At 63.8% G+C, this 57,429-nt stretch carries 50 protein-coding genes (2 of these 50 only partly in view); 24 read left to right on the top strand and 26 right to left on the bottom strand.

Annotation, left to right across the window (positions count from 1 at the left end):
* On the top strand, window positions 1–146 hold the 3' end of the coding sequence (locus BLW71_RS23320; protein WP_091802188.1) for a LysR family transcriptional regulator. Its footprint begins 736 nt before the window's first position; the window shows 146 of its 882 coding nt (coding positions 737–882); the start codon falls outside the window, past its left edge; it ends in the stop codon at window positions 144–146.
* Window positions 147–228: 82 nt separating this feature from the next.
* Here the strand turns inward: BLW71_RS23320 and BLW71_RS23315 are convergent, their stop codons facing one another.
* The 6 genes from BLW71_RS23315 to BLW71_RS23290 all read right to left on the bottom strand — a co-directional run bounded on the left by BLW71_RS23315 (window position 229) and on the right by BLW71_RS23290 (window position 8,146).
* Window positions 229–1,287, bottom strand: a complete 1,059-nt coding sequence (locus BLW71_RS23315) for an ABC transporter ATP-binding protein (protein ID WP_091802185.1) — start codon at window positions 1,285–1,287, stop codon at window positions 229–231.
* Between the two features lie 28 nt (window positions 1,288–1,315).
* Window positions 1,316–2,920 (bottom strand): ABC transporter permease, encoded by a 1,605-nt coding sequence (locus BLW71_RS23310; protein ID WP_091802182.1) that lies wholly within the window; start codon window positions 2,918–2,920, stop codon window positions 1,316–1,318.
* A complete protein-coding gene (locus tag BLW71_RS23305; protein ID WP_091802179.1) occupies window positions 2,921–3,952 on the bottom strand; it encodes an iron ABC transporter substrate-binding protein in 1,032 nt (343 codons plus the stop codon).
* A gap of 61 nt (window positions 3,953–4,013) precedes the next feature.
* Window positions 4,014–5,309: an iron uptake transporter deferrochelatase/peroxidase subunit gene (efeB, locus tag BLW71_RS23300; RefSeq protein ID WP_091802177.1), complete on the bottom strand. Its 1,296-nt coding sequence runs from the start codon at window positions 5,307–5,309 to the stop codon at window positions 4,014–4,016.
* Window positions 5,310–5,346: 37 nt separating this feature from the next.
* Window positions 5,347–6,522 carry an NHL repeat-containing protein gene (locus BLW71_RS23295; RefSeq protein ID WP_091802173.1) on the bottom strand — a complete coding sequence of 392 codons (1,176 nt, stop codon included), beginning with the start codon at window positions 6,520–6,522 and terminating at the stop codon, window positions 5,347–5,349.
* Between the two features lie 100 nt (window positions 6,523–6,622).
* Window positions 6,623–8,146, bottom strand: coding sequence for a carbohydrate porin (locus BLW71_RS23290; protein ID WP_091802170.1), 1,524 nt, complete (start codon window positions 8,144–8,146; stop codon window positions 6,623–6,625).
* Here BLW71_RS23290 and BLW71_RS41740 point away from each other — a divergent pair.
* The 10 genes from BLW71_RS41740 to hutC (BLW71_RS23245) all read left to right on the top strand — a co-directional run bounded on the left by BLW71_RS41740 (window position 8,046) and on the right by hutC (BLW71_RS23245) (window position 17,079).
* Window positions 8,046–8,318, top strand: coding sequence for a hypothetical protein (locus tag BLW71_RS41740; protein WP_177205101.1), 273 nt, complete (start codon window positions 8,046–8,048; stop codon window positions 8,316–8,318). The genes BLW71_RS23290 and BLW71_RS41740 overlap by 101 nt on opposite strands.
* A gap of 164 nt (window positions 8,319–8,482) precedes the next feature.
* A complete protein-coding gene (locus tag BLW71_RS23285; protein WP_091802166.1) occupies window positions 8,483–9,166 on the top strand; it encodes a hypothetical protein in 684 nt (227 codons plus the stop codon).
* Window positions 9,167–9,393: 227 nt separating this feature from the next.
* Window positions 9,394–10,230, top strand: coding sequence for an arylamine N-acetyltransferase family protein (locus tag BLW71_RS23280; protein WP_091802163.1), 837 nt, complete (start codon window positions 9,394–9,396; stop codon window positions 10,228–10,230).
* A 12-nt stretch (window positions 10,231–10,242) separates the two neighbouring features.
* The gene (locus BLW71_RS23275; protein ID WP_091802160.1) at window positions 10,243–10,923 is read left to right on the top strand and encodes a methyltransferase family protein; all 681 of its coding nucleotides are present in this window, start codon (window positions 10,243–10,245) and stop codon (window positions 10,921–10,923) included.
* Between the two features lie 273 nt (window positions 10,924–11,196).
* Window positions 11,197–12,057: a transporter substrate-binding domain-containing protein gene (locus BLW71_RS23270; RefSeq protein ID WP_091802157.1), complete on the top strand. Its 861-nt coding sequence runs from the start codon at window positions 11,197–11,199 to the stop codon at window positions 12,055–12,057.
* A gap of 161 nt (window positions 12,058–12,218) precedes the next feature.
* Window positions 12,219–12,941: an ABC transporter permease gene (locus BLW71_RS23265; protein WP_091802154.1), complete on the top strand. Its 723-nt coding sequence runs from the start codon at window positions 12,219–12,221 to the stop codon at window positions 12,939–12,941.
* Window positions 12,942–12,955: 14 nt separating this feature from the next.
* Window positions 12,956–13,711 carry an ABC transporter permease gene (locus BLW71_RS23260; protein ID WP_091802150.1) on the top strand — a complete coding sequence of 252 codons (756 nt, stop codon included), beginning with the start codon at window positions 12,956–12,958 and terminating at the stop codon, window positions 13,709–13,711.
* 35 nt (window positions 13,712–13,746) lie between these two features.
* Window positions 13,747–14,538: an ABC transporter ATP-binding protein gene (locus BLW71_RS23255; protein ID WP_091802147.1), complete on the top strand. Its 792-nt coding sequence runs from the start codon at window positions 13,747–13,749 to the stop codon at window positions 14,536–14,538.
* Between the two features lie 37 nt (window positions 14,539–14,575).
* A complete protein-coding gene (locus BLW71_RS23250) occupies window positions 14,576–16,225 on the top strand; it encodes an HAL/PAL/TAL family ammonia-lyase (RefSeq protein ID WP_091802144.1) in 1,650 nt (549 codons plus the stop codon).
* Between the two features lie 170 nt (window positions 16,226–16,395).
* Window positions 16,396–17,079, top strand: a complete 684-nt coding sequence (gene hutC, locus BLW71_RS23245; protein ID WP_091802142.1) for a histidine utilization transcriptional repressor HutC — start codon at window positions 16,396–16,398, stop codon at window positions 17,077–17,079.
* Between the two features lie 24 nt (window positions 17,080–17,103).
* Here hutC (BLW71_RS23245) and hutC (BLW71_RS23240) read toward each other — a convergent pair whose 3' ends face one another.
* The 5 genes from hutC (BLW71_RS23240) to BLW71_RS23220 form a co-directional block, all read right to left on the bottom strand.
* Window positions 17,104–17,907 carry a histidine utilization transcriptional repressor HutC gene (hutC, locus tag BLW71_RS23240; RefSeq protein ID WP_091802139.1) on the bottom strand — a complete coding sequence of 268 codons (804 nt, stop codon included), beginning with the start codon at window positions 17,905–17,907 and terminating at the stop codon, window positions 17,104–17,106.
* A 52-nt stretch (window positions 17,908–17,959) separates the two neighbouring features.
* Window positions 17,960–18,829, bottom strand: a complete 870-nt coding sequence (locus BLW71_RS23235) for an amino acid ABC transporter ATP-binding protein (protein WP_091802136.1) — start codon at window positions 18,827–18,829, stop codon at window positions 17,960–17,962.
* Window positions 18,830–18,848: 19 nt separating this feature from the next.
* Window positions 18,849–19,511 (bottom strand): amino acid ABC transporter permease, encoded by a 663-nt coding sequence (locus BLW71_RS23230; RefSeq protein WP_091802132.1) that lies wholly within the window; start codon window positions 19,509–19,511, stop codon window positions 18,849–18,851.
* Between the two features lie 31 nt (window positions 19,512–19,542).
* A complete protein-coding gene (locus BLW71_RS23225; protein ID WP_091802129.1) occupies window positions 19,543–20,193 on the bottom strand; it encodes an amino acid ABC transporter permease in 651 nt (216 codons plus the stop codon).
* Window positions 20,194–20,309: 116 nt separating this feature from the next.
* Complete coding sequence (locus tag BLW71_RS23220; protein ID WP_091802126.1) at window positions 20,310–21,137, bottom strand: transporter substrate-binding domain-containing protein; 828 nt, start codon at window positions 21,135–21,137, stop codon at window positions 20,310–20,312.
* A gap of 287 nt (window positions 21,138–21,424) precedes the next feature.
* On the opposite strand from BLW71_RS23220, the gene BLW71_RS23215 reads away from it, so the two are divergent.
* Both BLW71_RS23215 and BLW71_RS23210 read left to right on the top strand, forming a co-directional pair.
* Window positions 21,425–22,414 carry an isopenicillin N synthase family dioxygenase gene (locus tag BLW71_RS23215; RefSeq protein WP_091802123.1) on the top strand — a complete coding sequence of 330 codons (990 nt, stop codon included), beginning with the start codon at window positions 21,425–21,427 and terminating at the stop codon, window positions 22,412–22,414.
* Window positions 22,411–23,823, top strand: a complete 1,413-nt coding sequence (locus tag BLW71_RS23210; protein ID WP_091802120.1) for an FAD-binding oxidoreductase — start codon at window positions 22,411–22,413, stop codon at window positions 23,821–23,823. Before BLW71_RS23215 ends, BLW71_RS23210 begins: the two co-directional genes overlap by 4 nt.
* Before the next feature lie 73 nt (window positions 23,824–23,896).
* Here BLW71_RS23210 and BLW71_RS23205 read toward each other — a convergent pair whose 3' ends face one another.
* Entirely contained in the window at window positions 23,897–27,355 is a 3,459-nt protein-coding gene (locus BLW71_RS23205; protein ID WP_091802117.1) for a GMC family oxidoreductase N-terminal domain-containing protein, read from the bottom strand.
* Window positions 27,356–27,558: 203 nt separating this feature from the next.
* Window positions 27,559–28,350 (bottom strand): hypothetical protein, encoded by a 792-nt coding sequence (locus BLW71_RS23200; protein ID WP_091802114.1) that lies wholly within the window; start codon window positions 28,348–28,350, stop codon window positions 27,559–27,561.
* A gap of 442 nt (window positions 28,351–28,792) precedes the next feature.
* Here BLW71_RS23200 and BLW71_RS23195 point away from each other — a divergent pair, with 442 nt between their 5' ends.
* A complete protein-coding gene (locus BLW71_RS23195) occupies window positions 28,793–30,817 on the top strand; it encodes an ATP-binding response regulator (RefSeq protein WP_091802111.1) in 2,025 nt (674 codons plus the stop codon).
* A 59-nt stretch (window positions 30,818–30,876) separates the two neighbouring features.
* On the opposite strand, the gene BLW71_RS23190 is transcribed toward BLW71_RS23195, so the two are convergent.
* From BLW71_RS23190 to BLW71_RS23175, 4 genes are all read right to left on the bottom strand, one after another.
* Window positions 30,877–31,626 carry a response regulator transcription factor gene (locus BLW71_RS23190; RefSeq protein WP_091802108.1) on the bottom strand — a complete coding sequence of 250 codons (750 nt, stop codon included), beginning with the start codon at window positions 31,624–31,626 and terminating at the stop codon, window positions 30,877–30,879.
* A 330-nt stretch (window positions 31,627–31,956) separates the two neighbouring features.
* Window positions 31,957–32,148, bottom strand: a complete 192-nt coding sequence (locus BLW71_RS23185) for a hypothetical protein (protein ID WP_091802106.1) — start codon at window positions 32,146–32,148, stop codon at window positions 31,957–31,959.
* The gene (gene cydB, locus BLW71_RS23180) at window positions 32,123–33,127 is read right to left on the bottom strand and encodes a cytochrome d ubiquinol oxidase subunit II (protein WP_091802103.1); all 1,005 of its coding nucleotides are present in this window, start codon (window positions 33,125–33,127) and stop codon (window positions 32,123–32,125) included. The genes BLW71_RS23185 and cydB overlap by 26 nt, the downstream gene beginning before the upstream one ends.
* A gap of 40 nt (window positions 33,128–33,167) precedes the next feature.
* Window positions 33,168–34,583, bottom strand: a complete 1,416-nt coding sequence (locus BLW71_RS23175) for a cytochrome ubiquinol oxidase subunit I (protein WP_091802099.1) — start codon at window positions 34,581–34,583, stop codon at window positions 33,168–33,170.
* Between the two features lie 636 nt (window positions 34,584–35,219).
* Between BLW71_RS23175 and BLW71_RS23170 the strand changes: the two genes are divergently transcribed.
* Both BLW71_RS23170 and BLW71_RS23165 read left to right on the top strand, forming a co-directional pair.
* Entirely contained in the window at window positions 35,220–36,056 is an 837-nt protein-coding gene (locus tag BLW71_RS23170) for an NAD-dependent epimerase/dehydratase family protein (protein ID WP_091802096.1), read from the top strand.
* A 29-nt stretch (window positions 36,057–36,085) separates the two neighbouring features.
* Window positions 36,086–37,378 carry an MFS transporter gene (locus tag BLW71_RS23165; protein WP_091802094.1) on the top strand — a complete coding sequence of 431 codons (1,293 nt, stop codon included), beginning with the start codon at window positions 36,086–36,088 and terminating at the stop codon, window positions 37,376–37,378.
* Window positions 37,379–37,548: 170 nt separating this feature from the next.
* Here BLW71_RS23165 and BLW71_RS23160 read toward each other — a convergent pair whose 3' ends face one another.
* From BLW71_RS23160 to garL, 3 genes are all read right to left on the bottom strand, one after another.
* Window positions 37,549–39,564 carry a glycoside hydrolase family 28 protein gene (locus tag BLW71_RS23160; protein ID WP_091802091.1) on the bottom strand — a complete coding sequence of 672 codons (2,016 nt, stop codon included), beginning with the start codon at window positions 39,562–39,564 and terminating at the stop codon, window positions 37,549–37,551.
* A 243-nt stretch (window positions 39,565–39,807) separates the two neighbouring features.
* A complete protein-coding gene (locus tag BLW71_RS23155; protein ID WP_091802088.1) occupies window positions 39,808–40,701 on the bottom strand; it encodes a 2-hydroxy-3-oxopropionate reductase in 894 nt (297 codons plus the stop codon).
* 31 nt (window positions 40,702–40,732) lie between these two features.
* The gene (gene garL / locus BLW71_RS23150; protein WP_091802085.1) at window positions 40,733–41,533 is read right to left on the bottom strand and encodes a 2-dehydro-3-deoxyglucarate aldolase; all 801 of its coding nucleotides are present in this window, start codon (window positions 41,531–41,533) and stop codon (window positions 40,733–40,735) included.
* Window positions 41,534–41,756: 223 nt separating this feature from the next.
* Between garL and BLW71_RS23145 the strand changes: the two genes are divergently transcribed.
* The gene (locus tag BLW71_RS23145) at window positions 41,757–43,340 is read left to right on the top strand and encodes an aldehyde dehydrogenase (NADP(+)) (protein ID WP_091802081.1); all 1,584 of its coding nucleotides are present in this window, start codon (window positions 41,757–41,759) and stop codon (window positions 43,338–43,340) included.
* A gap of 127 nt (window positions 43,341–43,467) precedes the next feature.
* Here the strand turns inward: BLW71_RS23145 and BLW71_RS23140 are convergent, their stop codons facing one another.
* From BLW71_RS23140 to kdgD, 3 genes are all read right to left on the bottom strand, one after another.
* Window positions 43,468–44,211 carry a FadR/GntR family transcriptional regulator gene (locus BLW71_RS23140; protein WP_091802078.1) on the bottom strand — a complete coding sequence of 248 codons (744 nt, stop codon included), beginning with the start codon at window positions 44,209–44,211 and terminating at the stop codon, window positions 43,468–43,470.
* Window positions 44,212–44,444: 233 nt separating this feature from the next.
* A complete protein-coding gene (locus BLW71_RS23135) occupies window positions 44,445–45,797 on the bottom strand; it encodes an MFS transporter (protein ID WP_091802075.1) in 1,353 nt (450 codons plus the stop codon).
* A 200-nt stretch (window positions 45,798–45,997) separates the two neighbouring features.
* Window positions 45,998–46,915: a 5-dehydro-4-deoxyglucarate dehydratase gene (gene kdgD / locus BLW71_RS23130; protein ID WP_091802071.1), complete on the bottom strand. Its 918-nt coding sequence runs from the start codon at window positions 46,913–46,915 to the stop codon at window positions 45,998–46,000.
* Window positions 46,916–47,152: 237 nt separating this feature from the next.
* On the opposite strand from kdgD, the gene garD reads away from it, so the two are divergent.
* From garD to BLW71_RS23095, 7 genes are all read left to right on the top strand, one after another.
* Window positions 47,153–48,742: a galactarate dehydratase gene (garD, locus tag BLW71_RS23125; protein ID WP_091802068.1), complete on the top strand. Its 1,590-nt coding sequence runs from the start codon at window positions 47,153–47,155 to the stop codon at window positions 48,740–48,742.
* Window positions 48,743–48,812: 70 nt separating this feature from the next.
* Window positions 48,813–49,655 carry an NAD-dependent epimerase/dehydratase family protein gene (locus tag BLW71_RS23120; RefSeq protein ID WP_091802065.1) on the top strand — a complete coding sequence of 281 codons (843 nt, stop codon included), beginning with the start codon at window positions 48,813–48,815 and terminating at the stop codon, window positions 49,653–49,655.
* Complete coding sequence (locus BLW71_RS23115) at window positions 49,652–50,578, top strand: SMP-30/gluconolactonase/LRE family protein (protein ID WP_091802063.1); 927 nt, start codon at window positions 49,652–49,654, stop codon at window positions 50,576–50,578. The genes BLW71_RS23120 and BLW71_RS23115 overlap by 4 nt, the downstream gene beginning before the upstream one ends.
* A 635-nt stretch (window positions 50,579–51,213) precedes the next feature.
* Entirely contained in the window at window positions 51,214–52,206 is a 993-nt protein-coding gene (locus tag BLW71_RS23110; protein WP_091802060.1) for a TRAP transporter substrate-binding protein, read from the top strand.
* Window positions 52,207–52,352: 146 nt separating this feature from the next.
* Window positions 52,353–52,832, top strand: coding sequence for a TRAP transporter small permease (locus tag BLW71_RS23105; RefSeq protein WP_091802057.1), 480 nt, complete (start codon window positions 52,353–52,355; stop codon window positions 52,830–52,832).
* Between the two features lie 7 nt (window positions 52,833–52,839).
* Window positions 52,840–54,192: a TRAP transporter large permease gene (locus BLW71_RS23100; RefSeq protein ID WP_091802054.1), complete on the top strand. Its 1,353-nt coding sequence runs from the start codon at window positions 52,840–52,842 to the stop codon at window positions 54,190–54,192.
* A gap of 100 nt (window positions 54,193–54,292) precedes the next feature.
* Window positions 54,293–55,492: a porin gene (locus BLW71_RS23095; protein WP_091802050.1), complete on the top strand. Its 1,200-nt coding sequence runs from the start codon at window positions 54,293–54,295 to the stop codon at window positions 55,490–55,492.
* 170 nt (window positions 55,493–55,662) lie between these two features.
* On the opposite strand, the gene BLW71_RS23090 is transcribed toward BLW71_RS23095, so the two are convergent.
* The 3 genes in view from BLW71_RS23090 to BLW71_RS23080 are tightly spaced (at most 57 nt apart) and all read right to left on the bottom strand, a layout consistent with a single transcriptional unit that may run on beyond the window.
* Window positions 55,663–55,848: a 4-oxalocrotonate tautomerase gene (locus BLW71_RS23090; protein WP_091802047.1), complete on the bottom strand. Its 186-nt coding sequence runs from the start codon at window positions 55,846–55,848 to the stop codon at window positions 55,663–55,665.
* A 47-nt stretch (window positions 55,849–55,895) separates the two neighbouring features.
* On the bottom strand, window positions 55,896–56,672 hold the full coding sequence (locus BLW71_RS23085) for a class II aldolase/adducin family protein (protein WP_091802044.1): 777 nt from the start codon (window positions 56,670–56,672) through the stop codon (window positions 55,896–55,898).
* A 57-nt stretch (window positions 56,673–56,729) separates the two neighbouring features.
* Window positions 56,730–57,429 carry the 3' portion of an urea transporter gene (locus tag BLW71_RS23080; RefSeq protein WP_091802042.1) on the bottom strand. The gene runs 251 nt beyond the window's last position, so the window shows 700 of its 951 coding nt (coding positions 252–951); the start codon falls outside the window, past its right edge — the gene reads right to left on this strand; the stop codon is at window positions 56,730–56,732.

Below are 57,429 nucleotides of genomic sequence, written 5' to 3'. Positions count from 1 at the left end.
AAGCGCAGGGCTTGCCGACCATCGCGCCGCTGGAAATCGTGGTGGCGCGCAGCGCCAAGTCGGACCGGCCGACGTGTGATTACCTGGCCGCGCAGATGGTGCAGGATTTGTCGGTGCGGCCTCAGTCGCGTGGGGCGGCCGCTTAACGGCGAGACGAGGTGACGGCGAGTCGAGTTGCCGAAGGCGGCTAAGTCCGCCTTCGTACCTTCTGATGTTCAAACGCGGCGACTAGGCACGCGCGTAAGCCGTCACCTCGCCATCTACCGCGAGCCGGACCTGTTCGCCTGGCCGCGGGCAAAGATAACCCGGCACGCGCGCGCGGATCAGGGTTCGTGTGGCGGCGCGCAGTTGCAGCGCGACGCCTGCGTCCTGTCCCTGGAAGACCACTTCCGTGACGACCGCGTCATGCACCGTTGCGCCGTTGTGCAGCGTGTCTTCGGCGCGCAGCAGACGGATCTGCTCGGGCCGCACCATTACATCGACAGCGCCTTCGCCTATCGGCCCGGCCAGCGGCAATTCGCCCAGTTCGCAACTCACGCGGTTCTGACTGACCACGCCCGGCAACAACACCGCCTCGCCGACGAACGACGCCAGCTCGCGCGTCACGGGCCGACGGTAGAGGTTTTCCGGCGTCGCCGTCTGGATCAGCCGGCCGTTCCACAACACGGCCACCTCATGCCCGAGCGACAACGCCTCGGATTGATCGTGCGTGACCAGCACGGCCGTCGCGCCGGTCGCGGCGAGCGCGCTTGCCACGGCTTGCCGGGTTTCGAGCCGCAACGCGGCATCGAGCGAGGAGAAAGGTTCGTCGAGCATCACCAGCGTGGGCGACGGCGCGAGCGCGCGCGCCAGCGCGACGCGTTGCTGCTGCCCGCCCGATAGCTGCTGCGGTGCGCGTTCGCCGAAGTTGGCCGGCAAGCCGACCAGCTCCAGCAACTCGGCCACGCGATGCCGCGCGCGGCGTTGCGCGCGCGGCAAGCCGAACACGATGTTCTCCGCCACGGACAGATGCGGAAACAGCGCGCCTTCCTGCGGCACGTAGCCGATATGGCGCTGTTCCGACGGCACATGCAGACCGTCGCCGGCCACGCGGCGGCCGTCGATTTCGACACTGCCGCCATCCGCACGTTCGAAACCGCACAAGAGGCGCAGCAGCGTGGTCTTGCCGCTGCCCGACGGACCCAGCAGCGCGAGCAGCGTGCCGCGCTCGACGGAAAGATCGATGCCGTGCAGCACCGGTTGGCCGTCGAAAGATTTTTGCAGCCCGCGGATACGAAGTTCGCTCATGACAATCCGATGGTAAAAGCGCGGCGCGTCAGCCGCGTTCGCCGAGTAGCGCCGACTTGCCGAGCAGTGCGAACAGCAGGCCCGAGGCGAACAGCGAAATGCCGGTGAGCAGCGCCGCGTACGGCGCGGCGGCTGCGAACGCCATGGTCGAGGTGTCGGCCCAGACCTGGGTGGCGAGCGTTTGCGTGTCGAGCGGGGAGAGCAGCAGCGTCGCGTTCAGTTCGGTGACGACCGAGATGAACACCATCGCCGCGGCCGCGCCGAGTCCGGGCGCCGCCAGCGGCAGCACCACGCGAAACAGCGTTTGCGACCAGTTCAGGCCGAGTGCGCGTGCGGTCTCCTCGAGGCGCGGCTGCGCCTGCATGAAGGCGGCGCGCACGCTGACCAGCGCCACCGGCATGAACAGCATCGCGTAGGCGATCACCAGCAGCGTCGCGCTCTGATAGAGCGGTTGCAGCACGTGCACCGCGAGCGACACGATCGCCAGTGCGATTACGAGACCCGGCACGCCTTGCGCGAGAAACACCGTGCGTTCGAACAGCGTCGCGAAACGGGTCGGATAGCGCACCAGCAGGAACGCGAGCGGCACGACCAGCAGCGTGGTCAGCAACGCGGCGGCCAGACCGAAACCGAGCGACGAGAGCGTCGCATTGAACAGCAGTTCGGGCGACACGTCGGCCGGCGTGACGGCAGCCGCGCCCGGTTGTGTGAGCCAGTAGCCGATCATGCCGAGCGGCACGCCGAGCGTGGTGAGCGACAGCAGCGCAAAGCCGCCGACGACGATCCAGCGCCACACGCCGAGGTCGTAGCGCAACACCGCGCGGCGGGTGCCGCGATCCACGCGTTCATAGCGCGCCGCGCCGCGCACGCGGAACTCGAATGCCAGCACGATCAGGCAGATCACGATCAGCAGGCACGCGAGCAGCGACGCGCCGCCGCCATCGAAACTGGTGCGGAATTCCGCGTAGATCTGCGTGGTGAACGTGTGAAAACGCAGCAGTGTGAACGCACCGAACTCGGACAGCACGCCGAGCGCGATCAGCAGCATGCCGCCGAGCAACGCGGGACGCAGTTGCGGCAGCACCACGCGAATGAAGGTGGTCCAACGGTTGCAGCCGAGTGTGCGCGCGCTTTCTTCGAGCGCGGGATCCATGCTGCGCAACGCTGCGGCGACCGGCAGATAGACGAGCGGAAAATACGCGCAGGTGAGCACGAGCAAGGCGCCCGCGAAGTCCTGCAAATCCAGGCTCAGCGACACCCACGCATAGCTCGAGATAAAGGCCGGCATGGCGAGCGGCGCGGCGCTCAACACGGCCCACGCGCGGCGTCCCGGCAAGTGCGTGCGTTCGACGAACCACGCGGCGGCCGTGCCGACCACCGCGGAGACCAGCGTGGTCGAGACTGTGATCATCAGCGTGTTGGTCAGCAGTTCGCCGACCAGCGGACGGAAGATCAGATCGATCGCCTCGGCCGCGCCGAAGCTCGCGGCACGCCAGAACGTCAACGCGATCGGCAGCAATACCAGCAAAGCGCTCAGTGCCGCCGCCGCGAACAGGCCACGCGGCGCGCGCGGACGGGCGCGCGCCGGCGCAGTGGGGACAACCGGCGGGCCGGCTGACAATGCTTCGCTCATTTACAGGAGGCCTGCCTGGCGCAGCAGCTTGCCGGCCTGGCTGTCGTCGCCGAGTTGCTGGATGGTCAGCGGCGGCGGGCTCAGTTCAGCGAACGGTTTGAGAATCGGGTCAGGCGCGACACCTGCGTGCAGCGGATATTCGAACATGACGTGGCTATTCGCCATCAACTGCTGCGCGCGGTCGCTGACCAGGTACGCGAGAAACTTCTGGGCGCCGTCCGTGTTGTGCGCGGACTTCAGCACCGCGGCGCCCGACACGTTCACGGCCGCGCCGGCGTCGCCGTTGCCGAAGTGATAGATCGCGCTGCGGGTTTTGCCGTCGCCGAGTTCGGCATGCAGGCGCGCCCAGTAGTAGTTGTTGATCAGTCCGGTCGCGACACCGCCGCGGTTCACTGCGGCGACCACGCCTTCGTCGTCGTCGAAAATCTGCGCGTTGGCTTTCAGGCCCTTGAGCCACTGCACCGTTTGCGCCTCGCCCTTCAACGCGAGCACCGCGGAGACGAGCGGCAGGAAGTCACCGTCGCTCGGGGCAATGCCGATCTTGCCTTTCCATTCCGGCTTGGCGAGATCGAACAGCGATTGCGGCAGTTGCGATGCCTGCACCTTGGTGGTGTTATAGGCGAGCACGTTTTCACGCGCGGTCACCGCCACCCATGCGCCGCTCGGCGAACTGAAGCGCGCCGGCACGGTGGCGAGCGTCGAGGCGTCCACCTTGTTCAGCAGGCCTTTCTCTTCGAGCAGCATCAGCTCCGGCGAGTTTTCCGTGAAGTACACGTCAGCGGGCGTGGCGGCGCCTTCGGCGACGATCTGCGCGGCCATGGCCGGCCCTTCGCCGTTGCGGATCTTCACCGAAATGCCCGACTGTTTTTCGAAGTCCTTGGCGAGCAGATTGACGACCTGCTCGTGCTGCGCGTTATACAGCGTGATCGACGCGGCGTGCGCCGCCGACGGCACCGTCGCGAAAGCGGCCAGCGTAAGCGCGGCCGCGCTGCTCAGAACACGCAGACGAGTGCCAAACCAGTTGTAAGCCATGATCCAGAAATCCGTTTTGATGTGATAGTTGATTTGTGTTTTGCCGACTGCGCGGCTCGCATTACGCCTCGAACAATCCCGCGCCGATATACGAACCCGGCTTCGCGCCCGGCGGCACGGCGAAAATCGCGCTGCCTACGTGCGTCGTGAACTGGTTCATCATGTCGAACTTCGCGAGCTTGTCGTTGATCGGAATGAAGCCGGTGCGCGGGTCGCCCTGATGCGCGATGAAAATGAGGCCCGCGTCGTATTCGGTTTCCTGGCGCCATGGCGGCCAGCGCTCGATGTAGAAGTTCGTGCCGTCGTTATACGAGTACGAACGCCGCAGAATCTGCGCGCCGTTGTTGCTCGCCTGATTGGACAGACGCACGTGCGAGTTCTCCGGAATCACCGGATTGCCGTCCTTGTCCTCTTCCTTCAGGTCCACGGCGTCGAATTCGTTCTTCTTGCCGATCGGCGCGCCGCTGTACTTGTGGCGCCCGAATACCTGTTCCTGAAAGTCCAGCTCGGTGTTGTCCCAGTGCTCCAGCGTGATGCGGATGCGTCGCACGACGGTGTAGGTGCCGCCTTCCATCCACGGCGCGTCGGCGCTGGCGCCGGCCCACACGAATTCGTTCATCAACTGCGGCTTCGCGGTGGACGGATTGTTGGTGCCGTCCTTGAAGCCCATCAGATTGCGCGGCGTCTGACCGCGCGGACCCGACAGGAAACCGGACTGGCCCCAGCGCATCGCCGCCGTGCCGTAAGCGAGACGCGCCAACTGCCGGACCGCGTGAAACGCGACCTGCTGATCGTTCGCGCAGGCCTGAATGAACAGATCGCCGCCGGTTTTTTCCTTGATCAACTGGTCGCCGTTAAAGCGCGGCAGATCGACGAGCGCGGCGGGGCGGCGCGCGGCGAGGCCGTAGCGATCCTTGCCTTCATGCGTGAAAAGACCGGGGCCGAAGCCGAAGGTGATCGTCAGGCCGCAGGGGCCGAGGCCGAGCACATCGCCGGAATCGGGCGCGGCCTTGTTGTCGCCGGCGTCGCCGGTCGGCAGCGGCGCGGCCGTGCCGCCTTGCGTGAGACGCGCGGCGGCGTCGGTCCACGCGCGCAGCAGCGCGATCACGTCGTCACGTTTCTCGGTGGTCAGATCGAGCGCGGCGACGTAGGTGTGGCTTTGCTGCGGTGTGACGATGCCGCCCTGATGCGCGCCGTAGAACGGCTCGACGGCCAGTTGCGGATCGACGGGTGCATGCGCCTGCGTTCTGGCGAGCGCGCTCTGCGACGTAGCCAGCCCCGCGCCTGCTGCGACCGCGGCGCCGCCCGCCTTGAGAAACCCGCGCCGTGAAGGCCGCGGGGGGTGATCGTTTGCCATGGTTACTTCACCTTCATTTGGCGTTGGAACATTGAAATCACTTCGCGAGCACGAGCGTGTTCACGTCGTCCTGCACGTAGTAGAAACCGTCGCCTTCGGGCGTCATTGCGAGGCCGAACAGGTCGCCGTTGCCCGGCGGCGATTGCGCCTTGTCGGTGTCGATCCAGCGCGCGTAAATCTGCTTGCCGCTCGCCGGGTCGATTTCGACGATCTGGCCGTTCAGCGCATTGGTCACGAGCAGGTGGCCGTTGGGCGCGGTGACCATGGCGAGCGGGCGGTGCAGCAGGCCGTCGGCGGTCAGTTGACGGCCGACGCCCGCGCTCGTGTCGCGCGTCATCGGTTCGTCGATTTCGGTGATGCGGTTGCCGATCGCGTCGGACACGTAGAGCAGTTTCTGATCGGCCGAAAGCGCGAGGCCGGTCGGGCCGACGAGGAACACGCCCTTATCCGCCTGCGCGCCGAAGTTGCTGCCCACCACCGTTTCTTTCTTGACGACGGGCGGTTTGCCGGCCGGCACGTCGAGATCCAGGCGCAGCACGGTGGCCTGCTTGAATACCGGCGGATTGCCGTCCGCGCCGCCCACGCCGAAGCCTGCGTTGCTGACGAACAGCGTCGCGCTGGTGCCGTTGTCGACGACCGCCATGTTGCCCCACGGGTCATTGATGTTCGGGCTCGTGATGGTCGAGGCGACCTTGCCTTGCGGATCGAGCACGATCAGGCAGCCTGCGCCCTTGGTGCCCGTGGTGCCGTCGTTGCTCGGCGTGCTGCCGACGATCACGTAGCCGGACTTGAGCATCGTCATCGCGGTCGACAGGCCGATACCGCCCGGGCATTCCTTCAGATCGCGCGGCACCGTGGCGAACACCGTCATCTCTTTGGTGTCCGGGTGATAGTTGATGATCGTGCTGCCGGTGCCCTGCAGATTGGTCGAGTTGTTGAAGTTGCCGACCAGCACGTCACCTTGTTTGACGGTGCCCGCCGTGACCGGCGCGACCACCACCGCGTACGGATTCTGGTCGCCGTTGCCCGGCACGGTATTGATCAGCGTGGTGTGATGCTTGACGGTTTCGAGGAGGCCTTGCGGCTCGGCCTGCGCGCTGCCGGCCGTCGCGAATGCGGCCACGCTGACAGCGGCGGCGATCAAAGGCCGTGCGAGCGGCCATGCGAAGGCCCGCGCGGCGCGCGGCGAAAACTTGCGCGTGGGGTTGTTCACGATTGAGCCTCCGTGCCTGCGCACAAAGCGGTGATTGCGGTCATGATCGAAAGCATGGAATTCGATGTGTCGGTAGCGTGTGAGTTGGGCGCGAACGTCATCAGAAATTGATGTTGGTTCGCACGCCGATAACGAACGTGTTGCGCAGCGGCTGGGTCGGATCGTTCGGATTCTGGCCGGCGCCGGCGTTGAACGTGTATTGCGCATCGGCTTGCAGTTGCCACCACGGATTGACCTGATACTGATAGGTCGCCTCGAGCGTGGTTTCACTGGTGCGTATGCCGTACGGGCTATTGCTGAATGCCCGCGCATCCGTATCGAGCCCGTTCACGTGATTGCCGACCTTGATGTACGTGAGCGCGAGGCCGACGCTATCGTTGTCGCGGCCGGCGAACGGCGCTTTCATGACTACGCCGAGGTTGGCGGCGAGGCTCACCAGGTTGCGGTCGCCGGGCGCGCCCATCACGCGGGCAAATACGCCGATGCTGCGCGCTTCGTCCGGGTCCGGACGCCAGATCATCTGATCGGCCACCGCGTAGAAGCTGTAGTCGCCGTGATGGTTCTGCGCGACGCCGCTCGTCGCCGGATTCGCAAGCGACAAGCCGGTGTTGTCGTAGCGCTGATCCGCGAAGCTGCCGTTGTTGTACCAGACACCGAGCTTGTAGGTGCCCGGCAAACCGCCGCCGCCCGCGCCGACCATTTCGCCGTCGGCCGGCTGGTTGATCGCGTACTGCAATTCGCCGATGAACAGCGTGCCGTTGTGCAGATTGAAGTTGGTGCCGCTCTTGTTGTCCGGGTTGTTGCCGAGTGGATCGCCGTCGAACACGCCGCCCAACGCGGTCAATGAAGGCGTGATCTGGCCGCGCACGCGCACGCCCAGATCGGACAACGGATACGCCGGGCCGCCGGACGGCATGTCGTACGAGGGCAGGGCGGGCCAGCCGAACATCGTGTTGACGAACAGGGCCGAGTACTGGCTCGTGATGAATTCCTGGTCGATACTTTGCTGACCGATCTTCACGTCGAGGCGCTTGTTCAGGAACGACTGCTGGTACCACAGTTCCCACAGGCGGGTGGCGTCATCCGCTTCGATGCCGCTCGCCGTATTCAGTGTGCCGAGCTTGTTGGCGCTGAGATTGGCGCCGTGAATCTGCAACGCGCTGACGTTGAAGAGGCCGCCCGGCAAGCCGAAGGCTTTTTGCGTGTCCAGTTGCACGGTGCCGGTCGTCAGGCCGTCGTAGTCGGCGCCACGCGCGAGACCGCCGCGCAGGTTGGCGAGCACTTCGCTGGTTTCGGTGAGCGTGAAGGTCACACCGTATTTGCCGAGCCACGGGCGCAAGCCGCCAATGTCGCCGAGCATCTGCTGTCGATTCCAGAAGCCGGTCCACTGGTTCGTCTGCGTCGCCTGAATCTTCAGGTCGGCCTCGGGCGCTTCCGGCGCGGCGTCGGGATTGGCTTCGGCCATCGCGGCGCCGGCAGTCAGCGACGCCCAGGCGAATGCCGTGCAAAGCGCGGCGCGCCGCATGGAAGGCAACCGTGAACGGCACGCCGCCTTGGCGCGCGGCTCGGAATCGCGAAACGGACGCGCCTTCGCGCCAGGTCCGTTGAATTCGGCGAACTTCATCGAAATCCTTATTGGTGTTGTATCGACTGATTTGAACCATCGCGGCGCGTCGGCGCGTGCCAGCGATTTTGCCGCATGGTTCGCGACACCCGTTGCAGCAGATGGCGAGATCGTACGCATGCGAAATGGGTGCGTCAACACAAATGAGAACGATTCGCATCAATATTACTGACTTATAACTTTGTTCTTTACGGGCTGCTATTGGATGGCATTTGCGTGTAATTCGAAGTTAATAAAGACGTAATGGAACCGTATGGATGTAGTCATATCGAACGCGTTCCGGGGTGTCGTGTCGAACTCGCACGAATACCCGAAACGCCCATTCAGGAGAGGGATATGAACAAACGCAAGATGTTGATTTCGCTGCTGGCGAGCAGCGGTTTGCTGGTGAGTGGCGCGTCGAATGCGCAATTGAATCTCAAACAGTTCGGTATAGGCGGCGGCGACAGTTCGGCGGGCGCCGGGGCGACGGCTTCGTCGGGCGGTGTCTCGCAGTTGTTGCAGACCTATGTAGGTGCGAACCAGCAGGTGCTCAGCGGCCAGTCGAGTCTTGCCTCCGCGATGGGCATGAGCAGCGCGGCGGGGCAGGCGCAGCAGGCGGCGGGATTGCTGAGCGGCGGCACGCCCTCGGTGAGTCAACTGACTCAGGTGGGCAGCACGCAGCAGTCGCTGTCGCAAACGCTGACGCAAGCCTTCGCGAGCCGGGCGAGCGGCAGTGCGTCGGCTACGCCGATCAACAAGGAGGCCTTCACGGAAGGGTTGTCGTCGCTGGGTAAAGGCGTGAGCCAATATTCCAGCTTGCAGTCGGGGCTCGGCAGCATCGGCCAGATGAGTCCGTCGTCGCTGCTGCAGTCCGGCATGAATCCGCAGACGGCGCAAAGCGCCTCGTACATCGCGCAATCGGCGCCGGGCCAGTTGCAATCGTTGATGTCCACGCTGAGTTCGGCCGTGCAGTTCGCGTCGAGCCACGGCATCAGCGTGCCGTCGATTGCCACTTCGGCGTTGAAGGGGGGGCAGTAAGGGGAAGTAGGCAGGCTCCATGCAACAAGCGGCCTCGGCAAAGCGCGCCGCCCTCGCACGGGCGGCGCGGGCCGCTGCCTACGAAAACAGGTAAGCAGCACGGCAGCGAGCGGGCCGTGAAAGCGGCTATGATCGATTTCCGAAACCGCTTGGCCGCAAATCACCGCACACAGCCGCACGCTGTTGCATAAGCGTCCGGCGCCCAAAACCATACCGGAACCCTGCCGATGCCGCACACAGTGAATCTGGAAAACTACTTCGCCCGCATAGGCTATGACGGTCCGCGCGCGGCCACGCTGGAAGTCTTGCAGGCGCTTCACCGGCTGCATCCGCGCGCGATCCCGTTCGAGAACCTGAACCCGCTCACGCGGCGCCCGGTGAAACTGGATATTGAGGCGGTCGAGCGCAAACTCATCACCGAACGCCGCGGCGGCTACTGTTTCGAACAGAACGCGCTGTTCGCCGACGTGCTGCTTCAGTTGGGCTTCACGGTCACGCCGTTGCTCGGGCGCGTGCTGTGGGGCCGCGAGTCGGACGCCGTTCCGCCGCGCACGCATATGGTGTTGCGCGTCGACATAAGCGGCGAAGCCTGGATCGCGGACGTCGGCTTCGGCAGCGTGACGCTGACCGCGCCGCTGCGGCTCGCCGCGGGCCTCGCGCAGTCCACCGAACTCGGTACGTTCCGTCTTGCCGACGCATCGCGCGAGGCGCTCTATCTCGAAGTGCAGGCACGCGACGAAAGTTGGGCGCGCGTCTATCGCTTCGATCTGCATCCGGTCGAGTGGATCGATTACGAAACCTCGAACTGGTATACGTCGACATCGCCGGAAGCGATTTTTGCGAGCACGCTGATCGTGTGCCGTGTGCTGCCCGAAGCGCGGCTCGCGCTGCTCAACGATCAATTAAGCGAGCGCGCCGCGGACGGCCGGCTCATCAGCGAGCGGCAGCTCGGGAGCGCCGCCGAACTCGCCGCGTGTCTGCGCGATCAGTTCGGCCTGGATACCGGTGAGATCGACATCGCCGAGATATTCGAGCGCGTGCGCACGCCGGCGAAAACCGCGTAGCGACGAACGGCCATGGTCGCGCGCCTCATTTTTCAAACCGTGGTGTGGCTGCTCGGCATGGGCGCGCTGCTGTTCGGCGCGGCGGGCACCTTTGCGTGGCCGGCCGCGTGGTGGTACGTGATCGAGTTGGGCGTGCTGAGTCTATGGATCGGCTTGTGGCTCGCGCGTCATGATCCCGGTCTGCTCGCCGAGCGTCTGTCGCCTTTCGTGCAGGAGCAGCAAAGCCGCTGGGACCGCATATTCATGGTGGCCGTCGCGGTGGTGTGGTGCGGCTGGCTGGTTCTGATGGCGTTCGACGCGATACGCTTTCGTTGGACCGCGCCGCTGCCGGTCGCGCTGGTCAGCCTCGGCTCGCTGTGCGTGTTCCTTTGCCTATTCATGTGCCGCTTTGTGTTTCAGGCCAATACATATGCCGCGCCGGTCGTGAAGATCCAGGCAAGCCGGGGCCATAAGGTGATCGACACCGGCCTCTACGCGCATGTGCGTCACCCCATGTACGCCGCCGCGCTGCTGATGTTCGTCGGCACGCCTTTGCTGCTCGGGTCGTTGTGGGGACTCGCCCTCGTGCCGGTCATGGTGATCGGCATCGGCTGGCGCGCGGTGCGCGAAGAGCGGCTGCTGGCCGCGCAACTCGACGGTTACACCGACTACATGGCGCGCGTGCGTTACCGGTTCGTGCCGTTTATCTGGTGAGGCGCATCGCGACACCATCGCTGCCTATCAACCTGTCTAGACAAAACAAAAGGCGCACGCCGATGCGGCGACACGCGCCGTCCGCCTCTCACACGTAAAAACTCCCCGAAAAGTCCCGTCGCACGGCATCGTCTAGGGGCTTACCCGATGATCCTGCCAATTTCCCGCAAATTGTCTTGCAGCGGCTTTTTGACTCATGCAGACTTGTCTATACAAATTAAACAGCGGTTAAACACTCGGTTCGACGGTTTCCTCAATCAAAGGAGTTTCGACGTGAAAGTGAAGCGCACGACGGCAGCAAAAGCATTGATCGGCGCCGTTATCGGCGCCGTGGCAATTTTCGCGGCACCGGTGCAGGCCAAAGACTGGAAGACAGTGACGATCGCGCTCGAAGGCGGCTACGCCCCGTGGAACCTGACCTTGCCAGGCGGCAAACTGGGCGGCTTCGAGCCTGAACTGGTCGCCAACCTGTGCGAGCGCATCAAGCTGCAATGCAACCTCGTGGCGCAAGACTGGGACGGCATGATTCCCGGCCTGCAGGCTGGCAAGTTCGACGTCCTGATGGATGCGATTTCGATTACGCCGGAGCGCGAAAAGATTATTGCCTTCTCGAAGCCGTACGCCGCGACGCCCGCCACGTTCGCCGTGGCCGACGCGAAGATTTTGCCCAAGGCCGCGCCGGGTGCCGGCGTCGTGAAGCTGTCGGGCGATCCGAAGGCCGACCAGCCGACTGTCGACGCGTTGCGCAAGCAGCTGAAGGGTAAGACCATCGGCATCCAGTCGGGCACGGTCTACACCAAGTTCATCAACGACGGCTTCAAGGACATCGCCACGATCCGCGTTTACAAGACTTCGCCCGAACGCGATCTGGATCTGGCCAACGGCCGCATCGACGCCTCGTTCGACGACGTGACGTACTACGCCGCCAACATCGACAAGAAAGAAACCGCGTCGATCGCGATGGCCGGCCCGAAGATCGGCGGCCCGATCTGGGGCCCGGGTGAAGGCCTAGCGTTCCGCAAGCAGGACGCCGATCTGAAAGCGAAGTTCGACACTGCGATCAGCGCCGCGCTTGCCGACGGCACCGTCAAGAAGCTCTCCAACAAGTGGTTCAAGACCGACGTCACGCCTTGATTTGGCGGGCGCCCCGAGCCTGTTGCTTCGCGCGAGGCAACAGCTGCGGGCGGCCCGGCGTTTTCCTGAGCGCGTTCGGAAGATGCGGCGCGCGCGACGGCCTCACTGCGCGAGCCGGCTGGTTCGGATCCGCCGCAATGGATGAAGATGAGAGGTAGGGAATGGCTCTGATACAGATGCTCGGCTTCGGGCCGGAAGGCTGGGGCGGCGTACTACTGCTCGCGGCATTGATGACGGTCGCGCTCACGCTCGCGGCGCTCGCGGTCGGCGCCGTGTTCGGCGCGCTGGTGGCGGCGGCCAAGCTGTCGCGTTTGCGCACGTTGCGCGTAATCGGCGATATCTACACCACCGTGTTTCGCGGCGTGCCTGAACTGCTCGTCATCTATCTGTTCTATTTCGGCGGCTCGACGCTTGTCACGACCATCGGCCAGTGGTTCGGCGCGGACGGTTTTGTCGGCGTGCCGCCGTTCGTGATCGGCGCGCTTGCCGTGGGCATGATTTCAGGCGCCTATCAGGCCGAGGTGTACCGCTCGGCGGTGCTGGCGGTGTCGCGTGGCGAACTCGAAGCCGCGCGCTCGATCGGCATGCCGACGCTGACCATGGCGCGCCGCATCCTGATTCCGCAAGTGTTGCGTTTCGCGCTGCCCGGCATCGGCAACGTGTGGCAACTCAGCCTGAAGGACTCGGCGCTGATCTCGGTGACGGGGCTCGCCGAATTGCTGCGCACGAGCCAGGTGGCGGCGGGGTCCACGCACCAATACTTCACGTTCTTCGTGGTGGGCGGCGCGCTCTACCTGCTCATGACCAGCATCTCGAACCGCGTCTTCAACCGCGCCGAAGCGCGCGTGGGCCGGTCCTTCAAGCGCAACTTCGCGCGTAACTGACGAGGGCGGCCATCATGCATTTCGACTTCGACTTTCTGTTCGACACGCTCAAGCAACTGCTCGCGGCCGTGCCGACCACGCTTGGCCTGTTTTTCTGCTCGCTGATTCTCGGCGGCCTGCTCTCGCTCGTGATCGTCACAATGCGCGTGTCGCCGCACTGGCTGCCGAATCGCTTCGCGCGCGCTTATATCCTCGTGTTCCGCGGCTCGCCGCTCCTGATCCAGATGTTCCTCGTGTACTACGGCATGGGCCAGTTCGGCGTGATACGCGAGAGCTTCCTGTGGCCGGTACTGCGCGAGCCCTACATGTGCGCGGTGTTGTCGCTCGCGTTATGCACGGCCGGCTATACCGCCGAGATCATTCGCGGCGGCTTGATGGCCGTGCCGGTCGGTCAGATCGAGGCCGGTTATTCGATCGGCCTGTCGGGCTTCGCGCTGCTGCGCCGCGTGATCGGCCCAATCGCCTTGCGCCAGTGCCTGCCGGCGTATTCGACCGAAGCCGTGTTGCTCGTCAAGTCGACCGCGCTCGCGAGTCTCGTCACCGTGTGGGAAGTGACCGGCGTCGCGCAGCAGATCATTCAGCAAACCTATCGCACGACTGAAGTCTTCATCTGCGCCGCGCTGATCTATCTGTTCCTGAATTTTGTCATCGTGCGGCTGCTCGGCCTGCTCGAAACGCGTCTGTCGCGCCACCTGCGAGCTGCGCGCCCGCAGGCCGCCGTGAGCCGCAAAGTTTCCAGCACCACCGAAGCGCGTCGCGCCGCGCCTTGAACGGCCGCCCATCCTGGATGAATCTGGAGAATCCCATGAACGCTACGGCACCCGTTGCACTGTCGGTCAAGAACATTCATAAATCGTTCGGCGATCACCATGTGCTCAAGGGCATTTCACTCGACGCCCACCAGGGCGATGTGATCTCGATTCTCGGCGCGAGCGGCTCGGGCAAAAGCACCTTTCTGCGCTGCCTGAATCTGCTCGAAACACCCGATGACGGCTCGGTCGCCCTGGCCGGCGAAGAGTTGAAAATGAAGCGCCGCAGCGACGGCAAGCTGCAGCCGAGCGACCGCCGCCAGGTGGATCGGGTGCGCTCGCAACTGGGCATGGTGTTCCAGAATTTCAATCTCTGGTCGCATATGACGGTGCTGGAAAATCTGATCGAAGGGCCGATGCGCGTGCAAAAGCGCAGCCGTGCCGAGTCGGTGGAAGAGGCGGAGGCCCTGCTGGCGAAAGTTGGCCTTGCGGAAAAGCGCGGCCACTATCCCGCGCATCTTTCAGGCGGGCAGCAGCAGCGCGTGGCGATTGCGCGCGCGTTGGCGATGCATCCGAAAGTCATGCTGTTCGACGAGCCGACCTCGGCGCTCGATCCCGAACTGGTGGGCGAGGTGCTGCGCGTGATGCGCTCGCTGGCTGAAGAGGGCCGCACCATGCTGGTCGTCACGCACGAGATGGGTTTCGCGCGCCATGTGTCCAATCGCGTGATGTTCCTGCATCAGGGGCAAGTTGAAGCCGACGGCACGCCCGACGAAGTGTTCGTCGAATGCAAGTCGGATCGCTTCAGGCAATTCGTTTCGAGCCATCAGGACCGCACCACGAACTGATCAGTATCACCAGGTAATTTCCAAGTAGAGCGCTGACATGGCCGTAATCCGTTCCAATCGTCCTCTCGACTGGGCTCAGGTGGCAGCGGTTGCCGCCGGCGAGCCGCTCGAGCTTTCCGCCGACGCCCGCGCGCGCATCGCGGCGGCGCGCGTGCTCGTCGAACAGATCGTCGAGCGCGGGATTCGCGCGTATGGCGTGAATACCGGCGTAGGCGCGTTGTGCGACGTGATCGTCTCGCCGTCCGAACAACGCACGTTGTCGCGCAACATTCTGATGAGCCACGCGGTCGGCGTCGGCGCGCCGCTCGGTGTCGCCGAAACGCGCGCGATCATGGCCGCGGCCGTCAACAACTTCGCGCACGGCCATTCGGGGATTCGGCTCGAAGTCGCGGACCAGCTGGTGGCGCTGCTCGACGCGGATTGCTTGCCGGAAGTGCCCGCGTTCGGCTCGGTCGGTTATCTGAGTCACATGGCGCATATCGCACTTGTTTGCATCGGCGAGGGTTACGCGCGTTTTCGCGGCGAGCGGCTCAAAGGACGCGATGCGCTGCAGCGGCTCGGGCTCGAACCGCTGGTGCTCGAAGCTAAGGAAGGCTTGAGCCTGATCAACGGCACGCCGTGCGTCACGGGCCTTGCGGCATTGGCGCTCGCGCGGGCCGAACGCCTGCTCGACTGGACCGACATGGTCGCCGCGATGAGCTTCGAGAATTTGCGCGGCCAGCTCGCGGCTTTCGATGAAGATTCGCTGGCATTGCGTATTTCGCCGGGCTTGAACCTGGTCGGCGAGCGGATGCGCACCGCACTGGCCGACAGCGGCATTCTCGCGGCGGTGGTCGGCCACCGCACGCAGGACCCGCTGAGCATGCGGACCATTCCGCACGTGCATGGCGCCGCGCGCGACGTGCTCACCGCGACCGCCGACGTGGTCAATCGTGAACTCGCATCGATTACCGACAACCCGATCGTCGCCGGCACGCCGGAAGACCCGCGCGTGTATTCGCAGGCGCACGCGGTGGGCGCTTCGATCGCGCTGGCGATGGACAGTCTCGCCACCGCGATCGCACAAGTCGCCGCGATGGCCGAGCGGCGCCTCGACCGCCTCGTCAATCCGCTGGTCAGCGGCCTGCCGGCGTTTCTCGCCGAGCCGGGCGGCACCTGTTCCGGCTTCATGATCGCGCAGTACACCGCGGCCTCGCTGGTCGCGCAGAACCGGCGTCTCGCGCTGCCCGCAAGTCTCGACGGCGGCATCACGTCGGGCTTGCAGGAAGACCACCTGTGCCACGCCACGCCGGCCGCGCTGAAGGCGCTGGAAATCATCGACAACGCCGGGCGCATCCTCGCGATCGAATTGCTGGCGGCCGCGCAGGCCTACGACCTGCAAAGTATCGACGCGCCGCGCGCGCCGCACACCGAAGCGCTCTGGCAGCGCGTGCGCCGTGTCGTGCCGGCGTACCGCGACGACCGTCCGCTCGCGGACGACATGAGCATCGCCTTTCGCATGATCGCCGATGAGGCGCCGCCGCCGTTGCCGAACCCTGGTAACATTGGCCCTCGGCCGGATACATCCGTCGACGGCACCGAGCAGACGAGGCCTGCAACGGTCACGAGTCAGGCGGGCGCGGGCCACGTTCGCGCCGCCGCGAGTATCGCCGTCAACGACGGGCACGCCGCCGCGCACATGGCATGATGGAAATAGTGCCGGTGCGCGGGCTTACCCGCCGGCGCGCCGGTCGAGGTGTACCAACCAGGTAGAACCCGCGTACCACCCACGAGGTCGGAGTGAACACAACTACAAACGCGCGAAGCGCAGAGACGCAGGGCTGCCCTGATAGCAAACGGGAGACCCCAGCGAAAGCGATGCCCGCTTACGAGCAGATCAAACGCTACGTGATCCGCCGCATCAGCGAAGGGGACTGGAAGCCCGGCGGACTGATTCCTTCTGAAACGGAACTGGTCAAGGAATTCGGCGTCGCGCGCATGACGGTGTCGCGCGCGCTGCGCGAATTGACCACCGAACGCGTGCTCACGCGCGTGCAAGGCTCGGGCACCTTCGTCGCGCCGCAGCGCTACGAATCGACCGTGCTGGAAATCCGCAATATCGCCGACGAAATCGCCGCGCGCGGCCACCGCCATTCGGCGCGCGTGCTGACGCTCGAACCGAGCGACGACCCGCACGCGCTCGAAGCGCTCGGTCTCGCCAGCGGGCCGGCGTTTCACTCGTGCATCGTGCATAGCGAGGAGGGCGAGCCGATCCAGTACGAGGACCGCTACGTCAACCCGAAGGTGTTTCCCGACTACCTGCAGCAGGACTTCACGATCGAGACGCCGAATCACTACATGGTGCGGCTCGCGCCGATCCAGCGCGCGGAGTTCCGCATTTACGCGCAGAAGCCCGACGCCCACGTGCGGCGGCATCTGATGATGGATATCGGTGAGCCGTGCCTGCAACTCTGGCGTCGCACATGGGTAGGTGACGATGTGGCGACGTCGGTGCGGTTGTGGCACCCGGCGTCGCGTTTTCATCTGGCGGGCAACGTCTAGCGCGGCTCGACTCAGAGCGCGGTTTCAACCCTGGCGTTGCGACAGATCCGGCGAGAAGCGGCAGCCCAGCCGGTAGCGCGAGCCGGGGTGCACGAAACGCGCGAACGTGACCGCTACGCCGCTCGTCCACGTGCGGCGCATCAGCGTGAGACACGGTTCCTCGGCGCGGATTTCGAGCAGGTCGGCTTCGGCGCGCGTGGGCAGCCCCGCGTCGACTACGTGTTCGACGTCGTGCGCGGGCACGATCTCGAACAGATATTCCGACGGCCTGATCGCCGAAAAATCCTGCTGTAGAAAATCCGGCGCGATCGCCGGGTTAACATAGCGATCCTCCAGTTGCACCGGCAAGCCGTTCTCCCGATGCACGCAGATCACATGAAACACCGACGAACCCGGCGCCAGCCCCAGCGCGTTTGACACCATCACCGAAGCCGTTTCGCGTTGCAGCAGCACCGTGTCGTAGCGATATTCGTGGCCGCGTGAGCGGATCTCGTCGCCGATATGGGCGATCATCAGCAGCGTGGATTGCGGCTTGCTTTGCGCGACGAAGGTGCCGACACCGGAAACGCGCGTCACCAGCCCCTCTTCGGCGAGCTCGCGCAGCGCGCGATTGACCGTCATGCGCGACACGCCGAGTGTCGCGACCAGATCGAGTTCGGACGGCAAACGGTCGCCCGCCTGGCGTTCGCCCGATTCGATGATGTGGCGGATATGGCTCTTGACCTGTTCGTAGCGCGCGGCGGGTGCCTCGGCCGCGGCGCGCGCGGCTTTCAGGGCCGCGGCGGAAAGCGGCTTGTCGTGAGCGCGGCTGCGAACGGTGGAGGACATCGGCGGCCCTTGCGTCAGTGTCCGCGTGAGGCAGGCGGAAAGCGGTGGGCGCTCATAGCGGCTGCGCCTCGTCGGCGCCGCGCGCCCAGAAAGCGTTGCGGTCGAAGTAGTTTTGCAGGAACTGCCGCAAGCGCGGCTGTCCGGCATCGTGAAAGACATCGCGCGGTTTGCCTTGCACGGCGATACGGCCTTGATCGATGAACATGACTTTGTCCGCGACCTGCGCGGCGAAACCCATTTCGTGCGTGACCACGGCCATCGTCATGCCGTCGCGCGCGAGCTGTTTCATCACTTGCAGCACTTCGCCGACCAGTTCCGGATCGAGCGCCGAGGTCGGCTCGTCGAATAGCATGATGTGCGGCTCCATGGCGAGCGCTCGCGCAATCGCCACGCGCTGCTGCTGGCCGCCCGAGAGTTTGGCCGGATACGCGTCGCCTTTGTGCGCGAGGCCGACTGTTTCGAGCATGGCGTTGGCGCGGCGGCGCGCTTCGTCGCGCGACAGATGGCGAACGCGCAGCAGGGATTCCATCACATTGCCGAGCGCCGTCATGTGCGGCCACAGATTGAACTGCTGAAACACCATGCCGACGTTGCGCCGTACGCGGTTGATCTCGCTTTGCGACGCACGCACGCGTCTGCCGTTGCGCTCGCTATAACCGAGCAGCTCGCCTTCGATGCGCACGTCGCCCTGATCGTAGGTTTCGAGTGCGGCGAGGCAGCGCAACAGCGTGCTCTTGCCCGAACCGGACGGGCCGATGATGCACACCACTTCCGAGCGCGCGATCTCGAGATCGACACCGCGCAGCACTTCGACTTCACCGAAGCGTTTGCGCAGGTCGCGCACTTCGATCAACGGCGCACCGGGCGATGCTTCGATGTTGGCAGTAGGCGCGGAGGAGGGCATGTCGGCGATGGCGTTCATAGGAGGGTTCCGTTTCCGTTCATGCCATGAAGCGTGCGATGCGGGTTTCAGCCCACATGCCCGCGCGCGAAGTCAGTTCGACCAGCGCGAGATAGCACACGCACAGCACGAGCAGCGTTTCGACGAAGGCAAAGGTCGCCGAGCCGATACCGGTCAGCACGAACGTGAGTTCAGGCACGGTGACGATGGACAGCACGGCCGTTTCCTTGCTCAATACGATGATCAGATTGGTCAGCGCAGGCACGATCAGCACGAGCATTTGCGGCACCTGAACGCGCATGACCGCCTGCCAGCGTGTGAGACCCAGGCACGACGCCGCTTCGAGATGACCTGGCGGCACCGACTGGAAACCGGAGCGGAAAGCTTCGGCGAAATAGGCGCTGCCGTATAGGCCCAAACCGAGCACACCCGCGGTCATTGGTTCCAGCGTGAGGCCGAACGAAGGGCCGCCGTAATACAGCAAAAAGAGCTGCACGAGAAACGGCGTGCCGCGAAACAGTTCGATATAGACGCGCAATACGCCGCGCACCCAGCGCCCGCAGAAGAGTTGCAGCACGGCGATCAGAAAGCCGATCACGATGCCGATCGCGACGCCCGCAGCCCAGGTGCCGAGCGTCGTGGCGAGGCCCGCGGCGATTGGCTGCAGGTTGTGCGTGATGACGGTGGGATCGAGCTTTTGCATGGCGTGGATTCGAGGTCGAACGCTGGGCCGCTCAGGCGTGCTGCAAGCGGTATTCGGCGGCGTGTGCGACGAGCGCGAGCGCACCGCAGATCACGAAGTAAATCAGCCCGGCGGCAAGATACGCTTCCAGCGGCCGATACGTGCTGGCGGCGATGTTCTGCGCGGTGCGTGTCAGTTCGGCCACGCCCACCACCGAGATCAGCGAGGAAGCCTTGATGAGCAGCACCATTTCATTGACGAGCGACGGCAGCGTCAAGCGGAACGCTTGCGGCACGAGAATGCGCCGCAGCATGTCGAATGGCGAGAGGCCGAGCATGCGGGCGGCTTCGAGATGGCCCGGCGGAATGCTGAGAAAACCGCCGCGCAGAATCTCGGCGATATAGGACGCGGAGCACAGCGACACAGCGCTGATCGCCGCGACGACGGGCGACACGTTGATACCCGCGAACGGCAACAGGTAGTACACCAGCAGCAGTTGCACCAGCATCGGCACGCCGCGAAAGAAGAACACATAGGCGCCGCCGAACATGCGCGCCGCGCGATTCGGCGAGAGGCGCGCCGCGCACACACCGATCGCCACGAAGAAGCCGATCAGCAGACCCGTCAGCGAAATGCCGATGGTGGCGAGCGCCGCATGCAGCAGCAGCGGCAAGCCCTGGAGGAAGACGGTCGTGCTGAACATAAGCGTCGCACTCGCTAGAACGGGAAACGCGATGCGGCCCGGGGCGCGGTCCGCATCGCTTGCATCACGACACGTGCATCGAAATCGGCACGTGAGCCAGGCAAAGCGTGAGGCGATCAATAGTTCGGCGCGGGCATGGTTGTCGGCGCATCCATGGCGACACCGAACCATTTCTTCTGCAAGGTGGCGAGGCGTCCGTCGTTGTGCATTTTCACGAGCGCGGCGTTGAACGCATCGGCGAGCGGCTTGCTGTCCGCGTCTTTACGCAGGCAGTACGCGAAATACACCTTGGCGCCGAACGGGGGCTGCACCACGGCGAACGTTTCCGGGCGTTGCTTCGCCACATACGCAATGTTGGTCATGGAGTTCGCGACCGCCACGATCCGGCCCGCGGCGAGATCGGCGTAAGCCTGATTGTTGTCGACGTATTCGCGGATTTCAGGCGGTTTGGGCAGCGTGGCGACGTAGGCCTTCAACTGGTCGAGCTGCGCCGAGCCCTTGCCGGCGCCCACCGTCTTGCCCGCGATATCCGACGATTGCTTGAGCGACGAATCGTTCGCGCGTTTGAGCAGCGCATCCGTTGCGTCCGCGATCGGCAGCGTGTAGGTGTAGCGCTCCATGCGCGCCTTGGTGACGGTCAGCGGGCCGCCCACCATGTCGAACTTGCCCGCTTCAAGACCCGGCAGCACGCTCGGCCAGGGCAAGTCGATAAAGCGCACCTTCACGCCCATTTCCTTGCCGACCTCGGCGAACAGATCCTTGTTGAAGCCCGCTTGCTGACCGTTTTCGAGGAAGTCGAAGGGCGCGAACTGCATCTCGGTGCCGACCACCAGTTCGCCGGCTTTCTTCACTTTGGCGAGTTGGTCTTCCGCGTGGGCGGTGACGCTTGCCGCGCACAACGCCAGCATGACCAAACGACACTTCCAGCCTGCAAGGATGCTCATGGGATTCTCCGGTTGGCAAAGCGGTGTCGCGCGAAGGTGGTGCACGAAACGGGTTCGGCGCGAGTCATGCGAGGCAGTATATACCGCAGTTTTCGCGCGAAAAAAATAAACACGCGAGTAGAGAAAAGCCCTTATATGAAGCGGTGCGAAGCAGCTTGCGGGTGTGCTTTTGGCGGTATATACAACTGCAATGCGTGAGGCGGAACGAGGTCTTCCCATAGACGATTCATGCGCCTTCATGTGGTTCTTTCATCAGTCGATTCGACCCGCCCATCAGGAGCAGCGCGATGCCCGTGACCCGCATTCCGATCATCGATCTCGCCGGCGTTCGCGCGGGCGACCCGCAGGCTTTGCAGCGCGTCGCGCAGGAAATCCGTGAAGCGTGCACGACGATCGGCTTCTTCTACATCGTCAATCATGGCGTGCCGCAAGACTCGATCGATGCCGCCGCGCAGGCGGCGCGCCGCTTTTTCGCGTTTCCGGTGGAGACCAAGCGGCGCGCGGCGGTCAACCAACGGCATCGCGGCTTCAATGCGCTCGGTGACGCGACCATGTACGAGGCCAAACGTCCCGACTACAAGGAGTTCTTCAGCATCGGCCTCGAATTGCCGGAAGACGACCCGGACGTGCTGGCAGGTCAGGCACTGCGTGGGCCGAATAACTGGCCGGACTTCATGCCGGAGCTGCGTCCCGCGCTATATGGCTACTACGAAGCGGTCGCGGCGTGCGGCGCGGATCTGCTGCGCGCGGTGGCGGTGAGCCTCGGCGTCGACGAACATTTTTTCGCGCCGCGATATACCAAGCGGATGCAGCGCACGCAGATGGTCTACTATCCGCCGCAGCCGCCCCAATCGGACGACGATCAGTTCGGCGTCGCGCCGCATACCGACTACGGCTGCATCACCTTGTTGTGGCAGGATCAGGTGGGCGGCCTGCAGGTGCGCGAAATCGCCAACAATACGTGGGTGGACGCGCCGCCGGTCGAAGGCAGCTTCGTGGTCAACGTGGGCGATCTGCTCGCGCGCTGGACCAACGACCGCTTCCGTTCCACGCTGCACCGCGTGATCAATGCGTCGGGTCGCGAGCGCTATTCGATCGCGACGTTTTATGATCCGACTTACGGCGCGATGGTCGATCCGCGCGATCTCGGTACGAACGAAGCCGACCTCAAGTATCAGCCGGTCGCCGCGGGCGACTATATTCTCGGGCGTATCAACGACTCGATGGGCTATCGGAAGAAACGCGCCGCTGAAGGCGCGCAAGGAACCACTGCATGACAGACAACAGCACGGCGGGTCACACAGCGCCGCTTTCCGCGACATTCGCCGCGCTGCGCGCCGCGCTCGGTGAAGACAGCGTGCGCGTGGGCGAGCAGATCGGCGAACGCGCGATGACCGACTGGACACGCCACGATCCAACGCGGCCCGCGGCGTTGCTTCTCCCGCGCACCACCGGGCAGGTCGCGCGTGCGCTGTCGATCTGTCATGCGGCTCACCAGCCGGTGGTGCCGCAAGGTGGCATGACCGGCCTTGCGGGCGGCGCGATTGCGCGTGCCACGGACATTGCGTTGTCGCTCGAACGGATGGCCGGCGTCGAGGAAGTGGATGCCGCGTCGGCCACGCTGACCGTGCGCGCCGGCACGACCTTGCAAGACGCGCAGGAAGCCGCCGCGCAAGCCGGCTTCGAACTCGCGCTCGATCTCGGCGCGCGCGGGTCCTGCCAGATCGGCGGCAATCTCGCGACCAACGCGGGGGGCAACCGGGTGATCCAGTCGGGCACCGCGCGCGACCAGGTGCTCGGCCTCGAAGTCGTGCTGGCCAATGGCGACGTGCTGACGTCACTTGGCAAGATGGTGAAGAACAACACCGGCTATGACCTCAAGCACTGGTTCATCGGCTCGGAGGGCACGCTCGGCGTGATCACGCGTGCGGTGCTGCGGCTTCATCCGCCACGCGTCGCGCGCCACACCGCGCTGGTCGCACTCGATGGCTACGATGCCGCCGTGAATCTGCTGCGCCGCTTGTCCACGCGATTTGGCAACGATATTGGCGCGTTTGAAATCATGTGGCCGGACTTCTACGACTTCGGCGTGAAGCTGACCGGCACGCGTTCGCCGTTCGCCGAAGCGCACCCGCTCTATGCATTGATCGAACACGCGAGCTTCGATGCGGGCGATGGCGGCGAACGGTTTTCCGCCGCGCTGACAGAAGCGCTCGAAGCGGGAGCGATCCGCGACGCCGTGATCGCGCAGTCGGTGGCCGACGTGCGCGCGCTATGGGCGATTCGCGAATGCACCGCGGAGTTTCCGGTGCGGCTCGACGCGATCAACTTCGACGTGAGCTTGCCGATCGGGGAGATCGGCGTTTTCGTCGACCGCTGCCGCGCGGCGCTCGATCAGCGCTGGCCGGGCAATGCGTCGTATTTCTTCGGGCATATCGGCGATTCGAATCTGCATGTCACGGTGGACGGCCATTCGATCCCCGGTGTCGATCATCACGCGGTGTACGCGTTCGTCTACGACATGCTCGGGCCGCTGCATGGTTCGGTGTCGGCCGAACACGGCATTGGTCTGCTCAAGCGCGAGTTCCTGCCGATCTCGCGCTCGCCGGCCGAGTTGGCCGCGATGGCCGCGATCAAGCATGCGCTTGACCCGCACGGTATTCTGAATCCGGGCAAGCTGTTCTGAGCGGGCTGCGCCGTCACGCGCGAGAAGCGTGACGGCGCGTGAGACGCGTGAGCGTAGGCGTGCTCGCCCTGAGTCAATGCGCGCCCAGGTACTTCGCGATCACCGGATAGACATCCACGGCGGCGTTCTTGCCGAAGATACAGTCGATGTGGCCATAGCCCGGAATGATGTGCCGCTCGTAAGGTTGCTCGGGGAAGTGCCCGGTCAGCATCTCATACGTGAGCAGCGTGCTTTTCGGCAGATAGGTTTCGTTTCTATCGCCGTGAATGAAGCCGATCGGCCGGCGCATGCCTTCCAGTCCTTTCATGCCGTCCGCGCCTGTCAGATAGACATCCTTGCCGGCGGCATCGACCACTTTGCCGGCCCGCACCATGGTGGCGAGGTGCTTGAATACCTCCACGTCATGCACACCAAGCAATTCCTGCAGATTCGCATGCAGCGTCTCGTTCAGTTGTGCATGTTCGTAGAGCAGGCCGTACAGGAAGGTCGCGCGGTGGCAGATCGGATTGCCGCAACCCTCGTCGTGATCGAGCGGGTAGAACCTGAGCGCCTCATCGAGCAGATTGTGGGGCCACGACTTGTGTTCCGTATAGGCGGTCAGGTCGAGTACGCCGAGGTGTTTCATGATGTCGGGGATATGCAGGCCGGCCTTGATCTTCTGTAGCGTGCCCGGCACCGGGTGAGTCGACACCTGCGAGATGACCGCCGAACGCACTCCTTCGAGTCCATACAGCAGCGACATGCTCAACGCCAATCCGCCCAGGCAGTGTCCCAGTGCCTGAATCTCCGGGGCGCCGGTCAACTCGCGGATTCTGGCGACCGCGGCCGGAATGTCCTCGCGCGCCACCTTGTCGACGTTGGTCGGCACGAGCACACTCGGCATTTCGATGCTGACGCGCAGATCGACGAGCCAGACGTCGTAGCCTGATGCGCAAAGATACTCGACCATGTTGGTCGCGATCAGGTCGGTGGAATAGATGCGGCTCGATACACCCGAACCGTGAATCAGCAGCACCGGGCGCGCCGCTTTGTTCGCGGGGTCGAGGTAACGCGTGAGTCTCAGCTTCGTTCCATCGGGCGTGTCGAAGAAGAAGATCTGCGGCACCGGCGCGCGCAACGCACGTTTCAGGCGCGGTTCTGCATTCGGGTTGAAGTACTGCAAGGGCGCGGCCACGCCGCCATATTCGGTGAACAGCACACCCGCGAAAAACTTGCCGAACTTCAGGGTCCATTCGAGGCGGGTCTTCAGATCGGGCGCATGGGTGACTTCCAGCGTGCGTTGCTGCTTGAGGAAATTTTCGGGCGTGATGATCAGTGTTGCCTTGCCGATCAGCGGCGCGTCCGCTTGCGCCGATTCGCGAATCTCCGCGTATAGCGTGTTGGTCTGCTCCCACAAATTGATTGGCGAGGTGCGGGTGATGATCTTTTGTCCGCTCAGATAATACGTCTTGCCTTCGGTGGAATTGAGCGTCATGCGGTAATTCATGTTGCGCTCGTCCACGTCGGACGCGTCGACCACGAACAGATTGAAGGTGCCGTTGGAGATCGTCATCGACTGCGCGGAAAGCGCAGGGCAGGTCAGCGTACCCGCGGTTCGCGCCAGATGCTGCGGATTGCTGAGCATATCGGCGAGATCTTCCGATTCGACGGTCAGCGTGAACTCGATCGGACTCGTGGCGGCTTCGCCCGCCACGACCGGCGTGTAGGTGCCGATCATCGTTTCGGTGAATTGCAGGCCGATCTTCTGCGGCGAGGAGGGCGTCAACGACGAGGACGCGAGTTCGGGTGTCGGTGCAGGCGGTAAGCTCGGCGTCGCCGCTGCACCGGCAGACGAGGCGGCCGTCACCGGATGCGTAGCCAGCAGCAGTTCGCAATTGCGTTCGGCCAGCGCGGAAATGGTGAGGAGCGGATTGACGCCGAGCGACATCGGCATGACGGCGCCGTCCATTACGTAGAGACCGTCGTGCACCGCGTTGCCCGTCGCTCCGCTGAACACGCGGCCCATATGGTCGACCACGCCGCGCTCCGCATCCTCGCCCATGCCGCAGCCGCCGAGCGGATGCACGGTAACGGTGCGGTTGCCGACAATTTCAGTGGAAATCGGATTGCGCAGGTATTTGCCGCCGAGCGGCACGGTCGCCTGCTTGAGCGCTGCCTCGACCACCTGGAAGATCGGCTGCTTGCCGGCGTTCTCCCACACGATGCGCGGCTGGCCTTTGTCGTCCACGTCGATCTGGCCGTTTTCGTCGTCATGCGCCATGACGAGGTAGCTTTGCGTGTGATTGAGCGCGCCGTGATAGGGGCCGCGCAGAAAGCTTTCGGACACGCGGGCGTCGTAGGCGAGTTGGTCCGCGAGCGAGCGCGGCGCGACATCCACACCCTCCAGCGGCGCGGCGGCGCCGAGCAGGCCGACGAGCGCCGCGCCCACCGGTCCGGCCAGCGAGCCTTCCTCGATCACGTAGCCGTCCTTGACGTTGCCCGTATTGCGATGATCGATGAGGCCGGTAATGGTCGGCCCGACCGGCGGGATTTCGCCCTTCTCGTGCGCGCCCCAGCCCACGCCGTTGATCACGCGGTCGGTGTTGTACGCAAAGGCGAGCACGTCGCCATTGCCGGTGAAGTGTTTGCCGAGCATGCCGGAGACGCTCAAGCCCTGATTGCGCGAGCGCAGCAGCAACGCGGTCGAACCGATCGTGCCGGCCGACACGATGACGATATCGGCGCTCACGAACAGGTCCGGGGCGCCATAGCTTTCGCGGCCGAGGCTCACCAGTTGATAGCCGACCACCCATTTCTGCGTGGCCGCGTCGCGCCGAACGGAATGGACGGCGGCTCCGGTGAAAATCTGCGCGCCGTGCGCCACGGCGTCGGGCAGATAGTTCATGTGGGTGGAATTCTTCGCGTCGTAGTTGCAACCCGAATTGCAATCGCCGCAGCCGACGCACGCCTTCTGCCCGACGCCCGCGGCATTCACGCGGTCCTCGAAAGTGACGGTGATATCCGGGCGCGTAAAGCGGTCTGCCATGCCGAGCGCCTGCGCCGACGTTTCGAGCGCCTGCAGTTTCGGCAGCGTCGGGTAATCCTTCGGCACGGGCGACGGTTGCAGCATCGCGCGGGCGAGCGCGTAGCCTTTGTCGCGGGCCGCCTTGTCGGCGCGCAGCGCGGCCGGCCAACGTTCGTCGTCCCACAGGCGCGGGTCGGCTTCGAGCGCGACATTCGCGTTGATCAGCGAGGTGCCGCCCAGACCGCAGCCGACTACCGCGTTCACGTCTTCGTTCACGTGCACCTCGAGCAGTGCCAGCGGCGAGCCGATATGGGCTAACGCCGTGTTGTATTGCACTTGCGCGGCGCCCTGAAACGGCGTGCGAGGGAATTCGCCCGCCATGAATTCGCGCCCGCGTTCGAGCACGCACACGCGGCGTTCGGCACGCGCCATGCGGCATGCGGCGATCGCGCCGCCGTAGCCGGAACCCACCACGACCACGTCGTAGTGCGATTGAATAGCGGTCACGGCGCTCGATAAGCGGTTCATCACGACCACCTCGTCTGGAATGAGTGCGGGGAAAGACAACCAGGACTTCGGAAGCAAGACGGCGTGCGGCGACGGCTTTTTTATCCTAGGCGGTGCGCGCTCACAAAAAAAGGCGCATCGTGTGGGGCGCACGGCTCCGGTGCGCCACGTCCGCGGCGTCGCGAGCCGGTGCGAGTGGCCGGGACTCGCCTGAGCGTTCGCTGTTAGGCGGCTGCTTCATTCATTTCGCTGTCGCTCGATTCGGCGGCGAGCAGGTTCAGCGCAAGCAGAATGGCCGGGCGATTATCGATGTCGATGTCAATGCCGAGTTCGTCCTTGAGCCAGCGGCCGATCTTGGTGTTGGAAAAATCCTCGGCGCCCGCCGTCTTCTTCATGGTGACGCCGAGTTTGACGGCGCGATAGTGATACGAGGGCACCCGATGCTGCGCAGCGACTGCCGACAACCCGCCTTTTCCTTCCGAGCACCAGCCGAGGCTGCCGGCCAGCACGATTCGCTCCGGCTCGTCGAGCCTCTCGATAAAGGCACGCGCCGAGAGCCGCACGCGCTGCTCGTCGAGGCCGTATTGCAGCAGCACGCTTTCCACCGGGTCTTCCAGCGCTTGCGCATGAAGATCGATTTCCTGCGCCATGCCTTCGTTTTCCATCGATACGTTGCGCTGATGGCCGGCGCTGCGCAGGCAGTCGATCAGGTAGCGGCGGAAATACGCGCACAGGGCGTAGCCGTTGGACGGCGCGCTGTCGGCGCAGGCGCGGGTTTCCGTATGGCCGGGTGCGAGCCGCAGGACTTTCGCGTAGATGAACTGGGCGACCAGTTCTTCCTTGTCCTCGCCGAGCGCCTGCAACTCGAGCGGGTGATAGGTTCGCAACGCCCGCTTGACCAGTTCGACCATCGACACCATTTCGTCGCCGGACAACCGGGTACGCCGGCGCCACAAATCCGGCAGGATGGCATCGTCGAGATTGCGGACGAACTCGTGGCTCGGAACTGCGCCCATGAAAAACCTCCAGAAGGGGTAAGGCCAAGGAGCGCGGTGAGCCTGAACTGCAGGCGGGGTGTGGATGGTGAAGCTTTGAAGCCGCGCTGGAGAATGTGATTTAAGTATGGTTTCCAGCGGCGGCTTCGCCTATATGGATTAAGTGGTAGCTGATGGGTAAACTGCCGGGTAAACCATCCGGCAAAGCGCATCTTATTCGTCTGAAGAGAAGCCGCTTGCACGGGAAGATCGCATCGCACTGCCGCAGCGCAGTTGCATCGCGCACGCAAAGCCACGCCGTAACCGATGCGGTCGCAGCCAGGTCCGCGCCACCCGCGTCGCCGCGCTTTCAGGCGACCTCACCGAACGTGCCGTGCCCGGTACCGTGCATGGACCAGAGTAGGCGCTAAAGCGCCGGCTCCGATCGATAAGATCGATACGATCGACACAAGGAGACCGCGCAATGCGGGCTGACCCGATCCAGCGTGCCATCGACGAAGATCTGGTGCGCGTGTTATACGCGCAGGATCCGATCGCTTTCTTTTCGCACTGGTTTTCGATCGCGGTGCTGGTGGCGATCTACTGGCCGAAGATACCGTCGCCGCCGCTGTTTATCGCGTGTTTCGGTTTCTATGCGGCAGCCAATTGCGGCAGCCTCGCGCTATGGATTTGCAACCGCCGCTATCCGTCGCTCGTCTCGCCGCGCGGCTGGATCTATCTGCATGCGCTCCGCGGCGTGTTGCTGTACAGCGCGCCGGGCATCGCGGTGTGGTTCGCGTTCCAGAGCCCGCAAACCGACTTGCCGCTGCTGCACACAGTCATGCTCGTGACGCTCGCCGCGGGCGTGTTTATGTCGAATGGCTTCGACCTGCTGAATTTCTCGACCGCGATTCCTTTTCTGCTGTTTCCGTCGATCGTCATGCATTTCGGTACGCACACGTTCGACCGCACGATTCTCGCGATCGTCCTCGCGTTTTTCTTTTGCGCGATCAACGTCTATGCGCTGAGTTATCGCAAGCTGTTCCAGCAGGTCGTGCAGGCGCGCGTCGACCAGCAATATCTGGCGGAGTCGCTGGCCGCGCAAAAACGCGTGGCCGAAGAAGCGAGCCTGGCCAAAACACGCTTTTTTGCGGCTGCCAGTCACGACTTGCGTCAGCCGCTGCATGCCATCGGCCTGCTCGCGGCATCGCTGAACGACGCGGCGGCAACCCCCGCGCAGCACGCGAAGACCGCCGAGCACATCGTCTACAACGTCGAGGCGCTGAACCAGCTGTTCAACCAGGTGCTCGATCTGGCGCGGCTCGAAAGCGGCGTGACGCAGGTGATCCGGCTGCATTTCCGGCTCTCCGAGCTGTTCGAACGGGTCGGCAGCCAGTATCGTCCGCAGGCCGCCGCCAAAGGGCTGGCGCTGCGCATCGCGCCGACCACGATGGTCGTGCACGACGACCCCGTGCTGCTCGAACGCGTACTGAGCAATCTGCTTTCGAACGCGGTCCGTTATACCGAAGAAGGCGCGATCTGGCTGGGCGTTCGCCGCGCGGGGCGGCCGGCGGGCGGCTATGTCGAAGTGCGCGACTCGGGCATCGGCATTGCTGTCGAGGAGCACGAACGCATCTTCGAGGAGTTCTATCAGGTCGCCAATCCGCAACGCGACGCGCGCCAGGGCCACGGTCTCGGCTTGCCGACGGTGAAGCGGCTGGTCGAGATGCTCGGCGGCAAGCTGCAACTGCGCTCGGCTCCGGGCCGCGGTTCGGTGTTTCGCTTCCCGGTGCAGGCGGGCGACGCCGGCGGCATTGTCGCGAGCCTGAACGAAGCCGTGGCCGGCGGTCCGTCGGCGCAAGGGCGGCGCGTGCTGTGCATCGACGACGATCCGTCGATTCTCGAAGGCCTCGTCAGTTTGCTGGGCCGCTGGGGTTGCAGCGTGCTCGGCGCGCGCGACGAGGCCGACGCGCTCGCGGCGCTCGAAGGCGGCTTCGTGCCCGATGCCGTGCTGTGCGATTACCAGTTGGCGAATCACCGTACCGGCGCGCAGGCGCTGACTGCGGTGCGTAACGCGCTCTCGCGCGCGGGGCACGACAACGTGGTGACGCTGCTCATCACGGGCGACATGGCGTCGGCGGAACTGGCGGCGCTCGCGTTGCAGGGGATTCCGGTGCTTCATAAGCCGGTCACGCCGGCGCGCCTGCGGCGCACGCTGGAGATGCTGTGGCAGCAAGCGGAGCTGGATAAGGGGCGGGCGTCGGCCGCGCTGGAATTGCGCGGGGATCGGCCGGGCAAAGAAGCGGGAAAGGAGCCGGGTAAAGAGGCGGGAAAAGAAGCGGGCAGAGAAGCGGGCAAAGAGCTCGGCAAAGAAGCGGCCGGCCGACCGGCGAACGGTGTGATGCGGGCCGGCGAGAATCTGCCGCAAGGCGAAGCGAGAATAGGCTCGCAAAGCCAGCCCCAGAACACCCGGTATCAAAGCACCCCGTCGCAAAGCGAACCGCAGTAATAGAAGCGAACAAACGGCGAGAACAGACGACGAGAACGCCGTCTGCCCCGCATGTCGTTCTACAGGGTTTTCCCGGCTTCCAGCCAGCCGTTGATGACGGCGATCGCCGTCGATCGGTTATGCACACCGAGCGCCCGGAAAATCACCGACAGATGCACCTTCACCGTCCCCTCCGCGACGCCCAGCTCGCGCGCGATCATCTTGTTGGTCCAGCCGCGATGGACGAGCCGCATGATGTCCTGCTGGCGCGGCGACAGATTTTCCAATAGATGCTGCTGGTGGGGCTGCAACGCCTGAATCTGCGCGAGGGGTTCCGTGAGCGCGGCGCTGCTCTGGCCGGGCGCGCGTGCGCCAGACGGAGCCGCATCTGCCTCGGCGTGCGCGGGCGCCGCCTGCGCTTCCCGGCAGCCCAGCAAGCTCAGCGCTTCCATGGGTACGTAGGCGCCGCCCGAGAGCACCAGTTCGATTGCCTTGAGCATGACGCTGGCGGGCTGGCGCTTCGGCACGAAGCCGAGCGCGCCGGCGGCCAGCACCGCGCGCATTTCATCCGGTGATTCTTCGGCGGAGAGGACGACGAGCGGGAGCGCGGGGTTCGCTTTCAGCAGCACTTCGAGCGACGATGCACCGCTCATGCCCGGCATGTGCAGATCGACGATGGCAAGATCGTGATCGGCGTCGGGACGCGCGAGGGTCGCGAGCGTCTCCCAGTTATCGGCTTCGTCGAACTGGGCGTCGGGATCGAGGCCGCGCAGCATACCCTTGACGCCCTCGCGGATCAGTTCATGGTCGTCGGCTACAAGAAACTTCATGATGGCTCCGCGAGTCGGGCCTGCCCGATGTGGGCCGCCGCGGTTATAGGGTCTCGTTTTACTTCTAGCCTCGTGAATCGCATCATTGCCGCCCACCCCGCGATCATATGCCTGACCGGTGGCGCGGCGCGCCTTCCGGCTTGCCGCTCGAGTAACCGTTTATTTGTCAAATCGCCATGGGGTCCGATGCACTGCATGATGTTTAAGGCAGGTCTCCCGCGCATAGGTTCCGGCTTGCATGGTAGACGAGCCGAACGGCCCTTTTTTGAAGCTGCCCATGCAGGATTCCGAAGGTTATGCGCACCGGATCGAATCACGTCAAAGCAGTCTCTATTTGACTGCAAATAACGTCGCATTCATCAGAATCTTGAATGCGAAACCGAGCGACATGGCCGAGCCTACGCCGAAACACCACAGCGCGATGAACCAGAGCCAGCCCGGCAGCTTGCGCGCCGGCGCGGACGATGCGGGATGACTTGCCCCGGCGTTTGTCTGCTTAGTGATAGTGATGTTGGTCGCCATGACGCACCTTGCCACGAAATACCCAATAACCCATCGTCGTATAAGCGATGATGATCGGCAGAATGACCGCTGCGCCGACCAGCGTGAACATCTGGCTCGAACGCGGCGCGGCGGCTTCCCAGAGCGTCATGCTCGACGGAATCGCGTACGGCCACAGGCTCACCAGCAGCCCCGCATAACCCAGCAGCACCAGCAGCAGCGCGAGTCCGAACGGCGTGTTGTGATGCCGCTCACGCACCGCGCGATGCATGAAGAACGCGCAGACCGCCACGAGGAACGGCACGGGCAGCAAACGGTAGAAGAGGCCGTCATGGAACCAGCGTTGCGCGATGTTCGGATCCTGCAGCGGCGTCCACACGCTCACCATCGCGATGAAGCCGAGCAGCACGATCGTCAGCGGCCAGACCACGCGATGCAGGCGGCGTTGCAGATCGCCTTCGGTCTTCGCCACCAGCCAGCAGCAGCCGAGCAGCGCATAGGTGACGACGAGTCCGAGGCCCGTCAGCAGACTGAACGGCGTGAGCCAGCCGAAGGCGTCGCCCGCATAGGCGCCGTCGATCACGGGAATGCCTTGCAGGAACGCGCCCAGCGCGATGCCCTGAAAGAACGTCGCACCCGCCGAGCCGCCGATGAACGCCAGGTCCCACAGATGCTTCGTACGATTGGCCTTGGCGCGAATCTCGAACGACACGCCGCGAAAGATCAGGCAGATGAGCATGAAGATCAGCGGCAGATACAGCGCGGACAGCACGGTCGAGTAGACCGCCGGAAACACCGCGAACAGACCGGCGCCGCCGAGCACCAGCCAGGTTTCGTTGCCGTCCCACACCGGCGCGACCGTGTTCATCATCAGGTCGCGTTCTTTCTCGTCGGGGAAGAACGGGAAGACGATGCCGATGCCCAGATCGAAGCCGTCCAGCACCACATACATGAAAAGGCCCAGCGCGATGATCGCGGCCCACACTACGGTTACGTCCATGTTCTTTCTCTATCGCAAGTCGTTGCTGAAGCAGGGCGGGTCAGGCGGCGTCGATCATGTGATCGGCGGCGGAGAGCGGGCGGCGCGCGGTCTGGTTCGGTGAGCGTTGCTCCGGCGCACCGTGCGGCGTATGACCCGGTAGAGCGGGCCCCGTGCGCATGAGCTTGAGCATGTAGTAGATGCCGGTGCCGAACACGAGGAAGTAGACCACCACGAAGGCCATCAGCGAGATGCCGACCTGCTGCGTGGTCAGCGGCGACACAGCCTGCGAGGTGCGCATCACGCCGTACACCACCCACGGCTGACGTCCCGCTTCGGTCGTGACCCAGCCGGCCAGCAGCGTGATGAAGCCGGTCGGCCCCATCGCCACGGCCACGCGCTGGAACCACTTCGATTCGAACAGGCGCTCACGGCGGCGCAGCACCCACGCGGCGACCGACATCAGGATCATCAGCACGCCGAGGCCCGCCATGATGCGAAAGCTCCAGAACACCACCGTCGAGTTCGGCCGGTCTTGCGGCGGGAATTCCTTGAGGCCGCGAATCTCGCCGTCCCAGCTATGCGTGAGGATCAGGCTGCCCAGGTGCGGAATCGATACGGCGTAGCGCGTGGTTTCCGCCTGCATGTCGGGAATGCCGAACAGGTTCAGCGCGGTGCCGCCTTTTTCGGTGTCCCACAGGCCTTCGATCGCCGCGATCTTGGCCGGCTGATATTCGCGCGTGTTCAAACCATGCTGATCGCCGACGAAAGCCTGGATCGGCGTGAGGATCAGCAGCAGCCACAGCGCCATCGAGAACATCTTCTTGACGGCGGGATCGCGCCGTCCGCGCAGCAGATGCCACGCGCCCACCGCCGCCACTACCAGCGCCGCGACGATGAACGCCGCGAGCGCCATATGCGCGAGCCGGTACGGGAACGACGGATTGAACACGATCTTGAACCAGTCGAGCGGCACGACGCGGCCGTTCACGACTTCGAAGCCTTGCGGCGTTTGCATCCAGCTATTGGAGGCGAGAATCCAGAAGGTCGAGATCAGCGTGCCGATCGCCACCATCAACGTGGCGCCGAAGTGGGCGCGCGGGCTCACGCGCTGCCAGCCGAACAGCATGATGCCGAGGAAGCCCGCTTCGAGGAAGAACGCCGTCATGACCTCGTACATGAGAAGCGGTCCGGTGACGGGGCCGGCGAAACTGGAGAAGCCCGACCAGTTGGTGCCGAACTGATAGCTCATCACGACGCCGGAGACGACGCCCATGCCGAAGGCGACCGCGAAGATCTTCGACCAGAACAGGCAGAGATCTTTGTAGTACGCCTTGCCGGTTTTCAGCCAGCGCCATTCGAGGACGGCAATGAAACTGGCGAGACCGATGCTGAGCGCCGGAAAAACGATGTGGAAGGAGACAGTGAACGCAAACTGGATGCGGGCGAGATCAAATGCCGATAAAGCGGAGTTCATGAGCGTGAAGTGCGTGATGACCGCGGGGGCGGACTACGCGCGTCGACCGGTGTCGGTGCGCACTGCGCTGGGCAGATGACGCAAGCGTAGGGGATCGACGAAAACTTTGCTGCGGCGCGGTGTGCGTCAAAAAACCACGTTGTTTTATGACGATTTTCTTTTTTGAGACGGCAAACCGTTGATGGATATCAAGTTTTCCTGAATGCCTTCTCGTCATAGCCTGCGCGCGACGCTGCGCAACTGCGGCAATCGACCGCGCTGCAACAGCGTCGCAGGAAGAGGGTTGCGCATAGGGAACCGCAGGCAGCCATGCTTGCTCAAGTGTCCGCGCTCGCGTTTCGAATCGCCGAGACGGTCGGCCGGCCGCCGCGCGTCACGCTGAAGAATTTGCCGCTGAAAACGCACTTCAAGTTATACGATGTCACATAAATGAGTTGAAGCTAGACGTTTGTTTATCCAAGGAAATTTGCTGGAAGGTCAGATCGAATAAGGGTAAGTGCCTAATTGAAATCCGGTTCGCCATCGCGGATAGTACGTTATCGTACAACTATCGCTAAATCGGCAAGCGGCTCATCCGATGACCAGGCGATTGCGGTACCCCGAGTTCGATCGCGCAAGGCGCAGTAAAGGAACCCTATGAAGAAGATTGCTCTCAGTGGAGCCGGTGGCCAGCTAGGCTCGGTGGTACGCGCCGCGTTGATCGCGCGCGGCACGCCGTTGCGCTCGGCCGCGGGCTCGAAAGCCCTCGTGCCGCTCGTGGAAGGCGAGGACGTGATGCACGGCGACCTGCGCGACCCTGCAGTCGTGGACCGGCTGCTGGCGGGAGTCGATGTACTGATCCATTTCGCGGGTACGAGCGTGGAGCGGCCGCTGCCGGAGATCATCGAGAACAATCTGCGCGGGCTGGTCGAAGTCTATGAAGGTGCGCGCCGCCAGGGTGTGCGGCGCATCGTGTTCGCCAGTTCGAATCACGCCATCGGCATGTATCCCGTCACCGAACATCTCAGCCTCGACTGCGAGCTGCGCCCGGACGGTTTTTACGGTCTGAGCAAGGTGTGGGGCGAGGCGCTGGCCAGAATGTACTGGGACAAGCACGGTATCGAGAGTGTGTGCGTGCGCATCGGCAGCTGCCTCGAGCGGCCCACCGAGCCCCGGCATCTGAGCACCTGGTTCGGGCATCGCGATCTGCTGCATTTCCTCGACCGCTGTGTCGAGGCCGAGGACGTGGGCTTCCTGACCATCTGGGGTGTGTCGGCCAACACGCGAAGCTGGTGGGACAACAGCGCCGCCGCACGTCTGGGCTATCAGCCGACGCAAAACGCCGAAACCTACGCCGAAGAAATTCTTGCACGGCCGAATCCACTCGACGCGCTGGGCCAGCGTTTCCAGGGCGGCAGCTTTGTGGGTATCGACTATTCGCGCGATGATGCGGGCCCGGACGGCTCGGCCCATCCCGCAACGCGGCGCGTTTGAGCCGACGAGGATTACGAGGAGACGCAGCAATGAAAATCAAGGGCATCCGCTGGTGGATGGTCAGCCTGGTCGCGGCCGGGCTCATCATCAATTACCTCGCGCGCAATACGCTCTCAGTGGCGGCGCCGACGTTGATGAAGGACCTCCACATCACCACCGAGCAGTATTCGCACGTGGTCGTGGCGTGGCAACTTTGCTATGCCTTCATGCAGCCGGTCGCCGGCTTTGTGCTCGATACCGTTGGCACCAAGATCGGCTTTGCGGTCTTCGCGCTGGCCTGGTCGCTGGCGTGCGCCGCGGCGGCGTGGTCGACGGGCTGGCGCAGCCTCGCGTTCTTCCGCGGCCTGCTCGGCATTGCGGAAGCGGCCGGCATTCCGGCCGGCGTCAAGGCGACGAGCGAGTGGTTCCCCGCCAAGGAGCGTTCGGTGGCGATCGGCTGGTTCAACATCGGCTCGTCGATCGGCGCGCTGCTGGCGCCGCCGCTGGTGGTCTGGGCATTGTTGCGCGGAGAGTGGCAGCTCGCGTTCGTGATCGTCGGCGTGGCCGGCATTGTCTGGAGCGTGCTGTGGATGGCGCTCTACAAGCATCCGCGCAAGCAGAAGCTGTTGGGCGACGCCGAGCGCGACTACATTCTCAGCGGCCAGGAAGCGAAGCACAGCGACGCCGGCGCCGCCAGGCGCAGCTGGTTCGCCATGCTCGGCAGCCGCGACTTCTGGGCGATCGGCATTCCGCGCATTCTTTCCGAACCGGCCTGGCAGACCTTCAACGCGTGGATTCCGCTGTACATGATGACCGAACGTCACATGAACCTGAAGGAAGTCGCGCTGTATGCGTGGATGCCGTTTCTGGCTGCGGATATCGGCTGCGTGCTGGGCGGCTATCTCAGTCCGCTGTTTCACAAGTACGCGAAGGTGTCGCTGTTCACATCGCGCAAGATGGTGTTCGTGGTCGGCGCGCTGTGCATGATCGGGCCGGCCTGCGTCGGTCTGGTGGCGAGTCCTTATGTGGCGGTGGCGCTGCTGTGCGTCGGCGGGTTTGCGCATCAGACCTTGTCGGGCGCGCTTTACGCGATTACGTCCGATATGTTCGGCAAGAATGAAGTCGCCACCGCGACCGGCATGGGCGGCATGGCGGGCTATCTGGGTGCTGCGGCGTTCACGGCGCTGTTCGGCGTGCTGGTGACGCAGGTCGGCTACAGCCCGCTGTTCGTCGTGCTGGCGGTGTTCGACATCATCGCGGCCGCTGTGGTGTGCCTGCTGGCGAAGAGTGCCGACAAGACGCCCGAGCCGCGCTGGACACCGGTGAGCGCGGTCGCGAAGTGATTCTGGCCATGTTGGGATGACGAACACCCGGCGCTGATCGAGCGCGCCGGTCAATAGAAAAATGGCGGCGCTTTCGGGCGCCGCCATTTTTGCTTGTGCTCACTGCGTTTCTTCAACGTTCACGGCTGGACGACGCTCGCGCTTCGCCCAGCCGTTCAACCCTCTACCGCTCAGCGTTTATCGACGACCGTCGTGTTGTATGTCGTCGCGCCGATCACCACGTTGTTCAACGTAATGCCGTTGACGTTGTACGCGTAGATCGGCCCGGGCGTTGTCGCGCTAGCGGGTCCGGCCGAGACCGCCGTGCCCAGATTGCAGTTCGAGATCGTCACGCCGGTGATCGGCGGAATGGTCGGTGTCGGCGCCGCGCCGTTGTAGTCGAACGCGACAGGCCCTTGAGCGACGATCGCCTGGAAGCACGAGCCGGTCACGCCGCCCACCGTCACGTTGCTCGCCGTCACGTTCGAAATGTTCACGTTCTGCACGATTGCCGGACGGATGCGAATCGCGTCGTTGGCCGGTTGATAGTCGCAGTCGAACGTGATCAGCCCGCCCTGTGCCGCCGACGGATTGGCGGCAGTCGCCGTTACTACGCCGAGCGGCACCGTGGCATTGATCGGGCTGCCGCTCAGCAACGCGCTGCCGTAGCCGCCGCCCTTGAGGCTGACGCCGTTGGGCAGCGTGACCGTATCGACGTAGAAGTTCTTCACGAAGCCGCCGCGATTCATGTTCGTCTTGATACGAATCGCGATGTTCAGCGGGTTGGTCGCCCAGTTCTGGTTCAGCATCTTCAGATTGCGCGCATAGATGTTCTGCACGCCGCCGCCCATTTCACTGCCGAGCGTGATGCCGCCGTGGCCGCTATTCATCGTGCAGTTCTGGATCACGTGATTCTGCGCGGGACCGTACTGTGTATCGAGATCCTTACCCGACTTGATCGCGATGCAGTCGTCGCCGGTGTTGAACGTCACGCTGTCGCAGAGCACGTTGTTGCACGCGTCCGGGTCGAAGCCGTCGTTATTCGGGCCAATGCTGTTGGTCGTCACGCCGCGAATCACGACGTTCTTGCAATCGGTCGGATGATGCTGCCAGAACGGTGTGTTGTTGGTGGTGTAGTTCTCCATCAACACGTTCGTGCAGCCGAGGAACTCGACCATGCACGGACGCAGATAGTGGCCGACGCCGAACACGCGCTGCGCGATCGGCACGCCTGCCTCCGAGAGGGCTGGCAGATAGTTCTGGTCTTCTTGCCAGGGTGTCGTGGGGCTGGTCAGTTGCGCGTAGAGCGCGTCGGAAATGCCGGGTGCGGCGGTTTTCAGGTCGACGTTCTTCGGATTGAGATAGGCCTGCGACGGTGTCGACGAATTCACGCACCCGTACGCACCATTCGATCCCTTGAAGGTCCACCAGCACGTCGCGGTGTTGCCGCTGCCGGCGAACGGCGTCATGGCCTGTCCGTTGAGCACCGAGCTCGCGTCTTCGCCGGTCAGTGCAATGTTGGTCTGGTTGCGCGCGTAGACGGGGGAGCCGTAGTTCAGGCAGTCGTTCGCCTGCCAGCGGCTATAGAACAGGTTGCCGTTGGCGCCGCAGGCGACCGGGCCGTCCTTCGCGTAGTCCGCCGGGTTCGGGCTGAAGTAGATCGTGCAATTCGCGCTGAGGTGGAAGTTCACGTTGCTGAGCAGGACGATCGGTCCGGCGCAATACCACGTACCGGCCGGCACGACCACGCGTCCGCCGCCGGCGGCGTTGCAGGCCTGGATGGCGGCGAGAAAGGCAGGGCGGGAGTCGAATGAACCAGCGGCGTTGGTGAGGTTCGAACCCGGACTCGCGACGGACGCCGAGCCGGTGTACGGATTGGTCGCGGCGACGACGGCGCACGGCGCGGCGCCGTATTGCGTGACGACGAAGTCGCGTGCCGGGAACATCGACTGGGTAATGCCCTGCAAGGACGCGATGATCTGTGTCGCGGCGCCCGAGGCGCCCCAGATCGGATCCTGTACGACAGGCGGCGTGGTCGTGCCGCCGTTGACCGAGCCGCCGCAGGCGGACAGGCCGCCGAGCAGGGTCGCGCCCGCGGACGTTCCCGCCAGCACGATAAAGGCACGGCGAGCGGGCGAATTCGGTTCGGTCCGGCCGGGCGTTCCTGATATCGCACGCTTGCCGCTGTTTTTATCGATGATTGCCACGGTTGTCTCCTTGCCCTTTGCGGGCGTTGTTAAAAGTCGTTGCTATTCGGGTGGATACGACTTGTCGAAGGCGTTGTGTTAAAGTAAGGTATCCTTAATATTCGTAAGAAAATTTTCCTGGTGGGAAATGGCGCAGCTTTGCTGACGCGTAGCGAAAAAGAAAGCGAACGCACGCATGCGCCGCTGCGGCTTGCCTATTTGCATAAGGCAAGCGCAGCGGCGCCTGAAAGACAGACGTGCGGTTTAGGCCGGTTTTTGCCCGATCTCGTGATTGGCGAGGATTTCGAGCGCGCGCACCATCGCCGAGTGATCCCATGCCTTGCCGCCATGCGCGACGCAGGCATTGAACAGCGCCTGGCAGGTAGCGGTATTCGGTAGCGACACGCCGAGCGATTGCGCGGTCGAGAGCGCGAGGTTCAGATCCTTCTGGTGCAGTTCGATGCGAAAGCCCGGGTCGAAGGTGCGCTTGGTCATGCGCTCGCCGTGCACTTCGAGAATGCGCGAGGACGCGAAACCGCCCATCAGCGCTTCACGCACGCGCGCCGGATCGACGCCGGCTTTGGACGCGAGCAGCAGCGCTTCGCCGACTGCCTCGATCGTCGCGGCAACGATCACCTGGTTGGCCACCTTGCACACCTGACCCGCGCCGACGCCGCCGATCAGCGTAACGTTCTTGCCCATCATGTCGAAAAGCGGCTTGACGCTCTCGAAGGTCGCCGATTCGCCGCCCACCATGATGGTCAGCGAACCGGCCTTGGCGCCGACTTCGCCGCCGGACACCGGCGCATCCATATAGTCCGCCCCGTGCTCGCGCACGCGCGCCGCGAACTCGCGCGTGGCCATCGGCGAAATGGAGCTCATGTCGACGACGGTTTGCCCCGCGCGCAGCGCGCCGGCGAGACCCTGATCGCCGAACAGCACGCGTTCCACATCGGGCGTATCCGGCACCATGATGAAAATCACGTCGGCATGCGCGGCGACGGCGGCCGGACTGTCGCACGCGACGGCGCCCGCCTGGATGAGATCGTCGGGCACGCCGCTGCGCGTGAACGCGGCCAGCGCGACGCCGTTCTTGAGAAGGTTGGCGGCCATGGGCTTGCCCATGATGCCGAGTCCGATAAAGCCTGCTTTTTGCATGGAATGCTCCGGAGATGTCGCGGCGGCCGGCTTACTGCTGGCCCGCCTGTTTCTGCATGAAGTGTTTTTGAACCGTCTGTGCGGCGCCTTTCAGCAGCCCCATGTCCGCGCACACCGCGACGACGCGGCAGCCCATCGCGATGTAGCGCTCCGCGTCGGCCTGGACCGGGGCGAGGATGCCGCTCGGCTTGCCCGCGGCTTGCGCGCGTTCGAACACGTGCGCGATGGCCTGCTGCACGTCGGGGTGACTCGGGTTGCCGATATGGCCGTAGGCGGCCGCGAGGTCGGATGGCCCGACGAACACGGCGTCCACGCCGTCCACGGCGAGAATGTCGTCGATCGCTTCGACCGCCTTGCGGCTTTCGATCTGCACGATGACGCAGACGTTGTCGTTGGCAATGTCGAAGTAATCGGCCACGGTCGCATAGCGATTGCCGCGCTGGCTCACCGAGACGCCGCGAATGCCCTGCGGCGGGTAGCGTGTGGCGGCGACGGCGCGAGCCGCGTCTTCGGCGCTGTCGACGAACGGCACCAGGAAATTCGAGAAGCCGCTATCGAGCAGACGCTTGATGAACACGCTGTCGTTGGCCGGCGGCCGGACGACCGGCGCGCTCGCGCTGTCCTTGAGCGCCATCAGTTGGGGGATCAGCGTCAACACGTCGTTCGGCGCGTGCTCCGCATCCAGCAGCATCCAGTCGAAGCCGATCACGCCGAGCAGTTCGGTCACGATCGGACTGGCGAGCGACGCCCAGCAGCCGATCAGGGTTTCGCCGCCGCGCACCGCTCGGCGAAAACTATTGGGTAAGGGCTGGTAGGGCGTGACGGCAGGCATGGGCTGATTTCCTCGAACGACGATGGATCGGGCAAGCTGCGACGACGGCAAAACGATAGTTATAGGTCGTCGTATGTCTAGGTCTCAGATTAGCACCGACCTTGCCGGTTGTAACGGCCACGTAAACCCGAATTCCTTGCGGGGCAAGCGTTTCCGGTTGCGCGAGTACCCCGCAGTGTTGTAGGATGACCTATATCTTAGGTCTTTATCCAAGGAAAGCGAAATGTCTATTACCGGCGAAATGCTGATCGGCCGCAAAACGGTGCGCGGCGAGGAAAAACCATTGCATGCGTTCAATCCTGCCACGGGATCGGACATCGCGGAGCCGGTTTTCGGCAGCGGCTCGGTTGCCCACGTCGGCGAGGCCTGTGAACTCGCGCGGCAGGCCTTCGATCCGTACCGCCAGTTGCCGCTCACGGTGCGCGCCGAATTTCTCGAACGCATCGCCGACGGCATCACGGCATTGGGCGATGCGCTGATCGAGCGGGCGCAACAGGAGTCTGGCTTGCCCAAGGCGCGTCTCGAAGGCGAACGCGGCCGCACCACGGGGCAGCTCAAACTGTTCGCGCAAGTCGTGCGCGCCGGTCAGTGGCTCGCCGCCACGCTCGATTCGCCGCTGCCGGAGCGCAAGCCGTTGCCGCGTTCCGACCTGCGTATGCAAAAGATTCCGCTCGGCCCGGTCGCGGTGTTCGGCGCCAGCAATTTCCCGCTCGCGTTTTCGGTGGCCGGCGGCGACACGGCGGCGGCGCTCGCGGCCGGTTGTCCGGTAGTGGTGAAGGCGCACCGCGCTCACCTTGGCACCTCGGAGATGGTCGGCCGTGTGATCCAGCGTGTCGCGCAAGAGATGGATTTGCCCGAAGGCGTGTTCTCGCTGATCGTCGGCGCGGGGAATTCCGTTGGCGAAGCGTTGGTCGCGCATCCGGCGATCAAGGCGGTCGGTTTCACCGGTTCGCGCGCGGGCGGCACCTCGCTGATGCGCGTGGCGGCGGCGCGTGCCGAACCGATTCCCGTCTACGCGGAAATGAGCAGCATCAATCCGGTGTTCCTTCTGCCGAACGCGCTGGCTCAGCGCGGCGAGAGCATTGCGCGCGGCTTCGTCGATTCGCTGGTGCTCGGCGCCGGTCAGTTCTGTACCAATCCGGGTCTCGCGATTGCCGTGGACAGCGACGCGCTCAAGGGCTTCGTCGCAACCGCGTCCGACGCACTGAGCGGCAAGCCCGCGCAAACCATGCTGACGTCCGGCATCCACGCTGCTTATGAAGAGGGCGAAGGCAAGCTGGCTGCGATCAAAGGCGTGGAAGCCGTGGCGCACGGCGTGGAAGCAAGCGGCCCGACGCAGGCTCGCGCGGCGTTGTTCGTAACCGATGCACAGACGTTCCTCGCCACGCCGGCGCTGGAAGACGAAGTCTTCGGCCCGGCCTCGACCATCGTGCGTTGCAAGGACGAGCAGGAGTTGCTGGCGGTCGCCGAGCATTTTGCCGGTCAGTTGACCGCCACGGTGCAGATGGATAGCGCCGACCTTCCGGCGGCAAGGAAGCTGGTGCCGATTCTCGAGCGCAAGGCCGGCCGGATTCTGGTCAACGGGTTCCCGACGGGCGTCGAGGTGTCGCACGCGATGGTGCACGGCGGCCCGTTCCCGGCCACGTCCGATAGCCGAGCGACTTCGGTCGGCACGACCTCGATCGAGCGCTTCCTGCGCCCGGTGTGCTACCAGGATTTCCCGGCCGATCTGTTGCCCGAGGCGCTGACCGACAGCAACCCGCTGAACCTGTGGCGCCGCCGCGATGGCGAGATCACGCGCAGCTGAGTGCCGGGTGAGCCGCGATCAGTGATCGCGTGAAATGAAAAATGGCCGGGGTCAGTTCGATCCCCGGCCATTTCTCTTTGCGTTCGCGGCGACTGTCTGCGCCATGACTTCGCGGCGACGAAGCGGATCAGCTATTCGCCTCGGCGGCTTCGTTCGCACGCCGCAAGCGCTCGCGGCTGTTGGACAGATGCATGCGCATGGCCGCGCGCGCACCTTCCGCGTCATGCCGCGTGATCGCTTCGAGAATGCTTTCGTGTTCCAGGTTCACGAGCGACAGATACGCGTCCGGTTCCGCGCGCGCAATGCCCGCCGAATCGAGCCGGTTACGCGGAATCAGCGCGCTGCCCATTTGCGTGAGGATGTCGACGAAATAACGGTTGCCGGTCGCGCGCGCCACCGAAATATGAAATTGCAGATCGGCGTCGACGCTATCCAGCCCGTTGTGGCGCGTGGCTTCGATCGCGTCGAGCGCGGTGCGCATGCGCGCGAGGTCATCCGGCTTGGCGCGCTGGGCGGCGAGCCCCGCGCATTCCGTTTCGAGGCTGATGCGCAATTCCAGGATCGACAACACGTCGCGCAAGGTGGTGGCGGGCACCATGTCGATACCCAGTTTTTCGCGCTGCGGCTCCAGCACGAAACTGCCGATGCCATGCCGCGTCTCGATGATCTTGCCTGCCTGCAAACGCGAAATCGCTTCACGAATGACGGTGCGGCTCACGCTCAGCGTGACCATGAGCTGTGACTCGGTTGGCAGCTTGTCGCCGGGTTTCAGGGCGTTGGAGGCAATCTGCTCGGTGACGTAGCTGACGACGAACTCGGCAAGATTACGAGCGCGTCGTGGCGGTGCTGCGGATGCCAGTGGTGTAGCCATCGAAAACGCCCCTTGAATCAGATAGTTGCGAACACTTCATGCGTTTCATTATACCGTCGTCTGACGACTGATTATATAGAGGCCGAATCATTTTGCGTGGCGGCGCTCGGCGTGGCATCGGCGTGCTGTCCGGCGCGTCTCGCGCTGCGGCGGCGTCTGGTTCAGCGCCGCAGGGAAGTACGATAACTGCGACGACAACCCCACCGCTAACCGCACCGATAAGCGCCGCATCTTTAGCGCGGGCGCAACTCGACCCGTTTGATGTCTTTCACGATCACGAGATAGCTGAACACCGTGAGCAGGGCGTTGATGCCGACGAACACCAGCGCGCCGTTGAACGACCCGGTCTTCGCCACGAGATAGCCGATCACGATCGGCGTGACGATGCCGGCCACGTTGCCGAACATATTGAAGATCGCGCCGGACAGGCCGAGCGCTTCCTTCGGCGACGTGTCGGCGACCACGGCCCAGCCGAGCGCGCCGATGCCTTTGCCGAAGAACGCAAGCGACATGAGGGCGACGACGACCCAATCGGTCGTCACATAGTTGCAGCCGATGATGCACACCGACAGCAGCATGCCGCCGACGATCGGCACCTTGCGCGCGATCGTGAGCGAATGGCCGCGCCGGATCAGCCCGTCGGACAGGATGCCGCCGAGCACGCCGCCGGAGAATCCGCAGATCGCGGGCAGCGAAGCCACGAGGCCCGCTTGCAGGATCGTCATGCCGCGCGCCTGCACGAGGTAGATCGGAAACCAGGTGAGGAAGAAGTAGGTCAGCACGTTGATGCAGTACTGCGCGAGATAGACGCCGAGCAGCATACGATTGCCCAGCAGTTGGCGAACCAGATGCCAGCCCCCGGTATTTTCGATGTTGTCGGCGGCGCGGGCTTTCTTCTGCCCGTTGATCACGCCGCCGCCCTGTTCGATGTACTCCAGTTCGGCGCGCGACACACGCGGGTGGTCGGCGGGGTTCTTCATCATTTTCAGCCAGGTGAGCGCGAGCAGAAGTCCCGTCACGCCCATCACGACATACACCATGTGCCAGCCGAACGCGTGCGTGAGCCATGCCATCAGCGGCGTGAACACGACCGCCGCGAAGTATTGCGCCGAATTGAAAATGGCCGACGCCGTGCCGCGTTCGTTGGTCGGGAACCAGCTCGCCACCACCTTGGCATTGGCCGGAAAAGCCGGCGATTCGGCTGCGCCCATCGCAAAGCGCAGCACGAACAGCGCGGTGATGGCCGCCGCCGCGCTGCCGAGCAAGCCGATCGAGCTTTGCAGCAGTGTGAAGAGCGACCAGAAGAAAATGCTCGCGGCGTAGACGCGCCGCGCGCCGAAGCGATCCAGCAGCCAACCGGCCGGCAGTTGCGACAGCACGTAAGCCCAACTGAACGCGGAGAAGATGTAGCCCATGCGGATCGCGTCGAAGCCGAACTCGGCGCGCATGGCCGAGCCGGTGACCGAGAGCGTGGCGCGGTCCGCGTAGTTGAAGGTCGTGATCAGAAAGATCAGCAGCAGGATCGCGTAGCGAACTCGAGTGCGCTTCGCGACGTGGGTGGCACTCGCCGTGCGGCTCATTTCCATGGACATCTCCTGAAGTTCTTATGCTTGGGAGCAGGCTCCCGGGCGTCGCGGCGCAACGAGCCGCGGGCCTCGTCGATACTGGCGTGCGGTACAAAAACGCCCGGCGACGTTGCCGTCCCGGGCGCTCTTTGCGGTGCCGTGCGTGCGGCGATCGTTCGCACGGCCGCCGGGTGTTGTTTGCGTCTGATACGCCGGCCGGATTACTGCGGGCCGAGCGTCTTGATGAGCGCGTCCAGCCTGGCCATTTCTTCTTCCGTCAGATCGGTCAGCGGCGCGCGGACCGGACCGGCGCTGTGGCCGACCAGCTTCGCGCCCGCCTTGACGATGCTGACCGCGTAGCCTGCGCGGCGGTTGCGAATGGCCAGGTACGGCAGGAAGAACTCGTCGATCAGTTTGCCGACGGTCGCGTGATCGTCTGCAGCGATCGCACGGTAGAAGTCCATCGCGGTCTTCGGAATGAAGTTGAACACCGCCGACGAATACACCGGCACGCCAAGCGCCTTGTACGCGGCGGCATAGACTTCCGCGGTCGGCAGGCCGCCGAGATACGAGAAGCGGTCGCCAAGGCGGCGGCGGATCGACACCATGTTCTCGATCTCGCCCACGCCGTCCTTGAAGCCGATCAGGTTCGGGCAGCGCTCGGCCAGCCCTTCGAGCATATCGGCGTTAAGCTTGGAGTTCGCGCGGTTATAGATGATCACGCCCATGTTCGGCACGGACTTGCAGACTTCTTCCGCATGCGCGGCGATGCCTTCCTGGCAGGCTTCCGTCAGGTAATGCGGCATCAGCAGAATGCCGTTCGCGCCATGACGCTCGGCTTCCTGGGCGTAGGCGATCGCAACACGCGTCGGGCCGCCCGCGCCGGCAAGAATCGGCACCTTGCCTTTGCAGACTTCGGTAGCGGTGCGCACCACGTTCGAATAGTCGTTGTGCGTGAGCGAGAAGAATTCGCCCGTGCCGCCGGCCACGAACAGTGCCGACGCGCCGTAAGGAGCGAGCCATTCGAGGCGCTCGGCATACGTGTCGGCGCGGAAATCACCGTGTTCGTCGAAGTCGGTAACGGGGAAGGACAGGAGGCCTTCGGAAACGATCTGCTTGAGTTCCTGCGGTGTCGTCATGATGAGTATCCAGAGCGTCGGAATAGTTCGCGGATGGTTCCGCGGAGGGTTCGATCAGTAGAAATGGAGATTTCTTATACGTCATCGTACAACAAGAATTTCGGCAACTCAACGGTCATTTCGCAGCATAATGCTTGTCCTAGGGTAAATACGGAACGTCTGCGCAATCTTTCATGTTGTAGGATGACGTATGAATAGTCGGCGCGACAGGTGTGCAGCGCCATAAGGATCGATGCAATGGAACAATCTCCGCTCTACATTCGCGTTCACCCCAATGACAACGTCGCGATCGTCGTCAACGACGGCGGTCTGGGTGAGGGCGCGGTATTTCCCGATGGTCTGGCACTGCGCGAGCGCGTGCCGCAAGGGCACAAGGTCGCGCTGGCCGATCTGGCCGAGGGCGACGAAGTCATCCGCTATAACGTGGTGATCGGCTATGCGCTCAAGGCGTTGCCGAAAGGCAGCTGGATCAACGAACATGTGATCCGCATGCCAAGCCCGCCGGGACTCGAGGATCTGCCGATCGCCACGATCAAGGCGCCGGAAATGCCGCCGCTCGAGGGCTACACCTTCGAGGGCTATCGCAACGCGGACGGCTCGGTCGGCTCGCGCAACATTCTCGCCATTACGACCACGGTCCAATGCGTGGCCGACGTGGTCGAGCATGCGGTCACCCGCATCAAGGCCGAGTTGCTGCCCAAGTACCCGAATGTCGACGACGTGGTGAGCCTCGGCCACACCTATGGCTGCGGTGTCGCCATCGACGCGCCCGACGCGATGGTGCCGATCCGCACCGTGCGCAATATCAGCCTGAATCCGAATTTTGGCGGCGAGGTGATGATGGTCAGCCTCGGCTGCGAGAAGCTGCAGCCCGAGCGCCTGATGCCGCCCGGCACGATTCCGATCGCCGCGGCCGCGAACGTGGCGGAAGTCGCGGACATCGGCGATATCGAGGCTGATCTGAACGGCGACGTCGTGGTGCTTCAGGACGACGCGCACGTCGGCTTCCAGTCGATGATCGAGTCGATCATGAGAATGGCCGAGGGTCATCTGAAGCGGCTCAACAATCGCCGTCGCGAAACTTGCCCGGCGTCCGATCTGGTGGTCGGCGTGCAATGCGGCGGCAGCGACGCGTTTTCCGGACTGACCGCGAATCCCGCGGTGGGCTTCGCGACCGACCTGCTGGTGCGTGCCGGCGCGACGGTCATGTTCTCCGAAGTCACCGAAGTGCGCGATGGCGTCGATCAGCTGACGGCGCGCGCGGCGAACGCGGAGGTCGCCGCGGCGATCATCCGCGAGATGCAGTGGTACGACGATTATCTGAAGCGCGGCGGCGCGGACCGCAGCGCCAACACCACACCGGGCAACAAGAAGGGCGGTTTGTCGAACATCGTCGAAAAGGCGATGGGCTCGATCATCAAATCCGGCAATTCGGCCATTTCCGGCGTGTTGTCGCCGGGCGAAAAGGTCAAGCAGAAAGGCCTGATCTATGCGGCTACGCCGGCGAGCGATTTCATCTGCGGGACGTTGCAGGTGGCGGCCGGTATCAACCTGCACGTATTCACCACCGGACGCGGCACGCCCTATAGCCTCGCCGAGGTGCCGGTCATCAAGGTCGCAACGCGCTCGGACCTCGCGCGCCGCTGGCATGACCTGATGGACGTCAACGCCGGCACCATCGCGACCGGCGCGGCGAGCATCGAAGAGGTGGGCTGGGAATTGTTCCGCCTGATGCTCGACATCGCCAGCGGACGCAAGCAAACGTGCGCGGAAAAACTCAAGCTCCACAATGCGCTGGTGCTGTTCAATCCGGCGCCGGTGACCTGATCGGCTCGCTCGACACACCAGGTCTGCATGCATCATGCAGACCTGATCGCACTCACACCACAATAGAAACATGACTGACTCGAACCTCGATCGCGGCGCCGCACAGAAACCCTTCCGCCGTCTGCTGCTGACTGGCGCGGCGGGCAACCTGGGCAAGCAATTGCGTGGCGCGCTCGCCGCGTGGGCTGATATCGTGCGCGTCTCGGATATCGCGCCGCTCGGCGACGTGGCGGACCACGAAGAAGCCGCGAGCGTCGATCTCGCGGACGAAGCCGCCGTTCACGCGCTGCTCGAAGGCGTGGACGCGGTGATTCACCTCGGCGGCATTTCCGTCGAGGCGCCGTTTGAAGATCTGCTCGAAGCGAATATTCGCGGCCTGTACAACCTCTATTCGGCTGCGCAGAAGCAGGGCGTGAAGCGCATCGTGTATGCGAGCTCGAATCACGCGGTGGGTTTTCATCCGGTGACGGAGGTGGTCGATGTCGACGCGCCGTTGCGTCCCGATAGTCTGTACGGCGTGACGAAGTGCTTCGGCGAATCGTTGTCGCGTTACTACTTCGATCGTTTCGGTCTGGAGACGGTGTGCCTGCGGATCGGCTCGTCGTTCGAGCAGCCGAAGAATCCGCGCATGCTCGTCACGTATCTGAGCTATCGCGACTTCATCGAGCTGGTGCGCTGCTCGCTGTTTACCAACCGCGTGGGCCACGCGATCGTCTATGGCGTCTCGGACAACCGGACCAAGTGGGTGGATAACACCAAAGCGGCGTTCCTCGGCTTTCGTCCGCAGGACAGTTCGATCGAATTCGAGCATCTCTTTCCGGTCGCCGCACCCACGACCAACCTCGACGATCCGACGCAGCGTTTTCAAGGCGGCCCATTCGTGCTGGCCGGCCCGATGGAGCCGAAGCGGTGAGCGCCGCAGCGAACCCGCGAGTGGAGCGGGTGGAGGCAGCGGGACAGGCACCGGCCTCCGTCGGCGAAAGCCCGGTGTGGCGCGTGGCGGAACAGGCGCTCTACTGGGTGGACATTCCGGCGCAAAAGATCGTGCGGCTACACGTCGATTCGGGTAAGCGCTCCGAATGGCGGTTGCCGGAGAAAGTGGCGTGCATTGCGTTCGATCAGCGCGGTACGGTGCTGGCCGGTTGCGAAACCGGACTTTTCGCTGTCGCGCTCACTGAGGGTTCGGCTGACGGCGAACCCGTGCAGGTGACAGGGCGCAAGCTCGCCGCGCCGGACTTCCCATGCGACGACATGCGTTTCAATGACGGCCGTTGCGACCGCCAGGGGCGCTTCTGGTCCGGCACGATGGTGCAGGACATGGCAGCGGCCAAGCCGGCCGGCGCGCTCTATCGATTCGACGGGCGCGGTGTGCTGTCCGCGCCGGTCGTCGACGCGCTCATCACGCAGAACGGCCTCGCGTGGTCGCCGGAAGGTACGACCATGTACCTGTCGGACTCGCATCCTTTGCGCCGGCAGATCTGGGCATTCGACTTTGACATCGAAACCGGCGAGCCACGCAACCGTCGCGTGTTCGCCGATCTGAATCATCATGCGGGCCGTCCTGACGGCGCCGCGGTGGATGCCGACGGCTGCTACTGGATTTGCGCGAACGACGCCGGCCTGTTGCTGCGCTTTACGCCACAAGGGAAGCTCGACCGGCAGATTGCCGTGCCGGCCACCAAGCCGGCGATGTGCGCCTTCGGTGGGCGCGATCTGGATACGCTGTTCGTGACGTCGATCCGTCCCGCGAACGCGAGCGAGCACGATGGACATCTTTTCGCCGTGCGGCCTGGCGTAACCGGGTTGCCGGAACCGGAGTTCGCGGGTCAGCTGTAAGCGGAGCGTATTGGAGCAAGGCGCCGGACATGACGACATGTCCGGCGCCTTTGTTTTGGCTATTTCGATTCGTCACTCGTCGTACAACATTGTGGTGGAAAGGCGACGGTCTGCCCGCGGTGCGGCTGTAAAAAATAGCTTTGGGCGACGCCGGCCGCTGCCTCGGCAAGGCCGCGCCAGCTGGCGCTTAGCCTTCACATGCGATCGTTCGGTCATCCCTGAAGACGTTTCTGCGGTGCGGGTAAATACCGTCTGTACAACTCAAACCGCCTTTTATAGACTTCATATGTCGTCGTACAACATATAAGCCCAAACAAATTCCTTTCTGTGAATTTCAGGTTATTCGGTATGAGGCGGACAACGTCTCGTGCGCGATGACTCGCGCGCGAGGCGCAAGCCGAGCAGTTGAAGCAAAAGTAAAAGAGTCGAGTTGTCTGACAGGAGTGCTGAGTATCTGCGCCGGGGAAGTTGCACAGACCAGCACGGCAAAGCGCGCGTGACCACCAGCGGTGGCGGGTGCCGAGCCGGGAGACGCAGCAAAACCATGTCGCATCCGAAGGCGGTCACCCGCAAGCGGTCCTCCGCAGGCGGCCCCCGCAATCGATTGGATGGTCAATTTTTCAAGGAATTTCACGATGAACAAGAAGTTTGCCTTTTCCCGTGTTTCGATGATCGTCGCGGCTTCGGCGCTGGCCTTCAGCACCGTGTCGGCACAAGCGCGTGTGTTCCGCGTGTCGGACGTGCATGGCGACACCTATCCGACCAACATGGCCGTGAAATACATGGGAGAGCAGATCAAGAAGGCAACCGACGGCAAAGACACGGTGAAGGTCTTCGGCAATAGCGCGCTGGGTTCCGAGAACGACACGATCGATCAGGTGCGCATCGGCGCATTGGACATGGCGCGCGCCAACGGCGCGGCTTTCAACGAAATCGTTCCTGAATCGATGATCCCGTCGCTGCCTTTCCTGTTTCGCGACATCGACCATTTCCGCAAAGTGATGTACGGCCCGGAAGGCCAGAAGATTCTCGACGCTTTCAAGGCGAAGGGCATGATCGCGCTGACGTTCTACGAGAGCGGCGCGCGTTCGATCTACACCAAGAGGCCGATTCACACGCCCGCTGACATGAAGGGCCTGAAGGTTCGCGTGCAGCCGTCCGATCTGATGGTCGACGAAATCCGCGCAATGGGCGGCACGCCCACGCCGATGCCGTTCGCCGAGGTCTACACGGGCCTGAAGACGGGTCTGGTGGATGCCGCTGAAAACAACCTGCCGTCGTACGAAGAAACCAAGCACTTCGAAGTCGCGCCGGTCTACTCCGAAACCCAGCATTCGATGACGCCGGAAGTGCTGGTGTTCTCGAAGAAGGTGTGGGACACGCTGTCGCCGCAGGAACAGGAAATCATCAAGAAGGCTGCCGCCGACTCGGTGCCGTACTACCAGAAGCTGTGGACCGCGCGCGAAGCCGACGCGAGCAAGACCGTCACGAAGGGCGGCGCGACCATCGTCGGCGCGTCGCAGATCGATCGCGCCGCGTTCGTCAAGGTCATGCAACCGGTCTGGGCAAAGTACGAAAAGACCCCGCAAATGAAGCAGATCGTCGACGAAATCCAGGCAGTCAAATAAGGCTCGCCTGAAAGGAAGCAACGCAGCGGCGCGAAGGGCTCGCGAGAAGATTCGTGAGCGCTGCCGCTGCGCGCTTCCTGAACTGAAGAGTCGAACAGGATTGCTGACTAATAAAGACAGGTCGGTCGTATGCAAGGATGGGGTCAATGAGTTTCATAAAGCGCCCAAATGATTTTCTGTTCCGCGTGCTGGTTGTCGTAGCGTCGGTGAGTCTCGCCGTGCTGAGCCTGCTGGTGATCTACAGCGTCGTGATGCGCTACGTCTTCAGCGATGCACCGGATTTCGTCGAGCCCATCGCGCTTCTGCTGGTGATCGTGATCGCCATGTTCGGCGCCGCGCTCAAAGTGCGCGAAGGCGGCCATATCGGGCTCGACTCGCTCGTCAAGAAATTGCCGCCGAAGGGTCAACTCGTCGCGACGGCCTTTCAGCACATTTGCCTGATCACGTTCGCGGTAGCGGTTTTCTTCGGCTGTCTGCAGATGGTGGAGGCCACCATGGAAGACCGGATTCCCATTATTGGCTTGCCTGAGTCTTTGCGTTATTGCATCCCGGTTTTTGCCAGCGTCTGCATTGCAATGTTCTCGCTAGAGAACCTGCTCGCGCTTTTTGCACAGAAACAAAAATAGAGCAATCATGGAACTCGCCATCCTCTCCGTCAGTTTCCTCGTCTTTCTTCTTCTCGGCGTTCCTGTTTCATTCGGGCTAGGGCTTTCGTGCGTCCTGACCTATCTGTACGAGGGTTTGCCGGCGGCCACCGCCATGCAGTCGATGATCTCGGGGATCAACGGCTTTTCGTTTCTCGCGGTCCCGTTCTTCATTCTGTCCGGTGAGCTGATGTTGCACGGCGGCATTGCGGACCGCATCCTGCGTTTCGCGCAAGCCACGGTCGGGCATTTCCGCGGCGGTCTCGGCATGGCCAACGTAGTCGCCTGCACGCTGTTCGGCGGGGTCTCCGGTTCGCCCTCGGCGGACACGTCGGCGATGGGCGGCGTAGTCATTCCGTTGATGAAGCGTGAAGGGTACAGCGCGGCTTATGCGGTCAACGTGACGACGCACTCGTCGCTCGCGGGCGCGTTGATGCCGACGTCGACCAACATGATCATCTACGCATTCGCGGCGCAGGGTATCACCGGCACGTTGAATGGACACCCGATGAGCGGCGTGTCGATCGGCGATCTGTTGTTTTCCGGTCTGCTGCCGGTGCTGTGGGTGATGGGTTTCGTGCTGGTCGCCGCGTACTGGCAAGCGGTCAAATACGGTTATCCGCGCCGTCCCGACGGCTCGACGGAACTGCAGCGATTCCCCGGCTGGTTCGCCGTGGCCCGCACATTCCTTGGCGCATTGCCCGGCTTGATGGTGATTGCGATCATTCTGGTCTGCGTGGCAAAGGGCATTGCTACAGCGACAGAAGCCGCTGCAATCGCCGTGTTTTATTCGCTGGTGCTGACGATCGTCGTGTATCGCTCGATGACGATGAAGAAGCTGTTTCACGCGCTCTCCAAGGCCGCCAAGACGACCGGCGTGGTGCTGCTGCTGATCGGCGTGTCGAACATGCTGCGCTACCAGATGGCGTATCTGGAGATTCCGGACGCGATCGAACACATGCTCGACGGCGCGACCAGCCTGCCGTGGCTGATGCTGCTGTACATCAACCTGATCCAGATTTTCCTCGGCACGTTCGTCGATATGGCGGCGCACATCCTGATCACCACGCCGCTGTTCCTGCCGATGGCGATGCACGCCGGCGTCGGCCCGGTGCAGTTCGGGATCATGATCCTGCTGAACTGCGCATTGGGTCTGGTGCACCCGCCGATCGGCTCGGTGCAGTTTATTGGTTGCGCGATTGGCAATGTGTCGATTGGTGAAACTACCAAGGTGGCGTGGCCGTATTACCTGGCTATCTTCAGCGCGATCAACATCGTCACTTATGTACCGATGTTTTCCACGTGGTTGCCTAGCCTGATCAATGGTCACCCGGTATTTTGAAATCCTTAATTAGCGTCCCGAAGAATATGCCCTTTGGGGGCGCCCGGCGGCGCTCGTACAGTGCGGCAAACAAAGAATAATCTTTTAAAGAGGAGCAGAAATGAAAAAGGCACTAGCAACCTCGGCCCTTGGGTTGGTCGCCCTCGGCGCACACGCTCAGAGCAGCGTGACGTTGTACGGGATCGTAGACGCGGGGATCGGTTATCAGAGCAGTCAGACGACGCTCGGCTCGACCTCCGGCGGCCGTTCGGTTGTGAAAATGGTCAACGGGGTCTGGGCTGGCAGCCGCTTCGGCCTGAAGGGCTCAGAGGATCTGGGTGGCGGCACCAAGGCGATCTTCCAATTGGAAGAGGGCTTTAACAGCGCAACCGGCGCACAGTCCGTCTCCGGCCTCGGGTTCAACCGTCAGGCTTATGTCGGCGTGGCCAACGCCAGCTACGGTACGTTCACGGCCGGCCGCCAATATACGTCGTACTACACGATGCTCTCGCCGTATAGCCCGACCACGTGGCTGACGGGCGCATACGGCGCGCACCCGGGCGATATCGACTCTCTGGATACGCTGTACCGCGCGAATAACTCGCTGGTGTACACGTCGCCGAACCTGTACGGCCTGACGGCTAGCGGCTCGTATTCGCTGGGCGGCGTGCCGGGCAGCTTCAACGCCGGTTCGACGTGGAGCGCGGCGTTGCAGTACCTGAATGGTCCGTTCGGCATTGCGGCCGGCTTCCAGCGCATCAACAACTCGACGCCTGGCGGCGGCGCATGGGGCGCTGACTCCACGACGTCCAACAACGGCGCGCAGGCTGGCGTGTCGGGCATCAACAACGGCTATCAGCGCGCCCAGGCTCAGCAGCGCGTGGCGGTGACGGGTGGCTATACCTTCACCCCGCAGTGGGATGTGTCGTTCTCGTACTCGAACGTGCAGTACATTCCGGGTATCAACTCGCCTTTCCACACCACGGCGATCTTCAACACAGGCGGCGCCGTGCTGCACTTCAAGCCTTTGACGGCACTGGACCTCGCTGCGGGCTACAGCTATACGCGCGCTACCAAAGCGAACGGCATCACGAGCTCGGCTAGCTACCAGCAGTTCAACCTGTCGCAGTACTACAGCCTTTCCAAGCGCACCGGTCTGTACGCGCTCGAGGCGTATCAACGCGCAGGCGGCCAGACGCTGGGCACGAACGGCGTGAGCATCATCAACGCAACGGCTGATATCGGCGACGGTCAGAATAGCGCGCCGTCCTCGTCGCGTAGCCAGTTTGCCGCGGGCGTGGGCATCATCCACAAGTTCTGATGGCATAACCCGGTGGCGGTGTGTTGCTACGCCGCCACGGCGACGCGTTTTTTAACGCGCGTCGCCGGGCAGCACAGGCTGCGCGCGCAATGCGCGCAGCCTCTTCGACGACGCCGGCCGCCTGGCATTACGCGTGTCGTACCGGCCGGTGCGTACGGCGCGCTTCGCCTTCACGCGTCAGACCACAAACGTCCACCCGTTGCCCAGTTTTCGCGCTTCACGTCGGTGAGAATGATCTCCACCGAGTTGGCCTCGACGCCAAGCGATTCACAGGTCGCTTTGGTAATGGCTTCGACGAACTGGCGTTTCTGTTCCACCGAGCGGCCTTCGAAGAGTTCGATGTGAAACGTGGGCATGGCGTGACTCCGTATAGGGATGGGTTTGAGGTGAGCGTGAGGCGAATTCAAGCGCGATAGCCGGGATCGAGCCTGTCGAGTTTGCGCAGCAGGGCAGGCCATTCGAGTGCGCCTTCAATGGCGCCGCCGTCGTAAAGTTGTTCCGCGGTGCGTGCGGCGACCGCATCGCTCGGCACGACGAGTTCCGCGCCGCATGCTTGCGCTTGCAACTGGATCTCGCATGCCTTGAGCAGTGTTGCCATCAGCACATAGGCTTCCGCGACGGTGCGCCCAACGGTCAGCGTGCCGTGATTGCGCAATAGCATGGCGGGTTTGTCGGCGAGATGCGCGACGAGACGCTCGCCCTCCGCAGGCGTGAACGCAAGGCCTTCGTAAGCGTGATACGCGAGGTGGCCGTAAAAGCGCAGCGCATGTTGCGAAGCGGGCAGCAGGCCGGCCGGCTGAGCGGAAACCGCCACACCCGCCGTATTGTGCAAATGCATCACGCAGAACGCATCGGCGCGTGCCGCGTGAACCGCCGCGTGCAGCGCGAAGCCGGTCGCGTTCACCGCATGTTCGCTCGCGCCGACGATGTTGCCGTCTATATCGATCTTCACGAGGTTCGACGCGCGGACTTCATCGAAGGCGAGGCCGAATGGATTGATCAGGAAGTGGCCGGGCTCGCCCGGAACGCTCGCCGAGATATGCGTGTAGATCAGATCGTCCCAGCCGTTGAGCGCCGCGAGCCGATAGGCGGCGGCGAGGTCGACGCGGGTTTGCCGCTCCGCGTCGGACCGTGGCCCCGCTTCGGCGACGCGGCCGGCAGGGGTGTGAGTGAACGACATGACTGTCTCCTGAAATTTTTGCAGCACCGCGTTGCGTGCATGACGCTCCCCGACGGCCTAACTCACGCGTCTGGCCGGACCCGGATCCGGAGTCGCCGCGCTGCGCACGGCGTCGATCCGCTGCGCCGGTTCAGCGGCCGCGACGCCATGCGCCGAGCGCTGCCTGAGCCATTGCACGCTCCACGTCGCGAGGACGAAAGGCGCTGTCATAACCGGCCAGCCGATGTGGGCGGCCGCCGCTTGCAGCACGACCGACAGGGCCACACCGCCGAGCATCGTAACGACACCGCAGTCGGCAAGCGCGAGCGCGGTCAGTGCGCCGTTGAATCCTAACAGGCCTGCATCGAACGAGCTTGCCGTCGCGCCAAGCATTAGATGCGCGACGCTCGCGAACCCCGCGCCGATCAACGCCCGCAACGCATGCTTGCGTGACGAAGCCGCGATCCCGATCAACACCAGCAAGCCAGCCAGTGCGTCCGATGCGAAGCCGGTTTGTGCGAAACCGGAGAGCAGGCCGCCGCCCCATTCCAGCGCGCTCGATGCGGGCGTCGCGGCCACGCTTGCCGGTTGCGGGTTCGCCGCGACGAACGGCAGCCAAAGCCAGCTGATGATCAGACACGGGCTCGAAAAAAAGCCGAGCCCGCGCGCGCGCAGCATGCGCGACCATGGCTCCAGAAGCCATGCCGTGGCGGTGGCGGCGAGAATCGCCACAGCGGCGGCGGTGGCATTGTCGGCGATGAAGTTGAAGGCGGCGAGA

The sequence above is a fragment of the Burkholderia sp. WP9 genome (genome assembly GCF_900104795.1).
GTDB lineage: Bacteria > Pseudomonadota > Gammaproteobacteria > Burkholderiales > Burkholderiaceae > Paraburkholderia.
Note: the sequence above shows the minus strand (reverse complement) of the source record. Positions and strands in the feature narration are given on the sequence as shown.

Coding starts and splice junctions, on each gene's coding strand:
- garL (WP_091802085.1), bottom strand. CDS start 41,533: ATGCCTGCCGTCACGCCCTACCAGCCCTTACCCAATAGTTTTCGCCGA.
- BLW71_RS23310 (WP_091802182.1), bottom strand. CDS start 2,920: ATGAGCGAAGCATTGTCAGCCGGCCCGCCGGTTGTCCCCACTGCGCCG.
- BLW71_RS23135 (WP_091802075.1), bottom strand. CDS start 45,797: ATGGAAATGAGCCGCACGGCGAGTGCCACCCACGTCGCGAAGCGCACT.
- BLW71_RS23275 (WP_091802160.1), top strand. CDS start 10,243: ATGGTCGCGCGCCTCATTTTTCAAACCGTGGTGTGGCTGCTCGGCATG.
- BLW71_RS23265 (WP_091802154.1), top strand. CDS start 12,219: ATGGCTCTGATACAGATGCTCGGCTTCGGGCCGGAAGGCTGGGGCGGC.
- kdgD (WP_091802071.1), bottom strand. CDS start 46,915: ATGACGACACCGCAGGAACTCAAGCAGATCGTTTCCGAAGGCCTCCTG.
- garD (WP_091802068.1), top strand. CDS start 47,153: ATGGAACAATCTCCGCTCTACATTCGCGTTCACCCCAATGACAACGTC.
- BLW71_RS23250 (WP_091802144.1), top strand. CDS start 14,576: ATGGCCGTAATCCGTTCCAATCGTCCTCTCGACTGGGCTCAGGTGGCA.
- hutC (WP_091802139.1), bottom strand. CDS start 17,907: ATGTCCTCCACCGTTCGCAGCCGCGCTCACGACAAGCCGCTTTCCGCC.
- BLW71_RS23200 (WP_091802114.1), bottom strand. CDS start 28,350: ATGGGCGCAGTTCCGAGCCACGAGTTCGTCCGCAATCTCGACGATGCC.
- efeB (WP_091802177.1), bottom strand. CDS start 5,309: ATGGCAAACGATCACCCCCCGCGGCCTTCACGGCGCGGGTTTCTCAAG.
- BLW71_RS23305 (WP_091802179.1), bottom strand. CDS start 3,952: ATGGCTTACAACTGGTTTGGCACTCGTCTGCGTGTTCTGAGCAGCGCG.
- BLW71_RS23290 (WP_091802170.1), bottom strand. CDS start 8,146: ATGAAGTTCGCCGAATTCAACGGACCTGGCGCGAAGGCGCGTCCGTTT.
- BLW71_RS23215 (WP_091802123.1), top strand. CDS start 21,425: ATGCCCGTGACCCGCATTCCGATCATCGATCTCGCCGGCGTTCGCGCG.
- BLW71_RS23105 (WP_091802057.1), top strand. CDS start 52,353: ATGAGTTTCATAAAGCGCCCAAATGATTTTCTGTTCCGCGTGCTGGTT.
- BLW71_RS23315 (WP_091802185.1), bottom strand. CDS start 1,287: ATGAGCGAACTTCGTATCCGCGGGCTGCAAAAATCTTTCGACGGCCAA.
- BLW71_RS23175 (WP_091802099.1), bottom strand. CDS start 34,583: ATGAACTCCGCTTTATCGGCATTTGATCTCGCCCGCATCCAGTTTGCG.
- BLW71_RS23120 (WP_091802065.1), top strand. CDS start 48,813: ATGACTGACTCGAACCTCGATCGCGGCGCCGCACAGAAACCCTTCCGC.
- BLW71_RS23260 (WP_091802150.1), top strand. CDS start 12,956: ATGCATTTCGACTTCGACTTTCTGTTCGACACGCTCAAGCAACTGCTC.
- cydB (WP_091802103.1), bottom strand. CDS start 33,127: ATGGACGTAACCGTAGTGTGGGCCGCGATCATCGCGCTGGGCCTTTTC.
- BLW71_RS23100 (WP_091802054.1), top strand. CDS start 52,840: ATGGAACTCGCCATCCTCTCCGTCAGTTTCCTCGTCTTTCTTCTTCTC.
- BLW71_RS23205 (WP_091802117.1), bottom strand. CDS start 27,355: ATGAACCGCTTATCGAGCGCCGTGACCGCTATTCAATCGCACTACGAC.
- BLW71_RS23285 (WP_091802166.1), top strand. CDS start 8,483: ATGAACAAACGCAAGATGTTGATTTCGCTGCTGGCGAGCAGCGGTTTG.
- BLW71_RS23225 (WP_091802129.1), bottom strand. CDS start 20,193: ATGTTCAGCACGACCGTCTTCCTCCAGGGCTTGCCGCTGCTGCTGCAT.
- BLW71_RS41740 (WP_177205101.1), top strand. CDS start 8,046: ATGGAAGGCAACCGTGAACGGCACGCCGCCTTGGCGCGCGGCTCGGAA.
- BLW71_RS23090 (WP_091802047.1), bottom strand. CDS start 55,848: ATGCCCACGTTTCACATCGAACTCTTCGAAGGCCGCTCGGTGGAACAG.
- BLW71_RS23085 (WP_091802044.1), bottom strand. CDS start 56,672: ATGTCGTTCACTCACACCCCTGCCGGCCGCGTCGCCGAAGCGGGGCCA.
- BLW71_RS23145 (WP_091802081.1), top strand. CDS start 41,757: ATGTCTATTACCGGCGAAATGCTGATCGGCCGCAAAACGGTGCGCGGC.
- BLW71_RS23140 (WP_091802078.1), bottom strand. CDS start 44,211: ATGGCTACACCACTGGCATCCGCAGCACCGCCACGACGCGCTCGTAAT.
- BLW71_RS23220 (WP_091802126.1), bottom strand. CDS start 21,137: ATGAGCATCCTTGCAGGCTGGAAGTGTCGTTTGGTCATGCTGGCGTTG.
- BLW71_RS23190 (WP_091802108.1), bottom strand. CDS start 31,626: ATGAAGTTTCTTGTAGCCGACGACCATGAACTGATCCGCGAGGGCGTC.
- hutC (WP_091802142.1), top strand. CDS start 16,396: ATGCCCGCTTACGAGCAGATCAAACGCTACGTGATCCGCCGCATCAGC.
- BLW71_RS23210 (WP_091802120.1), top strand. CDS start 22,411: ATGACAGACAACAGCACGGCGGGTCACACAGCGCCGCTTTCCGCGACA.
- BLW71_RS23230 (WP_091802132.1), bottom strand. CDS start 19,511: ATGCAAAAGCTCGATCCCACCGTCATCACGCACAACCTGCAGCCAATC.
- BLW71_RS23280 (WP_091802163.1), top strand. CDS start 9,394: ATGCCGCACACAGTGAATCTGGAAAACTACTTCGCCCGCATAGGCTAT.
- BLW71_RS23095 (WP_091802050.1), top strand. CDS start 54,293: ATGAAAAAGGCACTAGCAACCTCGGCCCTTGGGTTGGTCGCCCTCGGC.
- BLW71_RS23195 (WP_091802111.1), top strand. CDS start 28,793: ATGCGGGCTGACCCGATCCAGCGTGCCATCGACGAAGATCTGGTGCGC.
- BLW71_RS23235 (WP_091802136.1), bottom strand. CDS start 18,829: ATGAACGCCATCGCCGACATGCCCTCCTCCGCGCCTACTGCCAACATC.
- BLW71_RS23255 (WP_091802147.1), top strand. CDS start 13,747: ATGAACGCTACGGCACCCGTTGCACTGTCGGTCAAGAACATTCATAAA.
- BLW71_RS23165 (WP_091802094.1), top strand. CDS start 36,086: ATGAAAATCAAGGGCATCCGCTGGTGGATGGTCAGCCTGGTCGCGGCC.
- BLW71_RS23155 (WP_091802088.1), bottom strand. CDS start 40,701: ATGCAAAAAGCAGGCTTTATCGGACTCGGCATCATGGGCAAGCCCATG.
- BLW71_RS23110 (WP_091802060.1), top strand. CDS start 51,214: ATGAACAAGAAGTTTGCCTTTTCCCGTGTTTCGATGATCGTCGCGGCT.
- BLW71_RS23185 (WP_091802106.1), bottom strand. CDS start 32,148: ATGGCGACCAACATCACTATCACTAAGCAGACAAACGCCGGGGCAAGT.
- BLW71_RS23170 (WP_091802096.1), top strand. CDS start 35,220: ATGAAGAAGATTGCTCTCAGTGGAGCCGGTGGCCAGCTAGGCTCGGTG.